This window comes from Pseudomonadales bacterium (genome assembly GCA_024234215.1).
Lineage (GTDB): Bacteria > Pseudomonadota > Gammaproteobacteria > Pseudomonadales > UBA5862 > JACKOQ01.
This window is the reverse complement of record JACKOQ010000001.1, coordinates 113,536-168,101: the sequence shown is the minus strand read 5'-3', so window position 1 is coordinate 168,101 and position 54,566 is coordinate 113,536. Positions and strand designations below refer to the sequence as shown.

62 protein-coding genes and 1 tRNA gene (2 of these 63 only partly in view) are annotated in these 54,566 nt (G+C 65.2%); 33 read left to right on the top strand and 30 right to left on the bottom strand.

Annotation, left to right across the window (positions count from 1 at the left end):
* From radA to H7A13_00800, 12 genes are all read right to left on the bottom strand, one after another.
* On the bottom strand, positions 1-1,094 hold the 5' portion of the coding sequence (gene radA / locus H7A13_00855) for a DNA repair protein RadA (protein ID MCP5331901.1). The gene continues 256 nt to the left of window position 1, outside the view; the window shows 1,094 of its 1,350 coding nt (coding positions 1-1,094); its start codon is at positions 1,092-1,094; its stop codon lies off the left edge, out of view.
* Positions 1,095-1,106: 12 nt separating this feature from the next.
* Complete coding sequence (gene alr / locus H7A13_00850; GenBank protein MCP5331900.1) at positions 1,107-2,186, bottom strand: alanine racemase; 1,080 nt, start codon at positions 2,184-2,186, stop codon at positions 1,107-1,109.
* A gap of 5 nt (positions 2,187-2,191) precedes the next feature.
* Positions 2,192-3,568, bottom strand: coding sequence for a replicative DNA helicase (gene dnaB / locus H7A13_00845; protein ID MCP5331899.1), 1,377 nt, complete (start codon positions 3,566-3,568; stop codon positions 2,192-2,194).
* A gap of 93 nt (positions 3,569-3,661) precedes the next feature.
* Positions 3,662-4,108 (bottom strand): 50S ribosomal protein L9, encoded by a 447-nt coding sequence (rplI, locus tag H7A13_00840; protein ID MCP5331898.1) that lies wholly within the window; start codon positions 4,106-4,108, stop codon positions 3,662-3,664.
* Between the two features lie 65 nt (positions 4,109-4,173).
* Positions 4,174-5,025 (bottom strand): hypothetical protein, encoded by an 852-nt coding sequence (locus H7A13_00835; protein MCP5331897.1) that lies wholly within the window; start codon positions 5,023-5,025, stop codon positions 4,174-4,176.
* A 16-nt stretch (positions 5,026-5,041) separates the two neighbouring features.
* Entirely contained in the window at positions 5,042-5,269 is a 228-nt protein-coding gene (locus H7A13_00830) for a 30S ribosomal protein S18 (GenBank protein MCP5331896.1), read from the bottom strand.
* A gap of 65 nt (positions 5,270-5,334) precedes the next feature.
* Entirely contained in the window at positions 5,335-5,748 is a 414-nt protein-coding gene (gene rpsF, locus H7A13_00825; protein MCP5331895.1) for a 30S ribosomal protein S6, read from the bottom strand.
* Between the two features lie 158 nt (positions 5,749-5,906).
* On the bottom strand, positions 5,907-6,776 hold the full coding sequence (locus tag H7A13_00820) for a cation transporter (protein ID MCP5331894.1): 870 nt from the start codon (positions 6,774-6,776) through the stop codon (positions 5,907-5,909).
* A gap of 12 nt (positions 6,777-6,788) precedes the next feature.
* Positions 6,789-7,763, bottom strand: a complete 975-nt coding sequence (gene corA / locus H7A13_00815; protein ID MCP5331893.1) for a magnesium/cobalt transporter CorA — start codon at positions 7,761-7,763, stop codon at positions 6,789-6,791.
* Positions 7,760-9,088, bottom strand: coding sequence for a tRNA 5-hydroxyuridine modification protein YegQ (locus tag H7A13_00810; protein ID MCP5331892.1), 1,329 nt, complete (start codon positions 9,086-9,088; stop codon positions 7,760-7,762). Before H7A13_00810 ends, corA begins: the two co-directional genes overlap by 4 nt.
* A gap of 70 nt (positions 9,089-9,158) precedes the next feature.
* Positions 9,159-10,178, bottom strand: a complete 1,020-nt coding sequence (locus tag H7A13_00805) for a glycerophosphodiester phosphodiesterase (protein MCP5331891.1) — start codon at positions 10,176-10,178, stop codon at positions 9,159-9,161.
* Positions 10,179-10,285: 107 nt separating this feature from the next.
* Positions 10,286-10,609 carry a hypothetical protein gene (locus tag H7A13_00800; protein ID MCP5331890.1) on the bottom strand — a complete coding sequence of 108 codons (324 nt, stop codon included), beginning with the start codon at positions 10,607-10,609 and terminating at the stop codon, positions 10,286-10,288.
* Between H7A13_00800 and H7A13_00795 the strand changes: the two genes are divergently transcribed.
* From H7A13_00795 to H7A13_00780, 4 genes are all read left to right on the top strand, one after another.
* Positions 10,595-10,668: transfer RNA gene (locus H7A13_00795), tRNA-Gly, on the top strand. The genes H7A13_00800 and H7A13_00795 overlap by 15 nt on opposite strands.
* Positions 10,669-10,724: 56 nt before the next feature.
* Positions 10,725-11,624 (top strand): SIS domain-containing protein, encoded by a 900-nt coding sequence (locus H7A13_00790; protein ID MCP5331889.1) that lies wholly within the window; start codon positions 10,725-10,727, stop codon positions 11,622-11,624.
* Entirely contained in the window at positions 11,621-12,463 is an 843-nt protein-coding gene (gene nfo / locus H7A13_00785) for a deoxyribonuclease IV (GenBank protein MCP5331888.1), read from the top strand. Before H7A13_00790 ends, nfo begins: the two co-directional genes overlap by 4 nt.
* 15 nt (positions 12,464-12,478) lie before the next feature.
* Entirely contained in the window at positions 12,479-13,099 is a 621-nt protein-coding gene (locus H7A13_00780) for a 2OG-Fe(II) oxygenase (GenBank protein ID MCP5331887.1), read from the top strand.
* 20 nt (positions 13,100-13,119) lie between these two features.
* Here the strand turns inward: H7A13_00780 and thyA are convergent, their stop codons facing one another.
* From thyA to H7A13_00765, 3 genes are read right to left on the bottom strand one after another with little or no spacing between them, the layout of a single operon-like run.
* On the bottom strand, positions 13,120-13,914 hold the full coding sequence (gene thyA, locus H7A13_00775) for a thymidylate synthase (GenBank protein ID MCP5331886.1): 795 nt from the start codon (positions 13,912-13,914) through the stop codon (positions 13,120-13,122).
* A 10-nt stretch (positions 13,915-13,924) separates the two neighbouring features.
* On the bottom strand, positions 13,925-14,731 hold the full coding sequence (locus H7A13_00770; protein MCP5331885.1) for a prolipoprotein diacylglyceryl transferase: 807 nt from the start codon (positions 14,729-14,731) through the stop codon (positions 13,925-13,927).
* 17 nt (positions 14,732-14,748) lie between these two features.
* The gene (locus H7A13_00765) at positions 14,749-15,537 is read right to left on the bottom strand and encodes a sulfite exporter TauE/SafE family protein (protein ID MCP5331884.1); all 789 of its coding nucleotides are present in this window, start codon (positions 15,535-15,537) and stop codon (positions 14,749-14,751) included.
* Positions 15,538-15,653: 116 nt separating this feature from the next.
* On the opposite strand from H7A13_00765, the gene H7A13_00760 reads away from it, so the two are divergent.
* From H7A13_00760 to H7A13_00705, 12 genes are all read left to right on the top strand, one after another.
* Positions 15,654-16,403: an NRDE family protein gene (locus H7A13_00760; GenBank protein MCP5331883.1), complete on the top strand. Its 750-nt coding sequence runs from the start codon at positions 15,654-15,656 to the stop codon at positions 16,401-16,403.
* 312 nt (positions 16,404-16,715) lie between these two features.
* On the top strand, positions 16,716-17,300 hold the full coding sequence (locus H7A13_00755; GenBank protein MCP5331882.1) for a PPC domain-containing protein: 585 nt from the start codon (positions 16,716-16,718) through the stop codon (positions 17,298-17,300).
* Between the two features lie 162 nt (positions 17,301-17,462).
* Positions 17,463-19,349 (top strand): ATP-binding cassette domain-containing protein, encoded by a 1,887-nt coding sequence (locus H7A13_00750; protein MCP5331881.1) that lies wholly within the window; start codon positions 17,463-17,465, stop codon positions 19,347-19,349.
* A gap of 96 nt (positions 19,350-19,445) precedes the next feature.
* The gene (locus tag H7A13_00745) at positions 19,446-19,853 is read left to right on the top strand and encodes an OB-fold domain-containing protein (protein MCP5331880.1); all 408 of its coding nucleotides are present in this window, start codon (positions 19,446-19,448) and stop codon (positions 19,851-19,853) included.
* Between the two features lie 10 nt (positions 19,854-19,863).
* Positions 19,864-21,021 carry a thiolase family protein gene (locus H7A13_00740; GenBank protein ID MCP5331879.1) on the top strand — a complete coding sequence of 386 codons (1,158 nt, stop codon included), beginning with the start codon at positions 19,864-19,866 and terminating at the stop codon, positions 21,019-21,021.
* 145 nt (positions 21,022-21,166) lie between these two features.
* Positions 21,167-22,339 (top strand): acyl-CoA dehydrogenase family protein, encoded by a 1,173-nt coding sequence (locus H7A13_00735; GenBank protein ID MCP5331878.1) that lies wholly within the window; start codon positions 21,167-21,169, stop codon positions 22,337-22,339.
* 12 nt (positions 22,340-22,351) lie between these two features.
* On the top strand, positions 22,352-23,482 hold the full coding sequence (locus H7A13_00730) for an acyl-CoA dehydrogenase family protein (GenBank protein ID MCP5331877.1): 1,131 nt from the start codon (positions 22,352-22,354) through the stop codon (positions 23,480-23,482).
* 111 nt (positions 23,483-23,593) lie between these two features.
* Positions 23,594-24,514, top strand: a complete 921-nt coding sequence (gene xerD / locus H7A13_00725) for a site-specific tyrosine recombinase XerD (protein MCP5331876.1) — start codon at positions 23,594-23,596, stop codon at positions 24,512-24,514.
* Between the two features lie 104 nt (positions 24,515-24,618).
* Positions 24,619-27,378, top strand: coding sequence for an insulinase family protein (locus tag H7A13_00720; GenBank protein MCP5331875.1), 2,760 nt, complete (start codon positions 24,619-24,621; stop codon positions 27,376-27,378).
* Positions 27,375-27,875, top strand: coding sequence for a Slp family lipoprotein (locus tag H7A13_00715; protein ID MCP5331874.1), 501 nt, complete (start codon positions 27,375-27,377; stop codon positions 27,873-27,875). Before H7A13_00720 ends, H7A13_00715 begins: the two co-directional genes overlap by 4 nt.
* Before the next feature lie 36 nt (positions 27,876-27,911).
* Positions 27,912-29,021 carry a glycosyltransferase gene (locus H7A13_00710; GenBank protein MCP5331873.1) on the top strand — a complete coding sequence of 370 codons (1,110 nt, stop codon included), beginning with the start codon at positions 27,912-27,914 and terminating at the stop codon, positions 29,019-29,021.
* Positions 29,018-29,932, top strand: coding sequence for a glycosyltransferase family 2 protein (locus H7A13_00705; protein ID MCP5331872.1), 915 nt, complete (start codon positions 29,018-29,020; stop codon positions 29,930-29,932). The genes H7A13_00710 and H7A13_00705 overlap by 4 nt, the downstream gene beginning before the upstream one ends.
* Here the strand turns inward: H7A13_00705 and H7A13_00700 are convergent.
* Positions 29,908-31,038, bottom strand: a complete 1,131-nt coding sequence (locus H7A13_00700) for a glycosyltransferase (GenBank protein MCP5331871.1) — start codon at positions 31,036-31,038, stop codon at positions 29,908-29,910. The two genes, H7A13_00705 and H7A13_00700, sit on opposite strands and share 25 nt — an antisense overlap.
* Entirely contained in the window at positions 31,031-31,693 is a 663-nt protein-coding gene (locus tag H7A13_00695) for a YihA family ribosome biogenesis GTP-binding protein (GenBank protein ID MCP5331870.1), read from the bottom strand. The genes H7A13_00700 and H7A13_00695 overlap by 8 nt, the downstream gene beginning before the upstream one ends.
* A 163-nt stretch (positions 31,694-31,856) precedes the next feature.
* Between H7A13_00695 and H7A13_00690 the strand changes: the two genes are divergently transcribed.
* From H7A13_00690 to H7A13_00675, 4 genes are all read left to right on the top strand, one after another.
* A complete protein-coding gene (locus H7A13_00690) occupies positions 31,857-32,462 on the top strand; it encodes a cytochrome c4 (GenBank protein MCP5331869.1) in 606 nt (201 codons plus the stop codon).
* A gap of 96 nt (positions 32,463-32,558) precedes the next feature.
* Positions 32,559-33,227 (top strand): thiol:disulfide interchange protein DsbA/DsbL, encoded by a 669-nt coding sequence (locus tag H7A13_00685; GenBank protein ID MCP5331868.1) that lies wholly within the window; start codon positions 32,559-32,561, stop codon positions 33,225-33,227.
* 13 nt (positions 33,228-33,240) lie between these two features.
* Positions 33,241-34,077, top strand: a complete 837-nt coding sequence (locus H7A13_00680) for an endonuclease/exonuclease/phosphatase family protein (protein ID MCP5331867.1) — start codon at positions 33,241-33,243, stop codon at positions 34,075-34,077.
* Positions 34,078-34,112: 35 nt separating this feature from the next.
* Positions 34,113-35,048, top strand: a complete 936-nt coding sequence (locus tag H7A13_00675; GenBank protein MCP5331866.1) for a LysR family transcriptional regulator — start codon at positions 34,113-34,115, stop codon at positions 35,046-35,048.
* Positions 35,049-35,071: 23 nt separating this feature from the next.
* On the opposite strand, the gene H7A13_00670 is transcribed toward H7A13_00675, so the two are convergent.
* On the bottom strand, positions 35,072-36,208 hold the full coding sequence (locus H7A13_00670) for a PilT/PilU family type 4a pilus ATPase (GenBank protein ID MCP5331865.1): 1,137 nt from the start codon (positions 36,206-36,208) through the stop codon (positions 35,072-35,074).
* Positions 36,209-36,262: 54 nt separating this feature from the next.
* Positions 36,263-37,297 carry a type IV pilus twitching motility protein PilT gene (locus tag H7A13_00665; GenBank protein ID MCP5331864.1) on the bottom strand — a complete coding sequence of 345 codons (1,035 nt, stop codon included), beginning with the start codon at positions 37,295-37,297 and terminating at the stop codon, positions 36,263-36,265.
* Positions 37,298-37,421: 124 nt separating this feature from the next.
* Between H7A13_00665 and H7A13_00660 the strand changes: the two genes are divergently transcribed.
* The 9 genes from H7A13_00660 (at position 37,422) to hemW (ending at position 43,991) form a co-directional block, all read left to right on the top strand.
* Positions 37,422-38,129, top strand: a complete 708-nt coding sequence (locus H7A13_00660) for a YggS family pyridoxal phosphate-dependent enzyme (protein MCP5331863.1) — start codon at positions 37,422-37,424, stop codon at positions 38,127-38,129.
* A 10-nt stretch (positions 38,130-38,139) separates the two neighbouring features.
* Positions 38,140-38,979 carry a pyrroline-5-carboxylate reductase gene (locus tag H7A13_00655; GenBank protein MCP5331862.1) on the top strand — a complete coding sequence of 280 codons (840 nt, stop codon included), beginning with the start codon at positions 38,140-38,142 and terminating at the stop codon, positions 38,977-38,979.
* A 41-nt stretch (positions 38,980-39,020) separates the two neighbouring features.
* Positions 39,021-39,611, top strand: a complete 591-nt coding sequence (locus tag H7A13_00650; protein MCP5331861.1) for a YggT family protein — start codon at positions 39,021-39,023, stop codon at positions 39,609-39,611.
* The gene (locus H7A13_00645) at positions 39,608-39,901 is read left to right on the top strand and encodes a DUF167 domain-containing protein (protein MCP5331860.1); all 294 of its coding nucleotides are present in this window, start codon (positions 39,608-39,610) and stop codon (positions 39,899-39,901) included. The genes H7A13_00650 and H7A13_00645 overlap by 4 nt, the downstream gene beginning before the upstream one ends.
* A gap of 93 nt (positions 39,902-39,994) precedes the next feature.
* A complete protein-coding gene (locus H7A13_00640; protein ID MCP5331859.1) occupies positions 39,995-41,155 on the top strand; it encodes a homoserine O-acetyltransferase in 1,161 nt (386 codons plus the stop codon).
* Entirely contained in the window at positions 41,152-41,742 is a 591-nt protein-coding gene (gene metW / locus H7A13_00635) for a methionine biosynthesis protein MetW (GenBank protein MCP5331858.1), read from the top strand. Before H7A13_00640 ends, metW begins: the two co-directional genes overlap by 4 nt.
* 10 nt (positions 41,743-41,752) lie before the next feature.
* Entirely contained in the window at positions 41,753-42,193 is a 441-nt protein-coding gene (locus tag H7A13_00630; GenBank protein MCP5331857.1) for a DUF4426 domain-containing protein, read from the top strand.
* A 23-nt stretch (positions 42,194-42,216) separates the two neighbouring features.
* On the top strand, positions 42,217-42,828 hold the full coding sequence (gene rdgB / locus H7A13_00625) for an RdgB/HAM1 family non-canonical purine NTP pyrophosphatase (GenBank protein ID MCP5331856.1): 612 nt from the start codon (positions 42,217-42,219) through the stop codon (positions 42,826-42,828).
* Positions 42,825-43,991: a radical SAM family heme chaperone HemW gene (gene hemW / locus H7A13_00620; GenBank protein ID MCP5331855.1), complete on the top strand. Its 1,167-nt coding sequence runs from the start codon at positions 42,825-42,827 to the stop codon at positions 43,989-43,991. The genes rdgB and hemW overlap by 4 nt, the downstream gene beginning before the upstream one ends.
* Before the next feature lie 19 nt (positions 43,992-44,010).
* On the opposite strand, the gene trmB is transcribed toward hemW, so the two are convergent.
* The 8 genes from trmB to ftsY all read right to left on the bottom strand — a co-directional run bounded on the left by trmB (position 44,011) and on the right by ftsY (position 49,991).
* Positions 44,011-44,724 (bottom strand): tRNA (guanosine(46)-N7)-methyltransferase TrmB, encoded by a 714-nt coding sequence (trmB, locus tag H7A13_00615; protein ID MCP5331854.1) that lies wholly within the window; start codon positions 44,722-44,724, stop codon positions 44,011-44,013.
* Positions 44,725-44,744: 20 nt separating this feature from the next.
* Entirely contained in the window at positions 44,745-45,551 is an 807-nt protein-coding gene (locus H7A13_00610) for a thiazole synthase (protein ID MCP5331853.1), read from the bottom strand.
* Between the two features lie 19 nt (positions 45,552-45,570).
* A complete protein-coding gene (gene thiS, locus H7A13_00605; GenBank protein ID MCP5331852.1) occupies positions 45,571-45,771 on the bottom strand; it encodes a sulfur carrier protein ThiS in 201 nt (66 codons plus the stop codon).
* 11 nt (positions 45,772-45,782) lie between these two features.
* Positions 45,783-46,169 (bottom strand): DUF423 domain-containing protein, encoded by a 387-nt coding sequence (locus tag H7A13_00600; protein MCP5331851.1) that lies wholly within the window; start codon positions 46,167-46,169, stop codon positions 45,783-45,785.
* A gap of 69 nt (positions 46,170-46,238) precedes the next feature.
* Positions 46,239-47,087 (bottom strand): RNA polymerase sigma factor RpoH, encoded by an 849-nt coding sequence (gene rpoH / locus H7A13_00595; protein ID MCP5331850.1) that lies wholly within the window; start codon positions 47,085-47,087, stop codon positions 46,239-46,241.
* Between the two features lie 79 nt (positions 47,088-47,166).
* Positions 47,167-48,138, bottom strand: a complete 972-nt coding sequence (locus H7A13_00590; protein MCP5331849.1) for a cell division protein — start codon at positions 48,136-48,138, stop codon at positions 47,167-47,169.
* An 8-nt stretch (positions 48,139-48,146) separates the two neighbouring features.
* A complete protein-coding gene (gene ftsE / locus H7A13_00585) occupies positions 48,147-48,833 on the bottom strand; it encodes a cell division ATP-binding protein FtsE (GenBank protein MCP5331848.1) in 687 nt (228 codons plus the stop codon).
* A gap of 3 nt (positions 48,834-48,836) precedes the next feature.
* Entirely contained in the window at positions 48,837-49,991 is a 1,155-nt protein-coding gene (ftsY, locus tag H7A13_00580) for a signal recognition particle-docking protein FtsY (protein MCP5331847.1), read from the bottom strand.
* A gap of 154 nt (positions 49,992-50,145) precedes the next feature.
* Between ftsY and rsmD the strand changes: the two genes are divergently transcribed.
* The 3 genes from rsmD to H7A13_00565 all read left to right on the top strand — a co-directional run bounded on the left by rsmD (position 50,146) and on the right by H7A13_00565 (position 51,568).
* Positions 50,146-50,742, top strand: a complete 597-nt coding sequence (gene rsmD / locus H7A13_00575; protein MCP5331846.1) for a 16S rRNA (guanine(966)-N(2))-methyltransferase RsmD — start codon at positions 50,146-50,148, stop codon at positions 50,740-50,742.
* A 63-nt stretch (positions 50,743-50,805) separates the two neighbouring features.
* A complete protein-coding gene (gene coaD / locus H7A13_00570; GenBank protein MCP5331845.1) occupies positions 50,806-51,291 on the top strand; it encodes a pantetheine-phosphate adenylyltransferase in 486 nt (161 codons plus the stop codon).
* Positions 51,292-51,310: 19 nt separating this feature from the next.
* Positions 51,311-51,568: a YfhL family 4Fe-4S dicluster ferredoxin gene (locus tag H7A13_00565; protein ID MCP5331844.1), complete on the top strand. Its 258-nt coding sequence runs from the start codon at positions 51,311-51,313 to the stop codon at positions 51,566-51,568.
* 9 nt (positions 51,569-51,577) lie between these two features.
* Here the strand turns inward: H7A13_00565 and H7A13_00560 are convergent, their stop codons facing one another.
* The 3 genes from H7A13_00560 to mutM form a co-directional block, all read right to left on the bottom strand.
* Entirely contained in the window at positions 51,578-51,928 is a 351-nt protein-coding gene (locus H7A13_00560; GenBank protein ID MCP5331843.1) for a hypothetical protein, read from the bottom strand.
* A 75-nt stretch (positions 51,929-52,003) separates the two neighbouring features.
* Entirely contained in the window at positions 52,004-53,098 is a 1,095-nt protein-coding gene (locus H7A13_00555) for an acyltransferase (protein ID MCP5331842.1), read from the bottom strand.
* Positions 53,095-53,913, bottom strand: a complete 819-nt coding sequence (mutM, locus tag H7A13_00550) for a bifunctional DNA-formamidopyrimidine glycosylase/DNA-(apurinic or apyrimidinic site) lyase (protein MCP5331841.1) — start codon at positions 53,911-53,913, stop codon at positions 53,095-53,097. The genes H7A13_00555 and mutM overlap by 4 nt, the downstream gene beginning before the upstream one ends.
* A 93-nt stretch (positions 53,914-54,006) precedes the next feature.
* Here mutM and H7A13_00545 point away from each other — a divergent pair, with 93 nt between their 5' ends.
* A protein-coding gene (locus H7A13_00545; GenBank protein ID MCP5331840.1) for a hydantoinase/oxoprolinase family protein crosses the window boundary here: on the top strand, positions 54,007-54,566 show its beginning. Its footprint extends 1,411 nt past the window's final position; the window shows 560 of its 1,971 coding nt (coding positions 1-560); the start codon lies at positions 54,007-54,009; its stop codon lies beyond the right edge, outside the window.

The following is a 54,566-nucleotide window of genomic DNA, read 5'->3' as shown; positions in this document are numbered from 1 at the left end:
GCGCTGGTCTCATCGACCTTGACACCACCGACGACATTGACGAAGACATCCTGATCACCGAGGAACAGCCCGCCATGGCGGTGCAGAATCGCCAGCAGCAGCGCCAGACGGTTCAGGTCGGTGCCGACCGCCAGTCGGCGCGGCTGGCCATGGTGGTTCTGGTCGACCAGTGCCTGCAATTCGACCAGCAAGGGCCGGGTGCCCTCCCACAGGGCGGTCACCAGGGTGCCGGCAGCCGGTTCGCGGCGGCCGGAGAGAAAGATCGCGGAGGGGTTCTTCACCTCGCGCAGTCCATGCTCGACCATCGCGAAGACGCCCAGCTCGTTGACGGCACCAAAGCGGTTCTTCTGTCCGCGCAGAATGCGAAAACGGCTGTCGCTCGAACCTTCGAGCATCAGCGAGCAGTCGATCATGTGCTCCAGCACCTTGGGCCCGGCCAGGTGGCCCTCCTTGGTAACATGGCCCACCAGCAGCAGGATGGTGTCACTCTCCTTGGCGAAGCGGGTCAGCCGCGCAGCGCTCTCGCGCACCTGCCCGACGCTGCCCGGCGCCGACTGCAACTCGGCCAGCTGCATCACCTGGATGGAGTCGATCACCAGCACCCGCGGCCGGTGACGCAGGCAGCAGTCGATCACCGCCTCGACCCGGGTCTCGGCCAGCAGCTTGAGCTGATCGCCGGCCACGCCGAGCCGCTGCGCCCGCATCGCCACCTGCTGCAGCGACTCCTCGCCGGTGACATAGAGCACTGGGTGCTGCCGTGCCAGATTGCCCAACGCCTGCAGCACCAGCGTGCTCTTTCCGGCGCCGGGATGGCCACCCAGCACGATGGCCGAACCGGGCACCAGACCGCCACCCAGCACCCGGTCGAGTTCGCCGATGCCGGTGCCGATCCGCACCGCTTCGCTCACACTGATCTGATCCAGCGTCACCAGTTCGGCCGTGCCGCCGGCGGCGCCGGCATAGCCACCGGTCAGACGGCTCTGCGCCACTTCACTGATGCGGTTCCAGCTGCGGCAGCCATCGCACTGCCCCTGCCACTTGCTGTACTCGGCGCCGCAGTCGGCGCAAAAGAATCTGTGGGTCGGTTTGGCCATGCTCCCTCCCTCTCACCGGTAGCGGTAAGGCACCCTGCCGGTGACATTGCAGAGCAGTTGATAGGCGATGGTGCCGGCGGCGGCGGCCACCTCATCCACCGGCAATCCTTCGCCCCAGAGAATCACCTCGTCACCAATCGCCGCGGCGGGCAGATCGGTCAGATCGACCGTGACCATGTCCATCGACACCCGACCCACCAGCGGCACGCGCTGGCCACGGATCAGCAGCGGGGTGCCCTGGCTGGCATGGCGCGGATAGCCATCGCCGTAACCGGCGGCGACGACACCGATCCGGCTCGGACGCCGGGTGACGAACCGACCGCCATAGCCCACCGGCTCACCGACGGCCAGCTCGCGCAGGGCGATCAGCCGGCTGCGGAACGTCATCGCCGGGCGCAGACCCAGCGCCAGCGCCGATCGGTCGGCACAGGGCGATGCCCCATAGAGCATCAGGCCGGGCCGCAGAAAGTGGTCGGCCATCGGCAGGGCGGCATCGCCGAGAATCGAGGCCGAGGCGCGCACACTGCACCGCCCCGGCAACCCGGCAATCGCCCGGGCAAAGCAGGCCAGTTGGCGGGCATTGGCGGGATGTTCCGGCTCATCGGCACAGGCAAGGTGGCTCATCCAGACCAGCTCCCGCAGGCCGGCAAGGCGCCGCAGCCGCGGCTGGATCCCGGCCACCTGCCCGGGGGCGAAGCCGAGCCGATGCATGCCGCTGTCGATCTTGATCCACAGCCGCAGCGGCTGCCGGGGTGGCATCGCCTCCAGCAGTTCGAGCTGCCAGTGAGAGTGGATGACCAGTTCAAAACCCTGCTGCTCGGCCAGATCCAGCTCGCTGGCGTCAAAGCAGCCCTCCATCAGCAGGATCGGCTGTGAAAGACCGGCCTGCCGCAGCAGCATGGCCTCGTCGATCGCCGCCACCCCCAGCAGATCGGCCTGCGCCAGCGCCTGCGCGGTCGGCACCAGCCCATGTCCATAGCCATTGGCCTTGACCACCGCCACCAGTTCATGGCGGGGATGGCGCTGGCGGATCCACTGCAGGTTGTGGCGCAGGGCGGCAAGGTCGATGTCGGCGCGGATCGGGCGTGCCATGCCGGTCAGGACCTGTAGGCGCTCTCTTCATAGCTGGCGGGCGCCAGATCGTCGAACCGGGTGTAGCGCCCCATGAAGGCCAGATGGACGGTGCCGATCGGGCCGTTACGCTGCTTGGCGATGATGATCTCGGCCCGTCCCTTGTCCTTGGAATCCTCGTGATAGACCTCATCACGGTAGATGAACAGGATCAGATCGGCATCCTGCTCGATGGCGCCGGATTCACGCAGGTCGGACATGATCGGCCGCTTGTTGGTGCGCTGCTCCAGGCTGCGGTTGAGCTGCGAAAGCGCGATGACCGGGCAGTTCATCTCCTTGGCCAGCGCCTTCAGCGAGCGGGAGATTTCGGAGATTTCGTTGACCCGGTTCTCGACCTGCCCACCCAGCCGCATCAATTGCAGGTAGTCGATCACGATCAGCCCGACCGGGCCATGCTCGCGCACCACGCGGCGGGTACGGGCCCGCACCTCGGCCGGCGACAGCGCCGGGCTGTCGTCGATGAAGAGCGGCTTGTCTTTCAGCAGGCTGATCGCCGAGGTAAGGCGCGGCCAGTCTTCGTCGTCGAGCCGGCCGTTGCGCACCCGGGTCTGGTCGATGCGCCCGAGCGACGAGAGCATGCGCATCATCAGCGATTCGCCCGGCATCTCCATGCTGAAGATCAGCACCGGCTGCTCGCGGGTGATCACCGCCGCCTCGGCCATGTTCATCGCAAACGAGGTCTTGCCCATCGATGGCCGGCCCGCCACCACCACCAGGTCGGCCGGTTGCAGCCCCGAAGTCATCTCGTCGAGGTCGTGAAAACCGGTGCTCTGGCCGGTGATCGGCGACTTGGCGTTGTAAAGCTCGTCGATGCGCTCCAGTGCGCGCGACAGCAGCGCATTGACGCCGGTGGGCCCGGCACCGCTGCTGCGCGAATCGGCAATCTGGAACACCTTGCTCTCGGCTTCATCGATCAGCTCGGCGCTGCTGCGCCCAGCCGGATCAAAGCTGCTGGCGGCGATCTCGCCGGCCACCGCGATCAGCCGTCGTCGGGTGGCGCGCTCATGCACGATGGTGGCATAGGCCAAGATGTTCGAGGCGGTCGGGGTGTTGCGGGCCAGCTCGACCAGATAGGGCAGGCCGCCGACTTCAGTGAGACGACCCTGACGATCGAGGGTCTCGGAGAGGGTGACGACATCGATCGGCTGGTCGCTGTCGATCAGCCGCTGCATCACCTCGAAGATGGTGCGGTGATCGCGGAGGTAAAAATCCTCGGCGCTCAACAGCTCGGCGACCTGCTCCCAGGCCGTGCTGTCGAGCATCATGCCCCCCAGCACCGACTGCTCGGCCTCGACCGAGTGGGGCGGGAGCTTCAGCGCCGCGGTTTCGAAATCTGCCGACATCGTCTCAACCTGCAATGAATCCCGCACCATCGCCGCGAGACTGAGCCCGCACTGCTTCCGCGGCACACACCCGAATGTGTGCCGCGGACCGGGTCAGGCGCGAACCACCATCAGCTTGATTTCGGCCACCACTTCATTGTGCAGCTGAAGCACGACCTGATGCTCGCCCAGCTCGCGAATGGTGCCATTCGGCAGACGCACTTCACTCTTCTCGGCCGGGTGACCCGCCGCCGTGATCGCCTCGGCAATGTCACGGGTGCCGATCGAGCCGAACAGCTTGCCTTCGTCGCCGGCGTTGACCGCCAGGGTGACCACCAGGTCCGCCAGCGCGGCGGCCCGTGCCTCGGCCGCCGCCTGCCGTGCCTGGGCTGCGCGCTCAAGCTCGGCCCGCTGCGCTTCGAGCTGGGCAATGTTCTTGGCGGTGGCCGGAGCCGCCTTGCCGAACGGAATCAGAAAGTTGCGTGCATAACCGGACTTGACCGCCACCCGGTCACCCAAGTTGCCCAGGTTGCCCACTCTCTCAAGCAGAATCACTTCCATCGTATTCACCTCACTACAGGAGATTGATCAGGGTCTGTCGCACCGCGGATGGCTCGAAAAGCCTTTCAGGTCGCGGCGGCACGCCCACGAAAATCGAACCAGACGTCCAAAAAAGCCGCCAACACCAACAGCGGCGCCATATAGGGCAGAGCCACGACCAGCGTCAGATAAAAGACGATCAGCCACCCCTTGCCCAGATTCCGTGCCGCCACCAGGCCATGAACCAGCCCGACAGCCGCCAGCATGAAGGGCACTGCCAGCAGCGGCAGCCAGAGGGCGGCCGGCGGCCACAGCGCCGTTCCCGCCAGCATGGTCAACGGCAGCAGCAGCGCCAACGGCCGTGCGACCTTGAAACCATGAAACTCCTGGCGAAAGCCGCCGGGATGGTACAGCACACTCTGCCAATGCCGCGCCAACATCAGACAGAGCAGCGCAAACAGCAGATCGGAGGCAGCCAGCATCGCCACCACGACGCGGTTGAGCCAGCCCGTCACCTGCGGCTCCACGCCCGCCCACTGCTCACCAAGCTGACTCTGCATCATCTGGCTGGTCATCTGCACCAACTGTTCGATGCCGGCCAGCGGCCAGAGATTCAGCGCCAGCATCACCAGCGTGGCCAGCGCGATGCCGGCCATCCAGACCGGCTGCCAGGAGACCCGCGCCCGCAGCAGCAGCGCCTGCACCACCACCATCACCATCACGATGAAGGCGGTCGGGTCGCCCAGCCACCACCAGAGCCCGGCCACCAACAGCGGCCAGGGCAGCACCGTGACCCCTTCGCTCCAGCCACGGCGCAGGAACAGCAGCCCGACGATGGCGGCTCCCAGCAGGAACAGCATCGGCAGGGCCGTGGCCACCACAGCGACCAGGGCCGCCTGTTGACGCCCCCGCATCGCGAATTCGGCAAGCGCCTTCATGACTGGCGCGTGCCACTCACTCGCGGTTGTCGGTATAAGGGATCAGCGCCAGAAAGCGGGCCCGCTTGATGGCGGTGGAGAGCTGGCGCTGATACTTGGCCTTGGTGCCAGTGATCCGGCTCGGGATGATCTTGCCGGTTTCAGAGACATACGCCAGCAGGGTGTCGATGTCCTTGTAGTCGATCTCCTTCACCCCTTCGGCGGAGAAGCGACAGAATTTTCTGCGACGAAAATAGCGGGTCATGGTCTATTCCTCAACAATGGCTACAGAAGGCCCCGCAGGGCATCACCAGCAGAGACGGCTCGCCTCTACTCCTCTTCGTCATTCGCACGACCGCGCTCTTCGCGGCTGGCCTGGCGCGCTTCGGCTTCGGCCTCGCGCTCGCGGCGCTCGCGGTTCTCCTTTTCGCCGCGCATCATCGGCGACTCTTCGGTGACGGCCTCGTCACGCTGGATCACCAGGTTGCGCAGCACCGCATCGTTGTAGCGGAAGTTGGTGGTGAGCTCCTCGAGTGTCGGCTGTCCCACTTCGATGTTCATCAGAACATAGTGGGCCTTGTGGATCTTGTTGATCGGATAGGCCAGTTGACGGCGACCCCAATCCTCGAGCCGGTGGATGGCACCACCGCCCTCTTCGATGGCGCGCTTGTAGCGCTCGATCATCGCGGGCACCTGCTCGCTCTGATCGGGATGAACCAAAAAGACAATCTCGTAGTGACGCATTTCTGCTCCTTATGGGTTGAACAGCCTGCCACGCACCGGATGATGCAGCAGTCAGGCAAGGAGCGGCGGGGCCGCGGTTGGAAAAAGGCGGCTATTCTATGAAAACGGCTGACCAATTGAAAGGACGAATTGGACCGTGTTCGATGCACCGGCCGATCTCAGTCGATCCGATCGTCCAAGACGGCCGGCTCGACATGGGTGGAGAGGGTGATGCCCAGCTCGCTGAACACATGCTGCTCCACCTGGTCGGCCAGGTCGTGCGCCTCGGCGACCGTCATCGATCCCGGCAGAAACAGGTCGACCTGGGCAAAACGCAGATGGCCGGCGGCACGGGTGCGCAGGTTGCCGAATCTGACGCCCTGTGCCGCATAGCCGAGCAGAATCTGCTCGATCCGTGCCTGCATCGGCGGTGGCAGGGCATGGTCCATCAATCCATCGAGGGCACCACGCATCAGTTTGCTGCCTTCGCGCAGGATGTTGATCGCCACGGCAATCGCCACCAGCGGATCGAGCCACCAGGCCTCGGTCAGCCCGGCCAGCCCCACGCCGGCGATGACACCGAAGGTGGTCCAGACGTCGGTCATCAGATGGCGTGCATCGGCATCGAGCGCCGGAGAGTGGTGGCTGCGCGAAGCCTGCGACAGCAGTCGCGACACCGCGAAGTTGATCGCGGTCGCCAGCAGTGACAGCAGGGTGCCCCAGTCGAGATTGCTCAGCGGCTGCGGATGCAGAAAACGGTTCAGTGCCGACCAGATGATCAGCGCCGCCGCGATACAGATCAGCAACCCCTCGAAGGCGACCGAGAAGTATTCGGTCTTGCTGTGGCCATAGTGGTGGTTGTCGTCGGCCGGTTGCCGGGCCACCACCACCATCGCCAGCGCGAAGAGCGCACCGGCCAGGTTGACGAAGGACTCCAGCCCATCGGAGAGGTAGCCGATCGAGTCGGTCAGCTGCCAGGCCCCCAGCTTGATCAGCAGGGTGGCGATGGCCGCGGCGATGGAGAGCCAGAGGTAGCGCGTGACCGGCATGGCCACATCCTCCTATTTGAGCCAGCCCTTGCGCTGGAAGTACCAGAATGGCAGCACGACCGAGATGCCCATCAACAACAGCGAGAAGGGGTAGCCCAGCGACCACTTCAGCTCGGGCATCAGCTCGAAGTTCATGCCATAGATGCTGGCGATCAGCGTCGGTGGCAGCAGGCAGACCGAGGCGACCGAGAAGATCTTCACCACCTTGTTCTGGTTGATGTTGATGAAGCCGATGGTGGCATCCATCAAAAAGGTCAGCTTGTCGAACAGAAAGCCGGTGTGGCCTTCGATCGAGTCCATGTCGCGCAGAATCTGGCGTGCCTCATTGTGCTGCTCGCTCGACAACAGCGACCGGTGGCGCATCAGAAAGGAGATGGCGCGCCGGGTGTCCATCAAGTTGCGGCGGATGTGGCCGTTGAGGTTCTCCTCCTTGGCAATGCTGGAGAGCACGGTGGCGGCGGTCTCGTCGTCGATCTGATGCCCCAGCACCTGCTCGCTCAGGCCGTCGAGCCGCTCATAGATGCCCTCGAGCACGTCGGCGGAGTACTCCACATCGGCCGCATAGAGTTCGAGCAGCACATCCTGCAAGTCCTCGACATAGCCGGGTTGGCTGCGGGCGCGCATCCGCACCAGCCGGAACTGCGGCAGATCCTCGGGATGGACGCTGAACAGCATCGAGTTCTTGAGCACGAAGGCGACGCGGATGCTCTGGCTGCCGTCGTCATCCTCGTGAAAGAAGTCGGAGCGGATGTGCAGCTCGTCACCGTTGTCGGTCTTCTCTTCGAAGAAGCGGGCCCGCGCCTCGATGTCGCCGATCTCATGGGCCTCGGGCAGGTCGATGCCATAGAGGGTCGATGCCCAGTCGCGCTCCTGGTCGGAAGCGTCGACGAAGTCGATCCAGACCGGCTGGCAGTGGCGCAGCTCATCGATCGACTCGACCTGCACCTGACGCAGGCGACCACGCTCCAGCTCGAAGGCGTTGATCATGCAACCAGATTCCGGATCAGCAGCGCATACTCGCCCGCATCGCACTGGGGCGGGCGGGGAATCTTCACCCGATGCCCGGAGCCGGGTGCGATGAGGGCGGCCTTGCCATCGCGCCCTTCCAGATGGTCGAGCTGAAACCGGTGGTTGCCCTGCGGCGTCATCAGCTCCAGCGCATCGCCGACGGCAAACTGGTTCTTCACCTCGATGGTGAGCCAATTGTCATTTGAATCAACCACTTCACCGACGAACTGCTGGCGATCACTGCGCGACTGTCCCTGCTCGTAGTTCTGGTACACCCCCGGTGGATGGCGGCGATAGAAGCCCTCGGTGTAGCCACGGTTGGCCAACCCTTCGAGCACATCCATCAGATTCAGGTCAAACGGCCGGCCGGCCGCCGCATCGTCGATGGCGCGGCGGTAGACCTGGGTGGTGCGGGCGGCATAGAAGTGGCTCTTGGTGCGCCCCTCGATCTTCAGCGAACGGATGCCGATGCGGCCGAGCCGCTCGACATGCTGCACGGCCCGCAGGTCGCGTGAGTTGAGAATGTAGGTGCCGTGCTCATCCTCGAAGATCGGCATCACCTCGTCAGGGCGGCTGCGCTCACGCAGCAGGAACAGCCCATCCTCCTCGTCGGCAGGTGGCGGGGGCTCGACCTTCGCTGGCGGGGTGCAGGTCGACACCACTTCGCCAGTGCTGCTCTGCTGGGCCGGCAGCAGGTCATACTCCCAGCGACAGGCGTTGGTGCAGGCGCCCTGATTGGGGTCGCGGTGGTTCATGTAGCCCGAGAGCAGACAGCGACCCGAATAGGCGATGCAGAGCGCGCCATGGACGAAGACCTCGAGCTCCATCTGTGGCGAGGCGAGCTGGATCTCCTCGATCTCCTCCAGCGACAGCTCGCGCGACAGAATGATGCGGCTCACCCCCTGCCGGCGCCAGAACTCGACCGCGGCGTGGTTGACCACATTCGACTGCACCGACAGATGCACCGGCATATCGGGCCAGCGGTCGCGCACCAGCATGATCAGGCCCGGATCGGACATGATCAGCGCATCCGGCCCGGCCTCGATCACGGGCACCATGTCATCGATGAAGCGCCGGACCTTGGCATTGTGCGGCGCGATGTTGCAGGCCACGTAAAAAGTCCGCCCCTGCTGGTGGGCCTCATCGATGCCGGTGGCCAGCGACTCCAGCGTGAAGTCGTTGTTGCGCACCCTGAGGCTGTAGCGCGGCTGGCCGGCATAGACCGCATCGGCACCATAGGCAAAGGCGTAGCGCATGCTGCGGTAGGTGCCGGCAGGCGCCAACAGTTCGGGGGTGATCTGCATGGTGTTGTTCGCACTTGGGCTGCGGTTTGAGCGGGGCGCAATGGTATCACGGCACTCCACCGCGTTGATCTCATTCGATCAGATCGATTGCCCGACGCCCGAGATCGGGTTGGTCGCAGAAGAAACCATCGATACCCAATGCCAGAAACAGGCGCAACTCCGCCACCAAATCGCCCAGCCCCTCAGTGGAACTGCCCCGCAGTGCCGGCGGCAGAAAGTGGTTCTCGGCACGAAAGGTGTAGGGATGCACCAGCAGACCGGCCGCATGGGCCTCGTCGATGAAGCCGCTGGCTCGGGCCGGGTCGAGCCGACCCTCGGCATCGGCCGCCAGAATGAAATGGCTCTTCTGCGGACCGACGCCATCGGCATAACCGGCAATGGCGGTCAGTCCGGCCGCCGTGGCCATCTGCTCGTAGTCGAGCGTGCCGCCGGCAGTCACCACATCGAAGGGCTGACCGCTCTCCGCCAGCAACTGCACCAGTTTCAGATCGGTCATGCCGCGCAACTGCCGCAGGTTGCCAACCTCGAACGATTGAATGAACACCGGATCGGCCGCGCTGCGGTAGCCAGCACCATGCAGCGCGGCCACCAGGGGCGCCTCCATCGACAACCCCAGTGCCGCAAAGTGGCTGGGATGCTTGGTTTCCGGATAGAGCCCGATCGGACGGCCACTGGCCTGGGAGAGCCCCTTGGCCAGCGCGATCACCTCAGCGAAGGTGGGAATGTCGAACATCCGATCGAAACGGCGGTTGGCCGGACGCAGCTGCGGGATCCGCTCGACCGCGCGCAATGTCTTCAGTTCGGCGAGGGTGAAATCCTCGCTGAACCAGCCACTCACCAGCTGGCCATCAACCCGGCGCTGACAATGCCGGTCGGCAAACTCGGGATGGTCGGCGACATCGGTGGTGAGATCGAGCTGATTGTCGTGACGCGCCAGCAGCACCCCGTCACGGCTCATCACCAGATCGGGTTCGAGAAAATCGGCCCCTTGCAAGGCCGCCAGCGCATAGGCGGCAAGGGTGTGTTCAGGCAGATAGCCGCTGGCGCCGCGGTGGGCGATCAGGATGGGCTGATTGGTTCGCATGGGCATCCCCGATTCGAGAGAATGCCATGGTAAAAGTCGGTGGCCATCGCGCAAAGCGCCCGGCACGATTGTACGTGCCGGTCAGCACCCGCCGCGCATGACCACTCGATGCGTCAAAGCTGTTGCAGCAAATTGACAGCAAACAGCGCCCCGACAAACAGCAGATAGCTGGCCAGCAATCCAAGGCGCATCCGCATCGGCCGCGGCAGTGGCGGAACGACACTCTGGCACTGCTGCGTGCCCTGCTGCGAGCAAAGTGATCGAATCATGATGAACGCTCCCATGTGTTCAGTGAAAACATAGACAGAATAGGCGCCGCTGTGTTCACTGTCAACATTTTTCTTTGCGGGCGCGACCCTCCGCAGCAGCACCCGGCCAACACCTTGCGTGGCGCCCGGGACAACAGTATCGTTCCGGCTGCCGCGGGTGTGGTTCAATGGCAGAACGGCGGCTTCCCAAGCCTCAAGCGTGGGTTCGATTCCCATCACCCGCTCCAGCTCCCGACCCGCACCGTGACTGTGCTTCGTGCTCAGGACCGGCCTTGCCTTCAGGATGTTTCGCGTGCAGTTGCACAACCTGATCCTGTCGATTCAGCAGATCAAGACCCAGCTGCGCAAGTCGGAGCGCAAGGTGGCCGAGGCAGTGCTGGCACGACCGGCGGAGATCATCCACATGCGCATCGTCGATCTGGCGCAGGAGGCGCAGGTCAGTGAACCGACCGTGGTGCGCTTCTGCCGCTCGATCAAATGCAACGGCTTTCAGGATTTCAAGCTCAGACTGGCGCAGCAACTGGCGACCGAAGCCAGCTATGACCATGCACCGGTCCGGCCGGAAGACTCGATCATCCAGCTCAGAACGAAGGTGTTCGACACCACCATCGGCTCATTGCTGGCGATTCGCGACCGCCTCGACCCCACGGCGCTGGAGCGGGCCATCGCGCTGCTGCAGCAGGCACGGCGGGTGGAGTTCTACGGCTTCGGCGCCTCGGCGGCGGTGGCAACCGATGCGCAGGACAAATTCTTTCGGCTGAAGATGATGAGTGCCGCCCACTGCGACCCGCACATCCAGTGCATGTCGGCGCAGTCGCTGGAACCCCGGGATGTGGTGGTGGCGATCTCGCAGACCGGACGCACCCAGGCGCTGCTGCACTCGGTGATGCTGGCCCGGCAGGCCGGCGCGTCGGTGATCGCGCTGGCACCGGCCGACTCACCCTTGGCGGCGCTGAGCCAGGTGCCGATTCACCTCAATGTCAACGAACAGAATGAGCTCCACACCCCGCTGACTTCGCGGATCGTCCATCTGGCGGTGATCGATGTGCTGGTGATGGGGGTGGCCCGCCAGCGTGGCGAGGGGCTGTTGCGTCACCTCGCCCAGTTGCAGCAGAGTCTGGAGCAGTTGCGGGTGCCACCGCATGGCCAGCAAGGCAAACCGCTCCTGGAGTCCGACGAATGAAGTACATTGGCGCCCATGTCAGCGCCGCCGGCGGCGTGGAGCAGGCGCCGCTGCGTGCGCAGCAAATCGGCGCCAACGCCTTCGCCCTCTTCACCAAGAACCAGCGGCAGTGGCAGGCCAAGCCGCTGACCGAGGCCGAGATCAGTGCGTTTCGCAGCGGCTGCGAGCGTGGCGGCATCGCACCTGCGCAGATCCTGCCGCACGACAGCTATCTGATCAATCTGGGTCATCCCGACCCGGCGGCGCTCGACAAGTCGCGCGCCGCCTTCATCGACGAGATGCAGCGCTGCCGGCAGCTCGGCCTGACGCTGCTCAATTTCCATCCCGGCAGCCACCTCAACCAGATCAGCGAGGCCGACTGCATCGCCCGCATTGCCGAGTCGATCAATCTGGCGCTGACGGCCGTGCCCGGCGTCACCGCAGTGATCGAAAACACCGCCGGGCAGGGCAGCAACCTCGGTTTTCGCTTCGAGCAGCTCGCGGCGATGATCGAGCAGGTCGACGAGCGAGGCCGGGTCGGCGTCTGCTTCGACACCTGCCATGCACTGGCGGCCGGCTACGACCTGCGGACAGCGCAAGGGTGCCAAGAGACCTTCGCCGAATTCGACCGCACGGTCGGTTTTCGCTTTCTGCGCGCCATGCACCTGAATGGCTCGAAGAAGGGTCTCGGCAGTCGGGTCGACCGCCATGCCTCGCTCGACGAAGGCGAACTGGGAATGGCGGTGTTCCACTTCATCATGGCCGATCCGCGCTTCGACGACATTCCGCTGATTCTGGAAACCCCCAACGACGCGCGCTGGGCCGAGGAGATCGCCCTGCTGCGCAGCCTGGCCGGCTGAACCGGCAGCAAGCGCGTGGCCAACTTCGATGCAATCGGCAATGCCTTGGCCGATGTCGGTTATGCGGTGTTGCCCGATTTCATTTCCGAGCCCCTACAGACCGCCCTGCGACAGGAGCTGCTGAGGCGGATGGCGGCGGGTGAGCTGAAGGCCGCCGGCATCGGCCGTGGTGCCGACCATCGGCTGCTGCGCGAAGTGCGCGGCGATCAGATCCGCTGGCTCGATGGCAGCACGCCGGCCCAGGCCCGCTGGCTGCGGCGGATGCGGGCAGTGCAACGACAGCTCAACCGGCGGCTCTATCTGGGTCTGCGGGAGCATGAGAGTCAGTTCGCCCACTTCGCGCCCGGCACCTTCTACCGTCGCCACCTCGACAGCTTTGCCGGCCGCGAGAGTCGGGTGGTCTCCACGGTGCTCTATCTGAACCGCGACTGGCAGCCCGATGATGGCGGCGACCTGGTGCTGTTCGATCCGGCAACCGGCGCAGCGCTGCGCCATGTGCAGCCGCTGGCCGGGACGCTGGTGATCTTCATGAGTGCGCTGATTCCTCACGAGGTGGAGGCCAGTCGGCGCGCCCGCCTGAGCATCGCCGGCTGGTTCCGGCGTGATGCGGTCGATGACCTGCCCGCCCCACCCTGAACCGGGACCGCCGTTGCGCGCTACACCGCCACCTCGGCGCGGATCGGCGGATGTGACTGATAGTCGACAATGGCGATGTCGTCGTAGCAGTAGTCGAACAGGCTGGCCGGCCGGCGCTTCAGCAGCAGCCGCGGCAGCGGATAGGGCTCGCGGCACAGCTGCTCGCGCGCCTGATCGAGGTGGTTCAGGTAGAGGTGGACGTCACCGCCGGTCCAGATGAACTCCCCGGGCAGCAGGTCGCACTGCGCCGCCACCAGCTGCGTCAGCAATGCATAGCTGGCGATGTTGAACGGCACCCCCAGAAAGGTGTCGCAACTGCGCTGATAGAGCTGACAGGAGAGCCGCCCGTCGGCGACATGGAACTGGAACAGCAGGTGGCAGGGCGGCAGCGCCATCTGCGGCAGTTCGGCGACATTCCAGGCACTGACCACCATCCGCCGCGAGTCGGGGTTCTGCTTCAGCGTCTGCAACACCTGACTCAACTGATCGATGCGCTCACCATTCGCAGCGGGCCAGGCGCGCCACTGCCGGCCGTAGACCGGACCGAGGTCGCCCTGCGCGTCGGCCCACTCATCCCAGATCGAGATACCATGCGCCTTCAGGTAGGCGATGTTGGTGTCGCCGCGCAGAAACCAGAGCAGTTCGTGGATGATCGAGCGCAGATGCAGCCGCTTGGTGGTCAGCAACGGAAAGCCCTGGGCCAGGTCGAAGCGGAGCTGGCGGCCGAACACCGACAAGGTTCCGGTGCCGGTGCGGTCCTCCTTGCACACGCCGTGGTCGAGAATGTCCCGCAACAGTTCCAGATATTGACGCATGGCCGTCGACTCAGTGCGGTGAAGGGGAGGGTGTCGCCGGCAGGCGATAGGCCATCCACAGCAACAGCATGCCGGCGATGACCATCGGCAGACAGAGCATCTGGCCGCGCGTCAGCCAGCCGAACAGATCGAAACCGATCTGGACATCCGGCTCACGCACGAACTCGATCATGAAGCGCTGCAGGCCATATCCCACCAGGAACAGTCCCGACACCGCCCCGCGCGGCCGTTTTCCGGACGAAAACCACCAGAGCAGCGCGAACAGCAGCAGACCCTCGCTGAGTGCCTGATAGAGCTGTGACGGATGACGCGGCAACTGGGTCGGGTCGCGCGGAAACAGCATCGCCCACGGCAGATCGGTGGCCCGCCCCCACAGTTCGCCGCCGATGAAGTTGCCGATGCGGCCGGCGCCGAGCCCTGGCGGCACCAGTGGCGCAATGAAATCGGTGGTGGTCAGAAAATGGTGGTTCAGCCTGCGGGCGAACAGCCAGATGGCCAGCAGCACCCCCAGCAGGCCGCCATGGAACGACATGCCACCCTGCCAGACCGCGAACATCGACAGCGGATCGGCCAGCGTGGCCGGCAGGTTGTAAAACAGCACATAGCCGATTCGGCCGCCCAGAATCACCCCCAGCGCCGCATAGAAGATCAGGTCACTCACCTGTTCGGCCTGCAGCGGCGCGCCGCCGCGCTGGATGCGCCGCTTGGCCAGCAGCCAGGCGGCCGTGAAGCCGAGCAGGTACATCAGTCCATACCAGTGCACCTTGAGGGGCCCCAGCGCGATGGCAACCGGGTCGATCTGTGGATAGGCGATCATGCTGCGTCCTGTTCTGCTCAGATACCGAGAATGAATTGCAGCCCGATCAGCGCCAGCATGACGCCAAACGCCTGCTTGAGGCGCTCCGGCGACAGCCGATGGGCCAGCCGGGCACCCCAGCGGGCGGCCAGCGTGCTGGTCAGGGCGATGCCGGCGAACGCCGGCCAGTAGACGAAGCCGCTGCTGTAGGCGGGCAGGTCGGCATGGTGCCAGCCCTGCCAGATGTTGGTCAGGGCGCCGAACAGCGCGATCGGCAAGCCGCAGGCGGCCGAGGTGGCCACCGCCTCCTGCATCCGCACATTGTTCCAGGTCAGAAAGGGCACCGTCAGTGAACCGCCGCCAATGCCGAACAGCGCCGAGCAGTAGCCGATGATGCCGCCAGTCCCGGCCACCAGCGGTGCCGCGGGCAGTTGTCGATGCGGTCGCGGTTGCAGCTTCAGCAACATCTGCGCGGCCACCGCCAGCGCGAACAGACCGATCAGCCGTTGCAATGTGGCGCCGGAGAGCTGACCCGCGGTGATGACGCCGAAAAAGACGCCCAGCACCAGTCCCGGCGCCAGTTGCGCGAAGAGCGGCCAGCGCACCGCCCCATGCTGATGGTGGCTGCGGACCGAGCTGATCGAGGTGACAGTGATGATCGACAGCGAGGTGCCGACCGCCAGATGGGTCAGCAGCGTGGCCGGCACCCCCTGCGCCTTGAAGATGTAGGCCAGCGTCGGCACGATGATCAGACCGCCGCCAACGCCGAACAGTCCGGCCAGCAGGCCCGCCAGAATGCCGGCAGCGAGGTAACTCAGCAGCGTGATCATGCAGCGACCTTTGATGTGGGTCGGCATTATGGCCGACCCGACTGCTTTGATAAACTCGGACAGCCGTTGGCCCACGCGCCATCAACCGGAAGCAGTGACTGGAGCGACCTGCGATGTGCCTGATTCTGCTCGCCCACCGTTACAGCGATGAATTCCCGCTGGTGGTGGCGGCCAACCGCGACGAGTTCTACGCACGCCCGACCGCTGGCGCCCGGTTCTGGGACGACACCCCCACCCTGCTGGCTGGACGCGACCTGCGCGAAGGCGGCACCTGGCTCGGCATCACCTGTTCTGGCCGCTTCGCGGCAGTGACCAACTACCGCGGCAGCGAGCGTCGCTCCCGCTCCAGAGGGCAGCTGACCCGTGACTTTCTGACCAGTTCGATCGACCCGCTGGCCTACCTGGCGCAGATCCACCGCGACCGCGAACTCTACGCCGGCTTCAACCTGCTGCTGGGCGATGGCCGCGGACTCTACTACTACTCCAACCGCGAAGGCGAGATACGCCCGCTGCAACCGGGGCTCTACGGGCTGGCCAACCACCTGCTCGACACCCCGTGGGAGAAGGTCGAACTCGGCAAGGCCGCGCTGGCCGGACGGATCGCCGCCGGCTCCCGACCGGGCGACCTGCTGGAGATGCTGCAACAGCGGCCATCCCTGCCAGTCACTGCACCGCCACTGACCCCCGAGCAGCTGAATGCCCACCGCTTCATCGTCAGCGACAGCTACGGCACCTGCTCCAGCACCGTGCTCACCTGCTCCGAAGCGGGCCAGATTCGCTGGCTGGAGCAGCGCTTCAAGGCCGGCGGCATCCCCGATGAGCGCCACCTCTACCAGTTTCGGCTGAGGCGGCCGGGCCGATGACAATGTTCAGCTGATCCGTTTTGCAACAGGCATCTCTGCCACTTCACTGTTGCATCCAGTCCCGTGATGCAGGCGGATCGGAACAACCTGGAGAATGCGAAGCACCGACCGAAAAGTGTCAGCTTTTTTTACACTATTCAAATCTGACACTGAAACGCTTGCTCCACTTATGAATCAGCCAGATGATTTATAATAAATTTTTAATGTTGGCTCAGGCTTTGCTGTAAACTGAAAACCGGCGGCATTGCCTAATCGTCGGCCACAGCCGACCGGCGTGATTCGGAACAGGACAACCTCTACAGGAAATGAAAAATGAAGCTACGTAATGCACTGCTGGCATCGGCCGCGACTCTGCTCGGCACCATGTCGATCGGCGCCCAGGCCGCCAGCGAAAACCTGCTTGTCGACAACAGCACCTATCAAACCGCACAGGATGTCGGCGCCGTGAGTTCAGCGGCTGCCGTCAACGTGTTCGGTGTGCGTGGCACCGTCTCGATCTTTGGCGTTGCCATCAACGATGACGACAATGCCGATTTCTACCAGTTCTCGGTCGGCGCGAACCAGATGGTCACCCTCACGGTGCAGACCCCCGAAGGTTCACTGGAGAACAACGATCCGGTCGTTGGCCTGTTCGACGCCAATGGCATGCAACTGGCCAATGACGATGACGGTGGCGCGGGCTATGACAGCCTGTTGACCTACACCCTCACCACCGCCGGCACCTACTATGCCGCAGTGTCCGGCTATGCCGACTTCGACTTCATTGGCGGCGGCAGCACCAACTTCATCTATGATCTCAAGATCGAGGCTGCACCCGCCCCGGTACCGGTGCCGGCCGCTGCCTGGCTGTTCGGTTCGGCGCTGCTGGGCCTGGCAGCCAGCCGCCGCAAGTCATAAGAGTGCGTCAGGCGGCCATGTAGCCGCTGCCAAAGCACGATTGCGACAGCGAGGAGCCCCGCCATCACTGGCGGGGCTCCTTTTTGCACTTCCAGAAATGGGTTCGACCGCAACGCACCCATTGCCGACACCCGCTTCACCCATCCCGCATCGCCTCATCTCATGCTGACCCTCGAGCAGATCTCCCTCCATCGCGGCGGCCGGCCGGTATTGACCGACTGCTCGCTGCGGATCAACAGCGGTGACCGCATCGGTCTGGTGGGAGCCAACGGTGCCGGCAAGAGCAGCCTGATGCAGCTGATTCTGGGTCAGCTTGCACCCGACGGTGGCCAGATTGCGTTGCAGAGCGGTGTGCGGCTGGCCCACCTCGAACAGGAGCACGCGGCCGAGCAGCGCTGCGCGCTGGAGGTGGTGATCGATGGCGATTCGCAGATCGGCCGCCTGCGACAGGCGCTGGCCGCCGCCGAGCAGACGGGCGACCACGAGGCACTGGCCACGCTGCATCAGCAGTTCGCCGAGGTCGATGGCTACCGGGCCGAGAGCCGCGCCGGCGAGATTCTGCATGGGCTGGGCGTCACCCCGGCCCAGCAGCGGCAGTCGGTGCGCGCGCTCTCCGGCGGCTTGCGGGTGCGGGTGCAGTTGGCGCGGGCGCTGATGACCCCTTCGGATCTGCTGCTGCTCGATGAACCGACCAACCACCTCGATCTCGATGCGATTCTCTGGCTCGAAAGCTGGCTGGCGCGCTATCCCGGCAGCCTGCTGGTGATCTCCCACGACCGCGACTTCTTCGACCATGTGGTCAACCAGATTCTGCACCTCGACAGCGGCGTGCTGACCCGTTACGCCGGCCACTACAGCGACTTCGAGCGCAGCCGTGCCGAGGCGCGGCGACAGCAGGCCAGCGCCTACCAGCGCCAGCAGCAGCAACTTCAGCAGACCCAGCGCTTCATCGACCGCTTCAAGGCCAAGGCCAGCAAGGCCAAGCAGGCGCAGAGCCGGATGAAGGCGCTGGAGAAGCTCGAACGGATCGTCGCGCTGCGCGAGGAGAGCACGCTGCGCTTCAGCCTGCCCAGTGCCGAGCGCATCTCCAATCCGCTGCTGGTGCTCGATCGGATCAGCGTCGCCCGCGGTGAACGGACCCTCATCGAGCACTTTTCGGCCACGCTGCTGCCCGACACCCGCGTCGCCCTGCTCGGTCGCAATGGCGCCGGCAAGTCGACACTGCTGGCCGCCATCGCCGGCCTGCTGCCGCTGGCAGGTGGCACGCGGCTGGGCGGAGAGCATCTGAAGATCGGCTACTTCGCCCAGCATCAGCTCGAAGCGCTCGACCTGACCGCTTCACCCCTGCTGCATCTGAAGCGGCTCGATCCCCGCGCCAGTGAGCAGTCACTGCGCGGCTTTCTGGGCGGTTTCGGCTTCAGTGCCGAACGCGCGCTGACTGCGGTCGAAGCCTTCTCCGGTGGTGAGAAGAGCCGGCTGGCACTGGCGCTGATCGCCTGGCAACGGCCCAACCTGCTGCTGCTCGACGAGCCGACCAACCACCTCGACCTCGACATGCGTCAGGCGCTGGTGGAGGCGCTGCTGGCCTTCGAGGGCGCCGTGCTGCTGATCTCCCACGACCGCCATCTGCTCGAGAGCTGTGCCGCCGAATTCTGGTTGATCGAAGCGGGACGGGCGACCCTTTTCGAGGGTGATCTCGACGACTATGCCCGCCACCTTGCCAGTTCACGCAGCGGCGATGGCAGCGCGCCAGCGGCCGATGGCGCCTCCAGACGGGCCTCGCGGCAGAACGGGGCCGCCCTGCGCCAGCAGCAGGCGCCGCTGCGACAGCAGGTGAAGAAAATCGAAGCCGAAATCGATCGCCTCGGTCGACAACTGGCCCAGATCGAGCAGCAACTCGCCGAGCCCGAGCTCTACGGTGGCGAACATGTCGCCAGACTCCGGCAACTGTCGCAGCAGCAGCAGCATCTGCGCAGCGCGCTGACCGAGCAGGAAGAGCAGTGGATGGCAGCGAGCATGCAACTGGAAACACTCGCCGCCGACCCTTGAGCAGCACAACGGCCAAGGTGGTTTCGCCCGACTGCCGCACTGGCTAGAATAGCTGCGCCCCGATTCAGCAATCCAACAATAAGATGAGGATGGCCCATGACCCAAAAGCCAATAGAGGAAGGCTACTTCGTTATCAAAGAGGGGGGCAGGCCAGTGCTGCTCGGCTCCTTCAGTCCCTCGACCGGTAACACCTACTACCCCCAGCGCAAGCTCTGCCCGGTCACCTCCGAGCCGGTGCAGAAGGTCGAACTGCCGACCGAAGGCGAGCTCTACTCCTGGACCTACGTGCGCATGAAGATGATCGGTTCGACCCAGTCCTCCGACGGCGGCGGCCATGGCGTCGGCCAGATCGACCTGCCGTGTGGCACCCGCATCCAGTCGATCATTCGCGGCGAGATGGGTGACTGGAAGATCGGCATGAAGATGCGGCTGGCCCTGCTGCCGGTCAAGCGCGATGGCGACGTGGAGCTCTGCTCCTACTGTTTCGAACCGGTTCAGGCATAGGAGAGCCCCCATGAGCAGAGAAGTCTATGTGATCGGCGTCGGCATGCACCCCTTCATGCGCGATGCGCCACCTTTGCGCGAGATGTACTTCACCGCCGCCAGCGCGGCACTCCAGGATGCCGGCATCCGCTTCCAGGAGGTGGGTTACCTCTACAACGGCTACATCAACGGCCGGATGCAGGGCATCGGCTTCGCCAAGGATCTCGGCCTGACCAACGTGCCGGTGGTCCATGTCGAGAATGCCTCGGCGACCGGCTCCTGTGCGATGCGCGAGGCGGTCAATGCCGTCAAGGGCGGCCACTGCGAGGTCGCCATGGCGGTCGGCTTCGACGACATGATGAAGTTCAGCCGGGCACGGGCACTGAGCGAGATGGCCGAAGGTCCGAAGATCGATTCGACCATCCTGCCGGCGGCTTTCTTCGCCATGTGGGCAGTGCGGCGGATGCACGAGCATGGCACCACCCTCGAGACCTTCGCCAAGATTGCGGCCAAGAACTGGAACCATGCCCGCTTCAACCCGATGGCGCAGCGGCAGTCGAAGGAGCTGGTGACACCGGAAGAGATTCTGGCCGCACCCGAAGTCTCCTATCCCCACACCACCAAGATGGCCTGTGCGGCCGGCGGTGGCGCGGCAGCGGCCATCGTCGCCACCAAGGAGGTGGCGATGCGGGTGGCACGCGGCCGGCCGATGGTGAAGGTGGTCGGTTCGCAGATGAAGTCCGAACACTACACGCCGGGCCACGTCTTTCTGGGGGCGGTGATCGGCCCCGAGGATCTGACCCGGGTCACCACCCAGGCGCTCTACGAAGAGAGTGGCCTTGGGCCGAAGGATGTCGATCTGGTCCATGTGCATGACGCCTTCCCGATCGAAGAGCTGATGTACTACGAACTGATGGGCTTTGCCGAGCCCGGCGAAGGCGACCACCTGGTGGCCCGGGGCGACACCTCGATCGGTGGCAAGATTCCCTTCTCCACCGATGGCGGACTCACCGCGCGCGGCCACCCCGGCGGCCCGACCGGACTGGCCCAGATCTGGGACGGCGTGCAGCAGTTGCGCGGCGAATCGGGTCCGCGGCAGGTGGCCGGCGCGCGCAACGCCATGATCCACATGATGGGGGCAGGCTCTATCTGCGTGATGCACATGTTGCAGCGCGATGGCGATGCCTGAGCCGACGTGAAGCGGTCATCGGCCGATGACCGCCTTTTTTCAGGCAAGATCGAGCGGGGAGCATGGGCTCCCCGTTCCGTTCATGTGATAATCGGCACCCGTCACAGGCGGCTCTAGCCTGGACGGAACACAACAGAGGTCAACCATGAATATCGATTTTTCAGCCGAAGAGCTGGCATTCAGAGCCGAGGTCAAGGCCTGGTTCGAGGCCAACCTGCCCAAGGAGTTGAAAGCAAAGGAAGAAGCCGGCGAATCGCTCACCAAGGAAGAGCTGATCAGCTGGGGACGCAAACTGAACGAGAAGGGCTGGGCGGCACCCTCCTGGCCCAAGGAGCATGGCGGCACCGGCTGGAATGCCACCCAGAAGCACATTTTCGAAGAGGTCCGTGCCGAAGTCGGCGCACCACAGGTGTTCTCGATGGGCATCACCATGCTGGGACCGGTGCTGATGGGCTATGGCAACGATGCACAGCGCAAGCAGTTCCTGCCGCGCATTCTCAACTTCGATGACTGGTGGTGCCAAGGCTACTCCGAACCGGGCGCTGGCTCCGACCTGGCGGCTCTCAAGACCGCCGCCGTGCTCGAAGGTGACCACTACGTGGTCAACGGCTCCAAGATCTGGACCACCTACGCCCACCGCGCCGACTGGATGTTCTGCCTGGTGCGCACCAACGCAACCGGCAAGAAGCAGCAGGGCATCAGCTTTCTGCTGATCGACATGAACACCCCGGGCATTCAGGTCAGGCCGATCATCTCGATCGATGGCGAACACCACCTCAACCAGGTCTTCCTCGACAACGTGCGGGTGCCGAAACAGAACCTGGTCGGCGAGGAGAACCAGGGCTGGACCGTGGCCAAGTACCTGCTCACCCACGAGCGCACCAGCATCGCCGGCGTCGGCGCCGCCAAGGCATCGCTCGGCAAGCTGAAGAAGCTGGCCCGCGCCACCGAGGCCAACGGCAAGTCGATGATCGAAGACCCGCAATTCAGCCTGAAGCTGGCACAGGCCGAGCTCAACGTCATGGCACTGGAGTACACCAACTTCCGCGCACTGGCCGCGCTCGCCTCCGGTCAGGTGCCGGGCGCCGAATCCTCGCTGCTGAAGATCAAGGGCAGTCAGGCGCAGCAGATGCTGCAGGAGCTCAAGGTCGAGATGTCGGGCTATTACGCCTACCCATGGCAGACCGAGCAGGCGGTCGGACCGGTGCCGTTCAAACAATCTCTCGCCAACTACAACTTCGGCCGCGCCAGCACCATCTATGGCGGCAGCACCGAAGTGCAGTATGGCGTCATGGCAAAAGCGATTCTTGGGCTCTGACAGGGGGCAATGATGGATTTTTCATTCAGCGAAGAACAACAACTGATCAAGGAATCGGTTGAGAAGTTTATCGAAAAGGACTACTCGTTCGAGGCACGCAACAAGCTGCTGAAGACGCCCGAGCGCTTCAGCCGCGCGCTGTGGAAGCAGTATGCCGAGCTGGGCTGGCTTGGCATCGCACTGCCCGAAGAGTTCGGTGGCTACGGCGGCAGTGCCATCGAGACCATGCTGGTGATGGAGGCCTTCGGCAGCGCGATGGTGCTCGAACCCTACCTCTCCACGGTGGTGATGGGCGCCAATGCGGTGCTGTTCGGCGGCAGCGATGCACAGAAAAAAACCCTGCTGCCCAAGGTGGCCAGCGGCGAACTGATGCTGTCGGTGGCCTATGCCGAGCCGACCTCCCGCTATGAGCTGGCGGACGTGCAGACCAAGGCCACCGCCACCGCTGGCGGCTACAGCCTGAGCGGCGAGAAGATCGTCGTGCTCAATGGCGGCACGGCCGACAAGCTGATCGTCTCGGCCCGCACCAGTGGCGCGCGGCTCGATCAGAACGGCATCTCGCTGTTCCTGGTCGATCGCAATGCGGCGGGTGTCGAGCTGAGCGTCTACGACACCGCCGATGGCTCGCAGGCCGCCAATGTGCGCCTCAATGGCGCCACCGGCGAACTGCTGGGCGGCGAAGGTCAGGGCCATGCACTGCTCGACCAGGTGATCGACACCGCCACCGCGGCGCTCTGCGCCCAGGCGCTGGGTGCGATGAACTCCGCCTTCAGAAGAACCCTCGACTACACCAAGACCCGTGAACAGTTCGGCGTGCCGATCGCCAGCTTCCAGGTGCTGCAACACCGCCTGGTCGACATGTTCATGTCGAGCGAGGCGAGCCGTTCGATGGTCTACATGGTCAGCATGGAGGTGATGAAGTCCGACGCCACCGCACGGCGCAAGGCGGTCTCGGCCGCCAAGGCCTATGTCGGCCAGCATGCCCGCGCCGTGGCGCAGGATGCAGTGCAGATCCATGGCGGGGTCGGCATGACCGAAGAGCTCGACGTCGGCCACTACTTCCGTTGCCTCACGCTCTTCTGCAGCAGCTTCGGCAGCACCGACCACCACCTGCAGCGGTATGCCCGGCTCTCGCAACAGTAGCGCCGCATCCGTCGGGTGAGCCCGAACAGCCATGCTCTGGCCAGTGCCGGAGCATGGCTTTTTATTTGGAGGCAACCCGACGACAACACCTCTTCATGAGCAAAGCGCCCGATGAACAGCACTGCTGCCGCTGATTCACCGGTCAGCACGGCCGATCTGGCGCTGATCGAGCGCTTTCTCGACGCCCTCTGGCTGGAGCGTGGTTCGGCCGAACCGACCCTGGCGGCCTACCGCAGCGATCTCACGGCACTGGCAACCTGGCTGACCCAGCAGCAGGGCCGGCTGCTCGACCTCGACCGCGCCCAACTGCTCGACTACCTCGGAGAGCGGCTGGCACAGGGCTACAGCAGCCGCTCCACCCAGCGCTTTCTGGCGGCACTGCGCAACTTCACCCGCTATCTTCTGCGCGAAGGGCTGATTTCAACCGACCCGGCACTCGACATTGCCAACCCCAGACTGGGCCGCCCGCTGCCGGTCAGCCTGACCGAAGCCGAGGTCGAGCAACTGCTGGCCGCGCCGGACGTCGAGCAACCGCTGGGACTGCGTGACCGGACCATGCTCGAACTGCTCTATGCAACGGGTCTGCGGGTCTCCGAACTGGTGGGATTGCGCCATGATCAGCTCGACTGCCAGCGGGGCTGCGTGCGCATCACCGGCAAGGGCGGCAAGGAGCGGCTGATTCCGGTCGGAGAAGAGGCGCTGGCCTGGATCGAACGCTACCGCGCGACCACTGCGCCCTCACGCCAGGATGGCCGGGCTCCGCTGTTCCCGGGTCGCGACGGCGAGGCGCTCACCCGCCAGGCCTTCTGGTATCGCATCAAGCAGCATGCCCGACAATGCGGCATCGACCGCCCCCTGTCACCGCACAGCTTGCGCCACGCCTTTGCCACCCATCTGCTCAACCATGGTGCCGATCTGCGGGTGGTGCAGATGCTGCTGGGGCACAGCGACCTGTCGACCACACAGATCTACACCCATGTGGCGCGACAGCGGCTGCGCGAGCTGCACCAGAAGCACCATCCGCGCGGCTGATTCGGCCCAGAAATGCAGCAAAGTTGTGCCCCAAGCCTTACTCCGGCACGCAAGGCGCAGTACCATGGCGGGCGTTTCGGACCCTCTTCAACCCATCGACCACCATGATGACCCTGCGCATGCGCTTCTCCCTGCTGCCTTCCCTGTTCATGCTGTTCCATCTGCTGGCCTGCGGCGTCACGGTGCAGGCCGAACCGCTCAAAATGAACCTGAGCCATCAGAAATTCATCCTCGACAACGGACTGACGGTGATCGTGCATGAGGACCGCAAGGCGCCGATCGTGGCGGTCAACCTCTGGTATCACGTCGGCTCCAAGGATGAAAAGCCGGGCAAGACCGGCTTCGCCCATCTGTTCGAACACCTGATGTTCAACGGCAGCGAACACCATGACGATGAGTACTTCAAACCCTTCGAGCGGGTCGGCGCCACCGAGATGAATGGCACCACCAACAACGACCGCACCAACTATTTCCAGAACGTGCCCACCTCCGCGCTCGACCTGGCGCTGTGGATGGAGTCGGACCGCATGGGCCATCTGCTGGGCGCCATCACCCAGGCCAAGCTCGATGAGCAGCGCGGCGTGGTGCAGAACGAGAAGCGCCAGGGCGAAAACCAGCCCTATGGCCGGGTGTTCGAGGCGATCACCAAGGCCTGCTATCCGGCCGGCCATCCCTATTCGTGGGAGGTGATCGGTTCGATGACCGATCTCAACGCCGCCACCCTCGATGATGTGCACCAGTGGTTCAAGGATTACTACGGCCCCTCCAACGCGGTGCTGGTGCTGGCCGGCGACATCGATCTCGAGACCGCCAAACAGAAGGTCCAGCACTACTTTGGCGACATCGCACCCGGCCAGCCGATCACCCGCCCCAAGGCCTGGACCGCCCAGCGCACTGGCCATCAGCGCGAGGTGATGCAGGATCGGGTGCCGCAGCCACGGCTCCATCAGGTCTGGAATGTGCCCGAACTGCGTGATCAGAATGCCCCGCTGTTCGACCTGCTGGGTCAACTGCTGGCCGGTGGCAAGAACTCCCGGCTCTATCAGCGGCTGGTCTACCGCGACCAGATCGCGACCGAGGTGAGCGCCGCCTACTGGGGCCGTGAACTCTCCGGGCTCTTCGTCATCACCGCCGATGTCAAGAAAGGCCACACCCTCGCCGAGGTCGAAAAAGCCATCGACCAGGAGCTGACCACGCTGCTGACCCAGGGTCCGGGCCAGAGCGAGCTCGAGCGGGTCAGGGCGGCCTACACCGCACAGTTCGTGCGCGAGGCCGAACGGGTTGGCGGCACTGGCGGCAAGTCGGACCTGCTGGCCAGTGGCGAAGTCTTTTTCGACAACCCGACCGCCATGGTCGACATCTGGCTGAAGCAGATCAACGCCGCCACCCCGATCGCCCTGCGCGATCTGAGCAGGAAATGGCTGAGCGATGGCCGCTACACCCTGGAGGTCGAGCCCTTCCCGACCCTCGAAGCGGCCAAGGAGGGGGCCGACCGCAGCCAACTGCCGGCTGTCGATGAACCCCCGCAGCTCAAGATTCCGGAGTTGGAACGGGCCACGCTGAAAAATGGCCTCAAGGTGGTGCTGGCCCAACGCCACGAAGTGCCGCTGGTGCAACTGACGCTGCAATTCGACGCCGGCCACTCGACCGACCAAGGTGGCAAGCCCGGCACCCAGAGCTTTGCGATGGAGATGCTGACCGAAGGCTCCAGCCAGTACGACGCACTGGCGCTGGCCGACCGGCTGGAGCGGCTGGGCGCCACCCTCACCACCAGCTCGACCATCGACACCTCCAGCCTGCACCTCTCGACGCTGAAGAGCAACCTCACCTCATCGCTCGGACTCTTTGCCGACGTGCTGCTCAACCCCGCCTTCAAAAGCAGCGAAATCGAGCGCAAGCGTGCCCTGTGGCTGGCCCGGATCGAACAGGAGGAGGCCAGCCCGGTCTCGCTGGCGATGCGGCTGATGCCGCCGCTGCTCTACGGCGAGGGACACCCCTATGCGCTCCCCTTCACCGGCAGCGGCACCGTGGCCGGCGTCTCGTCGCTGAAGCGCGATGACCTGGTCAACTTCCACCGCACCTGGTTTCAGCCCGGTCGTGCCACCCTGATCGTGGTCGGCGACACCACGCTGAAAGAGCTGGTGCCACTCCTCGAACAGCAACTGGGCCAGTGGCGCGACCGTGGCGCAAAACAGCCCGTCCGCACCATTCCCACCGTACAGTCGCCGACGCAGACCCGGGTCTATCTGATCGACAAGCCCGGTTCGATCCAGTCGACCATCTTCGCCGGTGACCTGCTCACCCCCGGTGGCGGTGACGATGAGATCGCCGTCGACCTGATGAACCAGATTCTGGGCGGCACCTTCACCTCGCGGCTCAACATGAATCTGCGCGAAGACAAGCACTGGTCCTATGGTGCTCGCAGCCTGGTCGTCGATGCCAGCGGCCAGCGCCCGTTTCTCGCCTACAGCTCGGTGCAGACCGATCAGACCGCTCCGGCCATGGCCGAGATCCTGAACGAGGTCCGGGTGCTGACCGGACAGAACCCGCCCAATGGCGCCGAGATCAACAAGGTCAAGCGGTTCGAGACGCTGAAATTGCCCGGAAAGTATGAAACCGGCGCGGCCCTGGGTGGCGCCATCGCCGATCTGGTGCGGTTCAAGCGGGCCGAGAGTTACATCACCGACTACCCTGGGCGGGTCAGCGACACCTCGGTCGAGGCGATCGTCACCGCCGCCAGACAGCTGCATCCCGACCAGCTCACCTGGGTGGTGGTGGGCGATCGGGCCAGGATCGAAAAGGCGATCCGCGAGCTCAAGATCGGCGAGATCGAGCTGCTCTCGACCGACGGTTCAGCGCAGTGAAATGGCCGCGCGCGGCGGTGATCGCGGCACTGCTGCTGGCCGGTTGTGCCTCGACCCCGCCACAGATCGCCAACCCGCCGGCGCAACCGCTGTCGGTGAGTGAAGCCACCGGGCATCTGGCCGAGCACCTGCATCAACCGGTGCGCTGGGGCGGCATCATTCTGTCGGTCACCCCGCAACCCGAAGAGATCTGGATCGAGATCGAGGCGCGACCCCTGGGCCACTGGGGCCATCCGAACGAAGATGCCGCTTCGCTGGGCCGTTTCTATGCCCGACTGCCAGCCACCCGCATGGATTCCGATCTGCGCAGCGGGCGGCTCATCACGCTCTATGGCGTGCTGAGCGATGAGGCGACCCAGCAGCTGGGCAACCGCCGTATCCTGCTGCCGGTGATGACCGCTGAGCAGTTCAGCACCTGGGAGCGCCGCGCCGAACAGCCACCGGCCTTCCCGCGTTCTCCCTATGGTTGGCCCTACCCGCCTTACTACTTTCCCTGAACCGCGCTTTCTCTCCAAAGCCCACCGCCAGCACCGATGAGCACAGCCGCACCCATCGCCTTCTTCTTCTCCACCTCCGGACACAGCGGTGTCGACCGCTGCGTGCGCAATCTGCTGCCGGCGATCACCGGGCGCGGCCATCAGATCGATCTGCTGCATGTGCGCGGGCATGGACCGAGCATCGAGAACCTGCCGGCCGGCGTGCGGGTGGTCGATCTGGGCACCCGCCACACCTACTCGGCGCTGCCGGCCGTGGTCCGTTATCTGCGCCAGAACCGCCCGGTGGCGATGCTGAGCGACAAGGACCGGGTCAACCGCACCGCACTGCTGGCGCGCTGGCTGGCCGGCGTGCCCACCCGGCTGGTACTGCGCTCCGGCACCACCATCTCGATCGACCTGGCCCACCGCGGTGCCTTCGAACGCTGGCTGCAGCGCAACTCGATGGGCAAGCTCTACCGCTTTGCCGATCAGGTGATCGTGCCGGCCCAGGATGTCGCCGATGACCTGAGCCGCTACACCGGCCTGGCCCGCGAGCACATCCAGGTGGTGCCAAGCCCGGTGGTGCCGGCATCCTGTTTCGAACGCAATGCATCACGCCCCGATCACCCCTGGCTGCAACCGGGCGAACCACCGGTGGTTCTCGGTGTCGGCGAGCTGTGCATGCGCAAGGATTTCGCCATGCTGCTGCGCGCCTTCGCCCAGGTGCGGGCGCAGCGCGACTGCCGCCTGCTGATTCTCGGCAAGGGCCGCCAGCATGACCAACTGCTGGCGCTGGCTGCCTCACTGGGGGTGGCGCAGGATGTCTGCCTGGCCGGCTTCCAGCCCAACCCTTACGACTACATGCAACACGCCGCGCTGCTGGCCTTCAGCTCCCGCTGGGAAGGGCTCGGCTTTGTACTGATCGAAGCCTTGGCGCTGGGCACACCGGTGGTCTCGACCGACTGCCCGAGTGGCCCGCGCGAGATTCTGCACGACGGGCGGTACGGCCCGCTGGTGCCGGTGGGCGATGACCAGGCCATGGCGCGCGCCATCCTCGACACGCTGGAGCAGCCGCTGCCGCCCGCCACCTTGCAACAGGCGGCACGCCGTTATGAGATCGAGGCCGCCACCGACGCCTATCTGACCGCGCTGGGCCTGCCACCATGAACGACAGGGCGGCTCGCCGCCTCGCCGACCGGGTCACCGCAATCGTCGTCACCTACAACAGCGCTGCCGTGCTCAGCGCCGCGCTCGATTCGATTGCCGAACTCGACCACTGTCTGGTCGTCGACAATGCCAGCCATGATCAGAGCTGCACGCTGGTCGAGAGCGGCCATCCGCGGGTCAGGCTACTGAAAAACCCGCGCAATCTGGGGTTTGGCGTGGCCAACAACCGTGCCGCCGCACTGGCCGACACCGAATTCCTGCTGCTGCTGAACCCCGATGCACGGCTGCTGCCTGGCGCACTGGCTGCGCTGGTCGATGCAGCCGACCGCTATCCCGACGCCGCCATTCTGGCACCTCGGCTGGTCGATGAAACCGGTCAGCCGCGCGCCATCCTGCGCCACCCCTTCTTCAGGCGCCACAAGATCAAGGGCCGGTTCGACCAATCCTGGATTGCCGGCGATCTGTGCGCCGAGATGCTCTCCGGCGCGGTGATGCTGATCCGGCGCGCGTGGTTCGCCGGCGAACCGCTGTTCGACCCGGCACTGTTCCTCTATTACGAAGATGACGACCTCTGTCTGCGCGCCCGCGCCCGGCAGGGTGCGCTGGTCATCGTCGCCGGCGCGCTGGCCTACCATGCAGAGGACTGCTCATCGCTCCCTTGCGCACGGTTGAGTGCGCTGAAGCAGCGTGAAACCATCGCTTCACAACTCCACCTGATCCGCAAATACCGGGGTGGTTCGGCAAGCCTCGCTCAGGCAGCGCTGCTGCTGCTGCGCAACCTGCTCAACATCCCGTTCTATCTGCTGACCGGCAAGGCACGACGGGCCCGGCGCAGCCTGCACAAGGTGGCCGGAACGCTGCTCTTCATGCAGCGCTGGGCCAGCGGTTACCCTTCGAGCAGCCGCAGATAGCGCGCCACACAGGCCTCGACCGAATAGGATTGCGCGGCCTCGCGCAACAGCCCGGCCGCAGTGGGCTGATCGAGCATCCGCGCCATGGCACGGCTGAGCGCGACAGCATCACCCACCGGCACCAGCGGGCCATAGGCTCCATCGTGCAGAATCTCGCGTGGACCGCCCGGGCAGTCGGTCGAGACCACCGGCGTGCCCACCGCCATCGCTTCGACCAGCACGTTGCCGAACCCCTCCCACAGTGACGAGAGCACAAAGAGCCGGGCCCTGGCCATCCAGGCATAGGGGTTGGCGACAAAACCGGGCAGGCTGACCGCGCCATCGAGCCCCAATTGCGCCACCAGCTGCTCCAGCATCGGTCGTTGTGCCCCTTCGCCCAGAATCAGCAGCCGCGCATCGTGGCTGCGCCGCAGCAGGCCGAATGCCCGCAGCAGGGTGGAGAAGTCCTTTTCGTGACTCAGCCGTCCCGCAGCGATGATCACCGGCACTGCACCGGGACAAAAGAACGGATGCTCGACCGGTTCGGCCGCGAGCGGGTGGAGCTGCGGCGTCACCACCGGATTGCCGATCACCGTGATCCGTTCGACCGGCAGTCCGCTCAGACGGGCAATGTCGCGGGCCACCCAGTTCGATGTAGCGATGATGCCGTCGGCCTGCCGATAGAGCCGACCGCGCCGCCACGCTTTCCACCGGCGGCGCAGCGGATGAAAGCCGCGCTCCTCGATCTGCCGCGAAATGGCCGTTCCGGCTCCGAAGAAGCAGCGGCTCTCCACACCGGCACGGCGCCGTGCCCGCAGAATGAAGCGGTCGTCACTTGGCTTGCCGGTGATGACCGCACGCGGCCGGTTCTGTCGCAGATAGCGGGCCAGCGCGGCGATCACCGTCCGCTTCGATCCCTTGCCGAGGCCGATCACCCGCACGCCCGCCGCCAGCGGCTGCATGAAAGGGCCGGTGGCATCGCTCACCAGTAGATCGACCGCGATGCCACGGTCGGCGAATCCTTGCGCCAGATTGGCCATGTTGCGTTCGACACCGCCATCGCGGTTCTGGTAGATGAAGAGGCAGAGCGGGCGCTGTACACCGGCTTCGGCGGACAGTTCAGCCATGCGGTCCGCTTTCTTCGCCATCCGACGGCGGGCCATCGAGCGCCAGCCACCCCTTGAGCAGCGCGATCAGCTCGGCCATGCCCTCACGGCTCAGGGTCGAGAAGCACTGGACATTGACCTGTTCGGAGATATTGACCTCGGCCAGGCTCTTCAGCACCTTCAGCCGGCTCTGCTGCGCCTGGTTGCGGCTCAGCTTGTCAGCCTTGGTGAGCAGGATGCAGACCGGCAGCACGCGCGCCTGCGCCCACTCCAGCATCATCCAGTCGAAGGGACGCAGCGGATGGCGGATGTCCATCACCAGCACCAGCCCCACCAGTGACAGCCGCTCGCGCAGGTAGTGGTCGAGGTGACGCTTCCAGTGGGCCTGGATCTCTTTCGAGGTCTGGGCATAGCCATAACCGGGCAGATCGACCAGACGAGCCGACTCGTTGAGCGCGAAGAAGTTGAGCAGCTGGGTGCGGCCTGGCGTCTTGCTGGTGCGGGCCAGGCGGGCCGATTCGGTCAGGGTGTTGATGGCGCTCGATTTGCCGGCATTGGAGCGGCCACAAAAGGCGACCTCACGACCGCCGTCGGCGGGACAGTCGTTCAGCAGCAGTGCGCTCTTCATGAAAACGGCACGGCGAAAGGGGTTGACGGCAGGCGGAGGTTGAGTCATTCACCGACAAAATGCAGAGGATGCGTTGCCGGGCATGGCAAGCAATGGCCCCTAGTATATAATGGCCGCGATTTTTTTGGCCTGATTTGATCGTGCCTGTCACGCCGCATGGGCACACGGTCAAAACCAGCTTTCCGAGAGCCTCTACGCGTTGGATTCAAACATGCAAAGACTATTCTTGACCGCAGTGCTGACCATCGGTCTGATCGGCAGCGTACAGGCAGCGGGCGATGCGACCGCAGGCCAGGCCAAGGCAGCCGCCTGCGCAGCCTGTCATGGTGCCGATGGCAACAGTGCGGCACCCAACTTTCCCAAACTGGCCGGTCAGGGCGAGCGCTATCTGCTCAAGCAGATGCATGAGATCAAATCCGGTGCCCGCGCCGCGCCGTTGATGGCCGGACAGCTGGACAACCTGAGCGAACAGGAGATGGCCGACATCGCCGCCTACTTCGCCGCACAAAAGGGCACGGTCGGCGCTGCCAAGGCCGATCTGGTCAAACAGGGTGAAGAGCTCTACCGCGCCGGCAGCAAGCGCAAGAATGCGGCGGCCTGCAGTGCCTGCCACTCTCCGACCGGACAGGGCAATGATCTGGCCGGCTTCCCCAGCCTCTCCGGTCAGCATGCCCAATACACCGCCGCGCAGTTGCAGGCATTCCGCAATGGCACCCGCAGCAACGATGCCGAGCGCATCATGCGCGACAATGCTGAACTTCTGAGCGACGCCGAGATCGAAGCGGTGGCAAGCTATATTTCAGGTTTGCACCCTTAATCATTCCGCCATCGACAGCGGGTACAAAAAGGGTGTCTGACACCCTTTTTGTTTTTGGGCCACCCAAGATTCCCTGACCAGACAAGGAGAACCCTCATGAACACCGTGATCCGTCATCACTGGCGCTGGATCCTGTCAGCACTGCTGCTGGGCCTGCTGCCGCTGCAACTGCGGGCGGAGTCGGGTTACCAGGAGGGAGTGCACTACCAGAAGCTGGAAAGCGCGGTCATCACCCGTGATCCGGGCAAGATCGAGGTGATCGAAGTGTTCTGGTACGGCTGCCCGCACTGCTACAAACTGGAGCCGACCCTGCAGCACTGGTCTGCCAACCTCTCGCGCGATGTCGATTTCTGGCGCTCACCCGCGATGTGGAATGGACGCATGGAGCTGCATGCCCAGGCCTTCTACACCGCCGAGGCGCTCAACCTGCTCGAAAAACTGCACAAACCGCTGTTCGATGCGCTCAATCCCCAGGGTCAGCAGCTTGCCAGCAAGGAGGAGATCCGCACCCTCTTCACCCGCCAGGGGGTCAAGGCCGAGGAGTTCGACCAGGTGTTCGACTCCTTTGGCGTGCAGAGCAAGGTCAAGCAGGCCAATAGCCGCTTTCGTGCTTTGCGTCTGACCGGTGTGCCCGCCTTCATCGTCAATGGCAAATACCGGGTGACCGGTGAAAAGCTCAAGAGCGAGGATGAGATGCTGAAGGTGGTCGATTATCTGATCGGGCAAGAGCGCAAGGCGCGCGCCGCGCCGGCCGCTGTCCGCTGACGTGATCGCAGGAATGCACGAACACCAAGCGCATCCGCCCTCCCCGCAGGCTGCCGAAGCCCTCCCAACCGCCGGCCAGAAGCTGCGGTTGCTGACCTACAACATGCAGGTGGGCATCGCCACCCACCGCTACCGCCACTACATCACCCGCGGCTGGCAGCATCTGCTGCCGCACGGGCTGCGCGAACGCAATCTGGAGCGGATTGCCGAACTGATTCAGACCTTCGACATCGTCGCACTGCAAGAGGCCGACGGCGGCAGCCTGCGCAGCGGCTTCGTCAACCAGGTCGAATATCTGGCCCACCGCGCCCGATTCCCCTACTGGTACCAGCAGCGCAACCGCAACCTCGGTCGGCTCGGCCAGCATGGCAATGGCCTGCTGACCCGCTTTCCACCCGAGATTCTCGAAGACCACAAACTGCCCGGCGCCCTGCCCGGCCGCGGCGCGATCGTGGCACGCTTCGCCGGACCGGTCGAACCGCTGCTGGTGGTGGGGGTGCATCTGTCGCTCGGCGCCCGTTCCCAGCAGCTCCAGCTCTCCTATCTGCTCGAGTTGATGTCCAATTACCGCCATGTGATCGTCATGGGTGACATGAACAGCGAAACCGAACGCCTGCTGCTCGAATCGCCGTTGCAGCATGGCAATTTTCATCGGCCCGCAGCGGAGCTCGCCACCTATCCGAGCTGGCGGCCGGAGCGGGCCATCGATCACATTCTGATCAGCCGCAGCATCACCATCGACCGCACCGAGGTGCTGGACTTTCCGTTCTCCGACCATCTTCCGGTGGCGGTCGAGCTGACGCTGCCGAGCGCAGTCCGGCTGCCGGTCACGGCCACCGGGCTGCATTGAAATGGACCGCGGCATCAGACCGACAGGATGCAGGAATGACGCTGAATGAGCTGCGCTATCTGGTCGCGCTGGCCCGCGAGCGCCACTTCGGCCGCGCCGCCGACACCTGCTTCGTCACTCAGCCCACGCTCAGCGTCGCAATCAAGAAGATCGAGGGTGAACTCGGCATCACGCTGTTCGAGCGCAACGCCAGTCAGGTAACGCTGACCGAGGCGGGCATCCCGATCGTGACCCAGGCGCAACGGGTGCTTGATGAACTGGCCCTGCTGCGTTCACTGGCACAGGAAATGCGCAATCCGCTGGAGCTGCCGGTCAGGATCGGCGCCATCCACACCATCGGGCCCTACCTCTTTCCTGCACTGATTCCGCGGCTGCGTGAGCAGGCGCCGAAGCTGCCGCTGCAGATCACCGAAGGCACCACCGATGTGCTGCTCTCCCAGCTGCGTCTGGGCGAGCTCGATCTGCTGGTGCTGGCACTGCCCTTTGCCCAGAGTGGGCTGACCGTGCGTCCACTCTATGATGAGCCACTGCTGCTGGCGCTGCCGCATGATCACCCCTGGAACCAGCGCGACACCATCGACATCGATGCACTGGGCCATGAGCGGATGCTGCTGCTGGGTGAAGGCCACTGTCTGCGCCGTCAGGTGCTGGAGCTCTGCCCCAACTGCCTGCTGCGCAGCGAGGAGCGTCGTGCCCAGCCCACACTGATCGGCAACTCCCTTGAAACGCTCTGCTACATGGTGGCGGCCGGCAACGGTGTCACCGTGCTGCCCGCCACTGCGGTGCACCGCATCGCCGGTGAGGAGCGCGGTCTGATGACAGTGCGTCCCTTCACCGCACCGGCGCCACAGCGGCGGGTGGTGCTGGCATGGCGCAACAGCTTCAGCCGGAACGCACTGACCGACCTGGTGGCCGAGGCGATCCAGCAGGTGAGCGCGCCGCTCGGCGCCCGGATCACCGCAGACGGCTGATCAGCCCGCTCTTCGCGCGCCCTTCAGCGCCGCGGCGGCTCATAGTCATCGGCCAGCGTCAGGTTGGCCGCACTCTTGCCGATCTCCTGGCTGACGCCCGACTTGCCCAGCTTGATCATCAGCCGCAGGTCGTTGGGCGAATCGGCATGGGCAATGGCATTTTCAAAGGTGATGATGCCACTGCTGAACAGGTCATAGAGCGCCTGATCGAAGGTCTGCATGCCCAGTTCACGGGAGCGGGTCATCAGGGGCTTGATGTTGTGCACCTCACCCTTGCGGATCAGGTCGGAAACCAGCGGCGTGTTGAGCATCACCTCGATGGCCGCGCGGCGGCCGTTGCCATCGGCAGTCGGGATCAACTGCTGCGCCACGATCGCCTTCAGGTTGAGCGACAGGTCCATCCAGATCTGGTTGTGCCGGTCGGCCGGAAAGAAGTGGATGATCCGCTCCAGCGCCTGGTTGGCGTTGTTGGCGTGCAGCGTACAGAGGCAGAGGTGGCCGGTTTCGGCAAAGGCGATGGCGTGGCCCATCACCTCGCGGCTGCGCACCTCGCCGATCATGATCACATCGGGTGCCTGCCGCAGCGTGTTCTTCAGCGCCACCTCGAAGGAGTCGGTGTCGATGCCGACCTCGCGCTGGGTGACGATGCAGTTGCGGTGCTGGTGCAGGAATTCGATCGGATCCTCGATCGAGATGATGTGGCCATGGCTGTTCTGGTTGCGATAGCCGATCATCGAGGCCAGCGAGGTCGACTTGCCAGTGCCGGTGGCGCCGACGAAGACCACCAGCCCCCGCTTGGTCATCGACAGATCCTTCAGGATATCGGGCAATCCCAGTTCACCGATTTCGGGAATCCGGGTCTCGATGCGCCGCAGCACCATGCCGGCCAGGTTGCGCTGATGGAAGGCGCTGACCCGAAACCGGGCCAGACCCCGGGCCGAGATGGCAAAGTTGCACTCATGGTTGCGGATGAAGTCGAGCCGCTGCTGGTCGTTCATCACGCCAAACACCAGCTCGCGGCTCTGCTCCGGTCCCAGCGGCGTGCGGCCGATCGGCACCACCCGGCCATTCACCTTCATGCTGGGCGGAATGCCGGCGGTGATGAAGAGGTCGGATGCGCCCTGCTCCACCATCATCCGCAAGAAATCCTCGAAATTGATCGACATGGCTTTGTTCTCACCTCAATGCTGTGCTGTCCGCACGGGTTCGGCGGGTCAGAAGGCGTCAGGCTGCTTCGCCTTCTCACGGGCCGCCTGCCGGGTGATCAACCCCTTCTGCAGCAGGTTGCGCAGCGACTGATCCATCGTCTGCATGCCCATGCCGCCACCGGTCTGGATCGCCGAGTACATCTGCGCAATCTTGTCCTCACGGATCAGGTTGCGGATCGCTGGCGTCGCGAGCATGATCTCGTGCGCCGCGACCCGGCCACCGCCGACCCGCTTCAGCAGGGTCTGCGAGATCACCGCCTGCAACGATTCCGAAAGCATGGAACGGACCATCGCCTTCTCTTCACCCGGAAAGACGTCGACGATCCGGTCGATGGTCTTGGCCGCCGAGTTGGTGTGCAGCGTGCCGAAGACCACATGGCCGGTCTCGGCCGCCGTCAGCGCCAGCCGGATGGTCTCCAGGTCGCGCAACTCTCCCACCAGGATGACGTCGGGGTCTTCACGCAGCGCCGAGCGCAGCGCCTCGCTGAAGCCGAGCGTGTCGCGGTGCACCTCGCGCTGGTTGACCAGACACTTCTTGCTCTCGTGGACGAATTCGATCGGATCCTCGATGGTGAGGATGTGTGAATAGCGGTTCTCGTTGATGTAGTCGACCATCGCCGCCAGCGTGGTGCTCTTGCCGGAGCCGGTCGGGCCGGTGACCAGAATCAGGCCGCGCTCCACCATCGAGACCTCGCGAAACACCTGGCCGTGGCCCAGCTCCTCCATCGTCAGCACCTTGGAGGGAATGGTCCGGAACACCGCGCCGGCACCGCGGTTCTGGTTGAAGGCGTTGACCCGGAACCGCGCCAGTCCCGGCACCTCGAACGAGAAGTCGGTTTCGAGAAACTCCTCGAAGTCGCGCCGCTGCTTGTCGTTCATGATCTCGTAGATCAGCTCGTGCACCTCCTTGTGCTCCAGCGGCGGCAGGTTGATGCGACGCACATCGCCATCGACCCGGATGATCGGTGGCAGGCCCGCCGACAGGTGCAGATCCGACGCCTTCTGCTTGACGCAGAAGGCCAGCATTTCGGTGATGTCCATGGCCATTGGCTGCGTTGCTCCTCATCAGAACCGAAGATGATGCCGGACAATTCCGGGCGAAATTACAGCAGGGGCCAAAGCAGTTACAATTGGACACAAACACTGGCTCTGGCCTGCCCATTCGATGATAAGCATAGCGGAAAACCTGGCGGCGCTGACGCGGCGAATCCATGATGCCGAACAGCATCACGGACGCAGGCCCGGCAGTGTGACGCTGTTGGCAGTCAGCAAGGGACAACCGGCCGCGCAGATTCGCGCCGCCCATCAGGCCGGCGTGCGCCATGTCGGCGAGAGCTACCTGCAAGAGGCGCTGCCCAAGCAGGCCGAACTGGCTGACCTCGACCTTTGCTGGCATTTCATCGGCTCGCTGCAGGCCAACAAGAGCCGCGCGGTGGCCAGCCACTTCGACTGGCTGCACAGCCTTGATCGGCTGCAGCTGGCGCAACGGCTCGATGCCCAGCGACCCGCCGAACTGCCTCCGCTCAACGTGCTGATTCAGGTCGGCTTCGAACAGCGGACCGGGCGGGCCGGCGTCGCGCCCGACGATCTGCCGCGGCTGGCCGGGCAGATCGCCCAACTGCCGAGGTTGCGGCTGCGCGGGCTGATGACGCTGCCGCTGCCGCAACAGGCGTGCTCGCCCCACCCGTTCGTGCGGCTGGCTGACCTGCTCGATCGGCTCAATGGCGCCGGCCATCGGCTCGACACACTGTCGATGGGCATGAGCGACGATTTCGAGGCGGCCATCGCAGCCGGCGCGACCTTGATCCGCATCGGCAGCGCGCTCTTTGGCCAACGACCCACCCCATTCACTGCACAGACCCAGTACGGATAACAGATCGCCCATGCACCCTGCCACCGCCCGCCTCGCCTTCATCGGCGCCGGCAACATGTCCTCCAGCCTGATCGGCGGATTGCTGGAACAGGGCTACCCCGCCAGCCAGATCATCGCGACCGACCCCAGTCCGCAACAGCTCGACGCCGTGGCCAACCGCTTCGGCATCGAGGTGAGCGCCGACAATGTCGCGGCGGTGGCGACGGCCGAGGTGGTGCTGCTGGCGGTGAAGCCGCAGGTGCTCAAGGCGGTCGCGCTGGAGCTGGCCCCGGCGCTCGGCCACCGGCCGCTGCTGCTGTCGATCGCCGCCGGCATCGGCCTGGAGAGCCTGGCCAGCTGGCTCGGCCCGCAGCTGCCGCTGGTGCGCTGCATGCCCAACACGCCAGCGCTGGTACGAAGCGGCGCGGCGGCACTGTGCGGCAACCGCCAGGTGAGCGCGGCACAGCGCGAGCTCAGCCTCGGCCTGCTCGAAGCGGTGGGCACGGCGCTCTGGCTGGAGGATGAGTCCCTGCTCGATGCCGTGACGGCGATTTCGGGCAGCGGTCCGGCCTACTTCTTTCTGCTGATCGAGGCGCTGCAGATGGCAGCGGTCGAGCTGGGTCTGCCGGCCGAGACCGCCCGCCAACTGACGTTGCAGACGGCCCTCGGTGCCGCGCGGATGGCGCTGGCCGAGCCGATCTCGGCAGCCGAGCTGCGCCGGCGGGTCACCTCGCCGGGCGGCACCACCGAACGGGCGATCCAGGTGTTCGAGGCTGGCGGCTTCACCGCGCTGGTGCGGCAGGCGGCGCTGGCTGCCGCGCAACGTTCGGCCGAACTGGCCACCGAGCTGGGCGAACCGGCAACCCGCTGAATCACCCCGGCCGCCCGTCGCACAAATTTCAGGAGTCCAGAATGGGTCAACTCTCTCACGCCGGCATCTATCTGGTGCAAACCCTGGTCAGCCTCTACCTGCTGGCCGTGCTGCTGCGCTTCTTTCTGCAACTGGTGCGGGCCGATTTCTACAATCCGGTGTCGCAGTTCGTGGTCAAGGTCACCGACCCGCTGCTGCGGCCACTGCGGCGGCTCATCCCCGGCTTCGGTGGTGTCGATCTGGCGGCGCTGGTGCTGGCGCTGCTGGTGCAGGGCGTGGCCATCGCGCTGATCCTGAGTCTGGCCGGTGCGCCGCTGCCGAACCCGCTGCTGATCCTGCTCTGGTCGCTGGTCGGTCTGGTCGGGCTCACGATCAAGATCTTCTTCGTTGCGCTGCTGCTGACCATCATCCTCAGCTGGGTGGCACCGATGTCGCACCACCCGCTGGCCGACCTGCTGCTGCAGCTGACCGAACCGGTGATGGCGCCGGTGCGTCGCATCATCCCGCCGATCGGCGGCCTCGACCTGTCGCCGATCTTCGTCTTCATCGGCATCAATCTGCTCGAGATGCTGGTGGTCGACTCACTGGTCACCCTGCTGGCGATGCCGCGCGGGCTGGTGCTCGGTCTGTGAGTGCGCACTATCGCTGGGAAGGCGATCGTCTGCTGCTTTCGGTGCGGCTCACCCCGCGTGCCGGCCATTCGCGGATCATCGGACCGGTCGAGGGCGCGCTCAGGGTCGGCATCGCCGCGGCGCCGGTCGATGGCGCCGCCAACGCCGAACTGCTGCGGCTGCTGGCCAGCTGCTTCGCCGTGCCGAAGTCGCGGGTGGCGCTGCTGCGCGGCGACCGCTCGCGCAGCAAGCAACTGGCCATCGAGCGGCCCCAACAACTGCCGGCCGAAGCCGAAATCAAGGTTCAGTAGCATGTTTTGCCAGCACTTTTCAGGCACGGCGCCGCATTGCCGATGGCCGGGCCAGACCCTAGACTGCGCGCTTTGCGCTGCGCGGTAGTCTCCATGCCGGACTCCATCCCTCCCGACTCGGTCGGCATCGTCACCCCTCAACGGCAGCGGTTCGATCTGCCGCTGCCGCTCGATTGTGGCCGCAGCCTGCCGGGCTTCGAGCTGGTCTACGAAACCTACGGCACCCTCAATGCCCAGCGCGACAATGCCGTGCTGATCTGCCATGCCCTGAGCGGTAACCACCATGCAGCCGGCTACCACGGCATGGAGGAACGTAAACCTGGCTGGTGGGATGTCTGCATCGGCCCCGGCAAGCCAATCGACACCAACCGCTTCTTCGTGCTGGCGCTGAACAACCTCGGTGGGTGCGATGGCAGCACCGGGCCCAGCAGCCTCAATCCCGCCACCGGTCGCAGCTATGGACCCGATTTTCCGATGGTGACCACCGCCGACTGGGTGCGCAGCCAGGCCTGCCTGGCCGACCACCTCGGTATCGATCGCTTCGCGGCGGTGGTGGGCGGCAGTCTGGGTGGAATGCAGGCGTTGCAGTGGTCGGTCGATCTGCCGCAGCGGCTGCGCCACGCGGTGGTGATCGCGGCCGCCCCCAAACTGACGGCGCAGAACATCGCCTTCAACGAGGTGGCGCGCCAGGCGATCATGAAGGATCCCGACTTCCATGGCGGCCGCTATCTGGAACATGGCACCTACCCGAAGCAGGGGCTGCGGCTGGCGCGGATGGTCGGCCACATCACCTATCTCTCCGACGATGCGATGGGACAGAAATTCGGCCGCGAGCTGCACAGCGACACGCTGCGCTATGACTTCGGCACCCAGTTCCAGATCGAGAGCTACCTGAACTACCAAGGCGAGATCTTCTCCGAGCGGTTCGATGCCAACACCTACCTGCACATGACCCGCGCGCTCGACTACTTCGATCTGGCCAAGGCGCATGGCGATGACCTGGTGGCGGCCTTCCGCCAGGCACGGTGCAGCTTTCTGGTGGTGTCGTTCACCACCGACTGGCGCTTCTCGTCGGCCCGCTCGCGGGAGCTCGTCACTGCACTGGTGGAGGCCGAGCGCAACGTCAGCTACGCCGACATCGAGGCGGCGCAGGGGCACGATGCCTTTCTGCTGCCGATTCCGCGCTACATGGAGCTGCTGCGCGCCTACTTCGACCGCATTGCCGACGAATCCTGGCCGGTGGCGGCGGCATGAGGCCCGATCTTGGCATCATCATGGAGTGGATCGCCGCCGGCTCACGGGTGCTCGACCTCGGCTGCGGCGATGGCACCCTGCTGGCCGAGCTGACCCGGCAAAAGGGGGTGCATGGCTGGGGCATCGAGAACAATCCGCACGACATCAGCCACTGCATCGCCCAAGGGGTCAATGTCATCGAGCATGACCTCGACCAAGGTCTGGCCGAATTCCGCACCCAACGCTTCGACACCGTGGTGATGTCGCTGGCGCTGCAGGCGGTCCGCTTTCCCGATCTGATCCTCGACGAGATGTTGCAGATCGGCCGTGAATGCATCGTCACCTTTCCCAATTTCGGCCACTGGAGCTGCCGCCACGACATCGGGCTGCGCGGGCGGATGCCACGCTCCGATTTTCTGCCCCACGAGTGGTACAACACCCCCAACATCCACTTCTGCACCATCGCCGACTTCGAGGCGCTGTGCCGCAAGAAGAACTTCCAGATCCTCAATCAGCGGGTGGTCGATCGCCACTACCGCAGCAATCCGCTGATGCGACGCTGGCCCAACCTGCTGGCCGAAATCGCCATCTACCGTCTGACCCGCTGAGAGCTCGACCATGCACCACCGGATTCTGCTTCTGCTGTCATTGATGCTGCTCGGTGTCCAGCTGGCCCAGGCCGAGCAGATGGTCCGGTTCGATGGCTACGAGCTGCACTACAACGTCAGCCCCAGCCGGCTGTTGACCACACCGACCGCTGCCCGGCTCGGCATCGTGCAGGCCCCCAACCGGGCGCTTGTCAATGTCACCGTGCTGAAGCTTCAGGCCGACGGTCGCAGCCAGCCGGTGACCAGTCAGGTGCAGGGCCAGGCGCGCAACCTGATGGGGCAGAGCGTGCCGCTGCAATTCAGAACGGTCATCGAAAGTGATCAGCCCTCCGCGATCGCCGAGCTGCGGTTCGATGATGAAGAGCTGTTCCATTTCGAACTCGAGGTGACCCCGGCCGGCAGTGACCGTGGCTATCCGCTGCGCTTCGACCAGCAGCTCTTCATCGAATGATCAACGAGGACTCGGGCCAGCGCATGGATCATTCAGCCACTTTTCGGCAACGGATGGTGCTGGCCAGCAACAATGCCGGCAAGCTGCGCGAATTTGCCGATCTCTTCGCCGGTCTGCGGATCGAGCTGCTGCCACAGTCGGCCTTCGCGGTCGCCGAGGTCGAGGAGAGCGGGCTCACCTTCGTCGAAAATGCCCTGCTGAAGGCGCGCGCTGCCTCTGTCGCCAGCGGCCTGCCGGCGGTGGCCGACGACTCCGGCCTGGCGGTCGACGCGCTCGGTGGCGCCCCTGGACTCTACTCGGCACGCTATGCCGGGGCCGGCGCCGGCGATGCAGCCAACAATGCCAGGCTGCTCGCTGCGCTGGCCGGGGTGCCCGAGGCGCAACGGACCGCCCGCTACCACTGCCTGCTGGTGCTGTTGCGCCATGCCGAGGATCCCGCACCCCTGATCAGCCACGGCATCTGGGAGGGGCGCATCCTGACTGCAGCGCGCGGTGCCGGCGGCTTCGGCTACGACCCGCTGTTCTGGGTCGAATCGGAGCAGGCGAGCGCCGCCGAGCTCGCCCCGGCGCGCAAGAACCAGTTGAGCCACCGCGGTCAGGCGCTGCGCCATCTGCTGCGCCAGTTGCAGCCATGAAGCGGGAGACCGCGCCGCGCCGCTTCGGCCGCCTGCCGCCGCTCGGGCTCTATGTACACATCCCCTGGTGTGTCCGCAAGTGTCCCTACTGCGACTTCAACTCCCATGCCGCCGACGGCAGCCTGCCCGAAGCGGACTATGTCGAGGCGCTGCTCGATGACCTGCTGCAGGATCTGCCGCTGGCGCAGGATCGCCCGCTGCAGAGCCTCTTCATCGGTGGCGGCACTCCGAGCCTGTTCAGCGCCGACGCCATCGCCCGGCTGCTGGAGGGGATCGGCGCGCTGCTGCCCTTCACCCGCGACATCGAGATCACGCTCGAGGCCAACCCCGGCGCGGCCGACCAGGCGCGGTTCCGCGGCTACCGGGCCGCCGGGGTCAATCGGCTGTCGCTCGGCATCCAGAGCTTCGACGACGCCAGACTGCGCGCCCTGGGCCGCATCCACGATGCCGAGGCGGCCGACCGGGCGATCGAGGCGGCCCGCGCGGCCGGCTTCGACAACTTCAACCTCGATCTGATGTTCGGATTGCCACAACAGTCGATCGAAGCCGCGCTGGCCGACCTGCACCGCGCCATCGACCATCGCCCGACTCACCTCAGCTGGTATCAGTTGACGATCGAGCCCAACACCGCCTTCCACAAGCGGCCGCCGCCACTGCCGGATGATGAACTGCTCTGGCCGATGCAGCAGCAGGGCCAGCGGCTGCTCGCCACCGCCGGTTTCGAGCAGTACGAAATCTCGGCCTACTGCCAGCCGCAGCGCCACTCGAAACACAACCTCAACTACTGGAAGTTCGGCGACTACCTCGGCATTGGCGCCGGCGCCCACGGCAAGATCACCCTCGGCAGCGCGCAGCAGGTGATCCGCACCCGGAAGAGCCGCCAGCCGCGCCACTACCTCGACCACCAGAAGAGCTACCTGGCCGGCAAACGGGTGCTGAACGAGGCCGATCTGCCGCTTGAGTTCCTGATGAACGGGCTGCGGCTCAACAGTGGCGTCAGCAGTCAGAGCTTCGTGCAGCGCACCGGGTTGCCGCTCAGCAGCATCGACGACGCGCTGCTGCAGGCCCGGGAGAAGGGATTGCTTGAAGAGGAGAGCACGCGCCTCAACGCCACCCTGCGTGGCCGGCAGTACCTCAACTCGCTGCTGGAGCTGTTTCTGTAGGCTGTCCGGCTCTCGGAGATCAGCCGTCGCGGTCGCTGCGTTCGAACAGCAGATCCCACACGCCGTGGCCCAGCCGCTCGCCGCGCCGCTCGAACTTGGTGACCGGCCGCCACGGCGGACGGGGCACGAAGCCGCCATCGGCAGCGAGATTGCGCCAGCCGGACGCCTGCTCGAGGCTGAGCAGCATCGCCTCGGCGTAGGGTTGCCAGTCGGTGGCGATGTGCAGTTGGCCTTGCGGTCGCACCACGCGATGCAGCAGATCGAGCAGCGCTGCCTGCACCAGCCGCCGCTTGTGGTGGCGCTTCTTCGGCCAAGGATCGGGAAAGTAGATCTGCACCCGTGTCAGGCTGCCCTCGGGCATGACGCCGGCATGCAGCATCGCCATCACATCGCCGCGCAGCAGCCTGAGGTTGCCGAGCCGCTCCTGCTCGATGCGCTGCAGCAGGTTGCCGATGCCGGGCGGATGCACCTCGACACCGACAAAATCACATTCCGGGGCGTTCTGCGCCATCGTCACCAGCGACTCGCCCATGCCGAAGCCGATTTCGAGCACCACCGGCGCGGTGCGGCCGAAGCAGGTCGTCCAGTCGAGCGGCTGGTCAGGCTGCCAGTCGATGCCGTAATGCGCCCAGAGCTGCTCCAGCGCCCGCTGCTGCGCCGGGCTCAGCCGGCCGCCACGGATGACGAAGCTGCGGATTGCGCGAAGATCGCGGTCACTGGCCGGAACCGACATCGAATCCACGGTGCGAGCCGTCAGAAAAAGCGGCCATCGAGCGGCGAAGAGGCACTGGCATAACGGCGGCGCGGCATGCGGCCGGCCAGATAGGCCTCGCGGCCCGCCTCCACGGCCTTCTTCATTGCCGCCGCCATCCAGACCGGCTGCGTCGCCTCGGCGATCGCGGTGTTCATCAGCACGCCGTCACAGCCCAGCTCCATCGCAATGGCCGCATCCGAGGCAGTGCCGACACCGGCATCGACCAGAATCGGTACGGTTGCGTTCTCGACGATGGTGCGGATGTTGTAGGGGTTGCGGATGCCAAGGCCCGAGCCGATCGGCGCGCCGAGCGGCATCACCGCGATGCAGCCGAGCTGTTCGAGCCGCTGGGCGATCAGCGGATCGTCATTGGTGTAGACCATCACCGCAAAGCCCTCCTTGACCAGCGCCTCGGCGGCAATCAGGGTCTCGGTCACATTGGGGTAGAGCGTCTTCTCGTCACCCAGCACCTCCAGCTTGACCAGCGCCGCCCCGTCGAGCAGCTCCCGCGCCAACTGGCAGGTGCGCACCGCATCGCGGGCACTGTAGCAACCGGCGGTGTTGGGCAGCAGGGTGTAGCGCGTGGGTGGCAGGATGTCGAGCAGGCTGGGCGCATCGGCCTGCTGCCCGATGTTGACGCGGCGCACGGCGAAGGTGACGATCTGGGCACCACTGGCCTCGACCGCCCGCCGGGTCTCATCGAAATCGCGGTACTTGCCGGTGCCGACCAGCAGACGGGAGTGGTAACTGACGCCACCGATCAGCAGTGGATCCTGTTGCGGTTGAATTGGCTGGGTGCTGTCCATCCGATACCTTCACCTCTGTTCAGCCGCCACCAATGGCGGTCACGACCTCGATCTGGTCTCCGGCCTGCACTGTCTGCTGGGCATGGAGCGTGCGCGGCACTATTGTACCGTTCAGTTCCACCGCGATGCGCCGCTGCTGCAACGCCAGCCGCTCGATCAGCCCGGCAATGGTCAGGCCGGCCGGCACCTGCTGCGGCACGCCATTGAGCTGGATGGTCAGTTCAGCACTGCTCACCGCAAGCCTCGCCAGAGCAGATGGGCCAGCAGCAGCCAACCGGCAATGAATGCGACGCCGCCCAGCGGCGTGATGAAACCGAGCTGGCGCACGCCGGTCAGGGCCAGCAGGTAGAGGCTGCCGCTGAAGGCCAGCAGACCGAACAGAAACAGCCAGCCAACCCGATGCAGTCCGGCCACCTCCGGCAGCAGCCGCATGGCCAGACCGACGGCGATCAGCGCGAGCGCATGGTAGAAGTGGTACTGGACGGCGGTGGCCCAGGTGTCGAGCTGGGCCGCCGCGAGCCGTGCCTTCAGCGCATGGGCGCCGAAGGCCCCCGTCATCACCGCCAGTGCGCCGCTCACGGCCCCGGCCACCAGCCAGCCTCTCGCCGTCATCGCCATGCTCCGCTTGCGTTCAACGCAACAGGCCGCTGAATGCGGCCTGTTGGCATCGGCTGGCAGCATGCATGCTCAGGCGTCGATGGCACTGCGCAGCCGCTTCATCGCATTCTGTTCGAGCTGGCGGATGCGCTCGGCCGAGACGCCATGGATGGCCGCCAGATCGTGCAGGGTCGCCTTAGACTCATTCAGCCAGCGCCGTTCGAGAATGTCGCGGCTGCGCGGATCGAGCGCTTCGAGCGCCATCAGCAACTGCTCGCCCTGGTGGCTGCCATGGTCGAGCTGCTCGAGGATCAGTGCCGGGTCGGCGCTGCTGTCCTCGAGGTACTCGGCCGGCGCCGGCGGGCTGGAGTCGTCGTCATCCTGTGCATCGAACGAGGTGTCGTGGGCCGCCAGCCGCCCCTCCATCTGCCGCACCGTTTTCGGGTCGACATTGAGCTCGCGGGCGATGCTGCTCACCTCGTCGTTGCTGAGCCAGTCGAGCCGCTTCTTGGCGCCGCGCAGGTTGAAGAAGAGCTTGCGCTGCGCCTTGGTGGTGGCGATCTTGGCGATGCGCCAGTTGCGCAGGATGAACTCGTGGATCTCGGCCTTGATCCAGTGCACGGCGAACGAGACCAGCCGCACCCCCATGTTCGGGTCGAACCGCTTGACCGCCTTCATCAGGCCGATGTTGCCCTCCTGGATCAGGTCGGCCTGCGGCAGCCCATAGCCGGCATAACCGCGGGCGACATGGGCGACGAAGCGCAGGTGCGACAGCACCAGTTGCCGGGCGGCGTCGAGGTCACCCTCTTCGCTGTACTGGCGGGCGAGGCGCTGTTCATCTTCCTGCGACAGCATCGGAATGCGCTGCACCGCCTGAAGGTAGGCGTTGAGGTTGCCAACCGGCGCCAGCACGTTCATGGGCAGAATGTCGGTACTCATGATCACCTCTTGCAGATCGGCTGAGAATTCTAGCACTTGGCCGATTGGAGTGCTAAAACCGGTCGAAGTTCCAAGTGATTCAATCAGGCTCGATCGAGCGCAGTTGCCGCTCGGCCGCGATCCAGGCGCCCGCCACACCGAGCAGCGCACTGCCCAGCAGCAGGATCGTCGTGCCATGCATCCCCAAGCCCACCGGCGTGAAGCTGCTCTGATAGAGGGCGGCCAGCTCCTGCACCGGCGCGCGCAGCCAGAGCAGCAGCGCCCCGGTCAGCAGCAATGCCGCCATGCCGCCGCCCAGACCATACCAGAGGCCGGTGTAGAGAAACGGCCGGCGGATGAAGGCCGCGGTGCCACCGACCAGTTTGATCACCTCGATCTCGCGCCGGCGGTTGGTGATGGTCAGCCGCAAGGTGGTGGCGACGATCAGCAACACCGCCACCGCCAGCAGCAGCGTCAAGGCCAGCACCGCCCGCTGTCCCAGCTCGATCAGCGCCAGCAGCCGCGCCAGCCACTCGGTGTCGACCTGCGCCTGCTCGACCTCCGGCAGCGTGGCCAACCGCCGGGCCAGTGCCCGCAGCGGCTCGATCCCACCGCTGTCGGCCCGCGGCGTGATCAACAGCAGCGGCGGCAGCGGGTTGCTGCCGAGCGCGTCGATCACATCATCCAGTTTCGAGCGCTGCCGGAACTCCAGCAGCGCCGCCTCGCGGCCGATCACCTTGACCGCGGCGATCTCGGCATCGCGACCCAGCCGCTCACCGAGCAGGCGGGCCATCTCGTCACTCTGCTCGATCTTGAGGTAGAGGGTGATGCGGCGGCTGCCTTCACTCCAGCCCTCGCTCACCTGCTTGAGGTTGTCGAGCAGAAGATAGAGGCCGCTCGGCAGCGCCAGCGCGATGCCGACCATGCTCCAGATCATCAGCGTCGCCATCGGTTCGGCCAGCAACCGCCTGAGGCTGTCCCGGCAGTGGCTGCGGTGCTGCAGCACGTAACCGCGCAGGCGGTCACGCCAGCCGGGCGGCTGGCGGCGGGCGGAGTTCTGGCCTCTCGCCATCTTGGCACTCATGGCGGGGCAGCGTCGCCGTCGTCGAACGGGTCGTTGATCAACCGGCCTTCGTGAAGTTCGAAGACCGGTTTGTCCATCGCATCGATCAGCGCGGTGTCGTGGCTGGCGATCAGCACCGTGACCCCCGCCTGGCTGAAGGCGGAGAAGAGCGCCATGATCTCGGCGGAGAGGTCGGGATCGAGGTTGCCGGTCGGCTCATCGGCCAGCAGCAGCGGCGGCCTGCTGACCACCGCGCGGGCAATGCCGGCACGCTGCTGCTCGCCACCGGAGAGCTGGATCGGGTTCATCCGCTCCTTGTCGAGCAACCCCACCTTGTCGAGGGCGGCCCGCACCCGGCGGCCGATCTCGTGCCGCGAAGCGCCGGCAATCACCAACGGCAGCGCGACATTGTCGAACAGCGTGCGATCGAACAGCAGCCGGTGGTTCTGGAACACCACGCCGATGTTGCGGCGATAGAAAGGAATGCTGCGCTGTGGCAGACGGTCGAGATCGATGCCGCCCACCAGCACCCGCCCCTGGGAGGGCCGCTCCATGCGCATGATCAGCTTCAGCAGCGTGCTCTTGCCGGCACCGGAGTGGCCGGTCAGAAAGGCCAGCGACCGTTTCGGCAGATGAAAGGAGAGGTCGCGCAGCGCCTCGTGGCCACCTTCATAGCGTTTGCTGACCTGCTCGAACCGCAGCATCGATCAGGCCGGATCGCGCTCGAACAGTGCGCGGATGAACTCATCGGCATCGAACGGACGCAGGTCGTCGATCGCCTCGCCGACGCCGATGAAGCGAATCGGCAGACCGAGCTGCTGGGCAATGGCGAAGATGACGCCGCCCTTGGCAGTGCCATCGAGCTTGGTCAGCGCGATGCCGCTGACATCGACCGCATCGCGAAACTGCTGCGCCTGGTTGAGGGCATTCTGGCCGGTGCTGGCATCCAGCACCAGCAGCACCTCGTGGGGCGCCTCGGGGTCGATCTTCTTCAGCACCCGCACCACCTTCTTCAGCTCTTCCAGCAGATGCGCCTTGTTGTGCAGCCGGCCGGCGGTGTCGGCGATCAGCAGATCGATGCCGCGCGCCTTGGCGGCCGACAGCGCATCGAACAGCACGGAGGCGCTGTCGGCACCGCTCTGCTGGGCGACCACCGGCACCTGGTTGCGCTCGCCCCACACCTTGAGCTGCTCCACCGCCGCCGCACGAAAGGTGTCACCGGCGGCCAGCATCACCTTCTTGCCCTGCTGGCCATATCGTTTCGCCAGCTTGCCGATGGTGGTGGTCTTGCCAACGCCATTGACGCCGATCACCAGCAGCACGTAGGGGCGCTTGCTGTCGTCGATCTGAAGCGGCAGGCTGACCGGCCGCAGGATCTCGCTCAGCGCGGCACGCAGCGCCGCATGGAGGGCATCGGCATCGGCCAGCTGCTTGCGCGCCACCCGGTCGCTCAGTTGATCGATGATCTGCCGGGTCGCCGCCATGCCGACATCGGCCAGCAGCAACTGCTCTTCCAGCGCCTCCAGCAGCTCGGCATCGATCTGCTTGCGGCCGAGTATCAGATTGCTCAGTCCCTCGGCCAGCGAGACACGGGTGCGGGTCAGACCACTGCGGATGCGGCTGAACAGCCCCGGCTTGCTGGCACTCGGCTCGGTCTCGGCGGGCGCGGCCACCGTGGGAGCAGCCTGCGCCTGCTGCGGTTCAGTATCGGCAGTCGGCGCTGGTTCGTGCAGGAGTGCATCGATGGGTGACGGCGACGATTCAGGCGCTTCAGCGTCATGCTCCGCGGAAGGCGACGCCGTGCCCGATCCCGCCGCCTCGGGCGTCTGGGGGGTGTTGTTGCGCTTGAGGAACTTGAACATGACGCCGATCGCTGGAGTGGAAACGGGCGCGCTGGCGGTGACTCGCGCGGGTTGGGTATCCTAGCACCCCTTGCCCCGTTCGGGGTATGCAGAGCGCAGAGGTCTGTTCGATGTTGCCAGCCCCTTTCGACGGCCTCCCGCCGGCCTCCTCGCGGTGGTGAATCCAGCGCACACGGCCCCCGGACGCATCCGCATCATTGCCGGCCGCTGGCGGGGACGACGCCTCCCGGTGATCGCCAGCGAGATGCTGCGCCCCACCCCCGATCGGGTGCGCGAGACCCTGTTCAACTGGATTGGGCCCGCCGTGCGCGGCACACGCTGCCTCGATCTGTTCGCCGGCACCGGCATCCTCGGGCTCGAAGCGCTGTCACGCGGCGCCGCGCAGGTGGTCTGGATCGAGGCGGATATTCGGCTGGTCAGGGCGCTGCGGCAGATCCAGGCCACGCTGCAAGCCGGCGGCGAGGTGGTCTGTGGTGATGTGACCGACTGGCTGACCGGCTTCGACCCAGCGCGCTCTGCACCCTTCGACCTGGTCTTTCTCGATCCGCCCTTCAGACGCGGTCTGCTCGAACAGGTGGTGCAGCAACTGGAGCAGCGCGCTCTGCTGAGCCCACAGGCACTGATCTACCTGGAGCACGAGCGGGAGCATCAGCCTGCACTGCCGCCGAACTGGCTGCCGCTGCGCGCCACCCACGCCGGTCAGGTGACGGCGCAACTGCTACGGCGGCAGCCGGTGGCGCAGTCCGATTGAGCGGCCGCGAACCGCCGTAGTAACATCGCCGCTCCATCTGGCAGTGCAGCGAAGAGAATAACCATGAAAACCGCCATCTATCCCGGCACCTTCAACCCTCTGACCAACGGCCATGTCGACATTCTGGAGCGGGCCGCCCGGCTGTTCGACCGGGTGCTGCTCGGCATTGCGCCCAGTGCCGGCAAGCAGCCGCTGTTCACGCTGCAGGAGCGGATCGACCTCGCTCGCCTCTGCGTCGCCCATCTGCCCAATGTCGAAGTGCTGGCCATCGAGGGGCTGCTGATCAACTTCAGCCGCCAGCACGATGCCATCGCCATCGTGCGCGGGATTCGCGCCGTCTCCGACTACGAATATGAGCTGCAACTGACCAACATGAACCGGGCGATGGCGCCGCAGATCGAGACCATCTTTCTGACCCCGGCCGACAACCTGTCGTTCATCTCATCGACCCTGGTGCGCGAGATCGCCAGCTTTCATGGCGATGTCAGCAAGTTTGTCCGGCCGGAGGTCGCCACGGCATTGCAGGCCAAGTTTCCGCCACCGAAATAGCAACGCACCGGCAGCCGGCATGGCCTTGATGATCACCAGCGCCTGCATCAACTGCGATGTCTGCGAACCCGAGTGCCCCAACGGGGCCATCCATGCCGGCGAGCTGGTCTATGAGATCGACCCGGCGCTCTGCACCGAGTGCGTTGGCCATTTCGATCGGCCGCAGTGCATCGAGATCTGCCCGGTCGACTGCATCCTCACCGACCCGGAGTGCATCGAATCGCCGCAGGCGCTGCAACGGAAGTTCCAGCAACTGCACCCCTCCACCGAGCCCTGAGGCGCTGGACTACTGCGTCGGTCCGTCGCCGACGGCTGGTGCAGGCTTGCGGGAGGCGGCGGTGCAGCCCAGGCAGCGGACAAAGGCGTTCCTGGCCGGACCGGCCACCAACTGATCGGCCGCCTCGTCGACATTGCCGCCCAGCGCCGAAAAGGGCAGGCTGACGATGAACAGCCCAGTGCCCACCACCGTCATGCCGATCAGCAGCGGCCGTGCCACCAGCAGATCGGCCGCCATCGCGCCGGCACCCGGCCGGTTGCCGTCATCGCTGCTGCCGGCCCACAGCGGCTGGGTGCCGAGCAGCAGGCTCAGCGTCAGAATCCCGGTCTGGCAGAGAGACCGCCGGTTGCGCAGGTTCATCTGAACTCTCCATGCAGGTTGAAGCCAAGAACATTCGATAAGCCTGGTCCATGGTAGCGCAATGGCGCACCGATGCTACTCGGCCGGCGCAGCACCGAGCCAGGCCCGGGTGCGCTGCACGTAGCGCTCCTTCAGCGTCAGCACGCGCTTCTCCAGCAGATGCCAGGAGAGCGCGCTGAGCAGCAGAACCACCGGCACCGCAATCAGCACCATCTCCAGCACCGAGACGTCAGATATCAATGCGACCACCGCTTGCTGCACCGGGAAGGCATAAATATAGAAGCCGTAGGAGTAATCACCCACCCGGTTGTAGCCACGGACCAGACCCGAAGGCACATAGGCCAGATAGAGCAGCAGGTAGGCGATCGAGCCATGGTAGAGCACAAAAAAGAGGTGGCGGTGCTCGACCGACAGCAACAACAGCAGAAGCAGTGGCCAGAACAGCGCGCCGTGCAAACGGATGCGCGCCCGCAGCACATAAAAGGTCGCACCACTGAAGAACATGAAGATGAATCTGGCAAGCTGGTGGAGCCGCGGAGATTGATCGATCAAGGCACACTCCTCGGCCAGCAGATAGCCCGCCGCGAGCAGCGCATAGACGATGACCGCCCGCTGCAATGCCCTGATGCGATCGCTCCGCCAGCGCAACAGCAGCCAGGTGACGGCCAGAATGGCGTACATCCGCACTTCGTAAGGCATGGTCCAGAGTGACCCATTGACGGCATTCGGCAGCGGATTGGTTGTGAACACACCGGGCAGCGTAGAGGCCGTGTGGATGAAGACCGTGGCCGCTTTGGCCAGCCGCACATAGATCGAGCTCTGCGCAAAGTAGTCCGACGGCGGCAAGGTGGTGAAGAGCGGCCCCAGCACGAACGCCATCATCAGCAGCATCAGCCAGTAAGCCGGATAGATCCGCAGAAAGCGGGCCCAGACAAAGTCGACGCCGTTTTGCCGCTTCAGCAGACTGGCAGTGACCAGAAACCCGCTGGCGACGAAGAAGAGATCAACCGCCAGATCGCCCAGTGTCACCATGCCGATCAGCCTTTTGACCGGGTCTTCGCCCGAGCCGGTCAGCGCAAAGCTGTGGCTCACGAGCACCGAGCAAGCCGCCACCATGCGAATGAGATTGAAGTTGTTGTCGCGGCTCTGGCTGCGGTCGGAGAGCTTCACTGCTGGCACTCCTGGCAAAAAAAGGTGGAGCGCTGGTTGAGCCGTATCGAGGCCACCTGGCCCCCGCAGCGCGGGCAGGGCTGCCCGGTGCGTCCGTAGACATCGAGCGCGAAGCCGAAATAGCCGGCCTGGCCATCGCTGTTCAGAAAGTCGCGCAGCGTGGTGCCGCCCTGGGTGATCGCCTGCTCCAGCAGCCGCCTGATCTGCCCGACCAGCCGCTCGCAGTCGGCATGGGAGAGGGTGCCGGCCGGTCGTCGCGGATCGATGCCGGCTCGATGGAGCGCCTCGTTGGCGTAGATGTTGCCGATGCCGACCACCACTTCGCTCTGCATCAGCAGGCTCTTGATCGCCACCGTGCGGCCACGTGCGCTCCGATGGAGGTGGCCGCCGTCGAACGCCTCGCCGAGCGGCTCCGGCCCCAGTCGGCTCAGCAGTGGATGGGTCAGCGGATCGCCCTCGAGCCACAGGCAGCAGCCAAAACGGCGCGGATCACGGTAGCGCAGCAGCGCGCCGCCTTCGAGCAGCAGGTCATAGTGGTCATGTGCCGTCGGCGCGACGGCGGGCGGTTCGAGCAGCATGAAGCGGCCGGACATGCCCAGATGGAGCAGCAGGTGTCCGCCATCGAGTTGCAGCAGCAGATACTTGGCGCGCCGCTGCAATGAGCCGATGCGCCGGTCGCGGAGGCGTTCGGGCAGCTCATCCGGAATCGGCCAGCGCAGCCGGCCATTGCGCAGCACCATGTCGTGGATGCGGCGGCCAATCAGATGGGGGGCAAGGCCACGCAAGGTGGTTTCGACTTCGGGCAGTTCCGGCATGCAAAAACGGCTGGGTAAAATGGCGGTGAGTGAGCGGCCGTCACCTTAGCAGCCAGCGATCGACAAGGGGAGAGTCCAGACACGATGCGCGACATGATGGTCCTGGGAATCGACACCGGCGGCACCTTCACCGACTTCGTGCTGTTCGATGGCGAACGGTTGCATATCCACAAGGTGCTCTCCACGCCAGAGGCCCCCGACGAAGCCATCGCCACCGGCATGGCCGAACTGGGGCTGGAAGCGCCACTGCGCCAGGGCAAGCTGCTGCTGGTCCATGGCTCCACGGTTGCGACCAACGCCGCACTGGAGGGCAAGGGGGTGCCGACGCTGTTCGTCACCAACCGTGGTTTTCGCGACCTGCTGACCATCGGCCGCCAGATCCGGCGCGAGCTCTACGAACTGATGCCGGCGCCGCTGCCGCCACCAGTGCCCGCCGAGCTCTGCTTCGAGGTCGACACCCGGCGCGACCACCTTGGCCGGCTGATCACGCCGCTGACCGACGCCGATCTGACCCGGCTGCGCCACGCCATCGCCACGCTGGCGCCCCAGGCGGTGGCGATCTGCCTGCTCTACAGCTTCATGGATGAGAGCGAGGAGCAGGCGCTGGCCGGCGCGCTGCCGCCGGGACTGTTCGTCTCCTGTTCGTCGCAGGT

Excerpts from the sequence above, each read along its gene's own strand:
- H7A13_00560 (MCP5331843.1), bottom strand. The coding sequence starts at position 51,928 with ATGAACCTGCGCAACCGGCGGTCTCTCTGCCAGACCGGGATTCTGACG.
- rdgB (MCP5331856.1), top strand. The coding sequence starts at position 42,217 with ATGGATCATTCAGCCACTTTTCGGCAACGGATGGTGCTGGCCAGCAAC.
- H7A13_00675 (MCP5331866.1), top strand. The coding sequence starts at position 34,113 with ATGACGCTGAATGAGCTGCGCTATCTGGTCGCGCTGGCCCGCGAGCGC.
- ftsY (MCP5331847.1), bottom strand. The coding sequence starts at position 49,991 with ATGTTCAAGTTCCTCAAGCGCAACAACACCCCCCAGACGCCCGAGGCG.
- H7A13_00695 (MCP5331870.1), bottom strand. The coding sequence starts at position 31,693 with ATGACTCAACCTCCGCCTGCCGTCAACCCCTTTCGCCGTGCCGTTTTC.
- thyA (MCP5331886.1), bottom strand. The coding sequence starts at position 13,914 with ATGCGTCAATATCTGGAACTGTTGCGGGACATTCTCGACCACGGCGTG.
- alr (MCP5331900.1), bottom strand. The coding sequence starts at position 2,186 with ATGGCACGCCCGATCCGCGCCGACATCGACCTTGCCGCCCTGCGCCAC.
- H7A13_00810 (MCP5331892.1), bottom strand. The coding sequence starts at position 9,088 with ATGCAGATCACCCCCGAACTGTTGGCGCCTGCCGGCACCTACCGCAGC.
- rpoH (MCP5331850.1), bottom strand. The coding sequence starts at position 47,087 with ATGAGTACCGACATTCTGCCCATGAACGTGCTGGCGCCGGTTGGCAAC.
- metW (MCP5331858.1), top strand. The coding sequence starts at position 41,152 with ATGAGGCCCGATCTTGGCATCATCATGGAGTGGATCGCCGCCGGCTCA.
- H7A13_00660 (MCP5331863.1), top strand. The coding sequence starts at position 37,422 with ATGATAAGCATAGCGGAAAACCTGGCGGCGCTGACGCGGCGAATCCAT.
- H7A13_00745 (MCP5331880.1), top strand. The coding sequence starts at position 19,446 with ATGACCCAAAAGCCAATAGAGGAAGGCTACTTCGTTATCAAAGAGGGG.
- H7A13_00735 (MCP5331878.1), top strand. The coding sequence starts at position 21,167 with ATGAATATCGATTTTTCAGCCGAAGAGCTGGCATTCAGAGCCGAGGTC.
- H7A13_00690 (MCP5331869.1), top strand. The coding sequence starts at position 31,857 with ATGCAAAGACTATTCTTGACCGCAGTGCTGACCATCGGTCTGATCGGC.
- H7A13_00790 (MCP5331889.1), top strand. The coding sequence starts at position 10,725 with ATGTTTCGCGTGCAGTTGCACAACCTGATCCTGTCGATTCAGCAGATC.
- H7A13_00640 (MCP5331859.1), top strand. The coding sequence starts at position 39,995 with ATGCCGGACTCCATCCCTCCCGACTCGGTCGGCATCGTCACCCCTCAA.
- H7A13_00650 (MCP5331861.1), top strand. The coding sequence starts at position 39,021 with ATGGGTCAACTCTCTCACGCCGGCATCTATCTGGTGCAAACCCTGGTC.
- trmB (MCP5331854.1), bottom strand. The coding sequence starts at position 44,724 with ATGTCGGTTCCGGCCAGTGACCGCGATCTTCGCGCAATCCGCAGCTTC.
- H7A13_00755 (MCP5331882.1), top strand. The coding sequence starts at position 16,716 with ATGAAGCTACGTAATGCACTGCTGGCATCGGCCGCGACTCTGCTCGGC.
- H7A13_00730 (MCP5331877.1), top strand. The coding sequence starts at position 22,352 with ATGGATTTTTCATTCAGCGAAGAACAACAACTGATCAAGGAATCGGTT.
- nfo (MCP5331888.1), top strand. The coding sequence starts at position 11,621 with ATGAAGTACATTGGCGCCCATGTCAGCGCCGCCGGCGGCGTGGAGCAG.
- H7A13_00760 (MCP5331883.1), top strand. The coding sequence starts at position 15,654 with ATGTGCCTGATTCTGCTCGCCCACCGTTACAGCGATGAATTCCCGCTG.
- H7A13_00590 (MCP5331849.1), bottom strand. The coding sequence starts at position 48,138 with ATGGCGAGAGGCCAGAACTCCGCCCGCCGCCAGCCGCCCGGCTGGCGT.
- H7A13_00710 (MCP5331873.1), top strand. The coding sequence starts at position 27,912 with ATGAGCACAGCCGCACCCATCGCCTTCTTCTTCTCCACCTCCGGACAC.
- H7A13_00820 (MCP5331894.1), bottom strand. The coding sequence starts at position 6,776 with ATGCCGGTCACGCGCTACCTCTGGCTCTCCATCGCCGCGGCCATCGCC.
- rpsF (MCP5331895.1), bottom strand. The coding sequence starts at position 5,748 with ATGCGTCACTACGAGATTGTCTTTTTGGTTCATCCCGATCAGAGCGAG.
- H7A13_00705 (MCP5331872.1), top strand. The coding sequence starts at position 29,018 with ATGAACGACAGGGCGGCTCGCCGCCTCGCCGACCGGGTCACCGCAATC.
- H7A13_00830 (MCP5331896.1), bottom strand. The coding sequence starts at position 5,269 with ATGACCCGCTATTTTCGTCGCAGAAAATTCTGTCGCTTCTCCGCCGAA.
- H7A13_00685 (MCP5331868.1), top strand. The coding sequence starts at position 32,559 with ATGAACACCGTGATCCGTCATCACTGGCGCTGGATCCTGTCAGCACTG.
- H7A13_00630 (MCP5331857.1), top strand. The coding sequence starts at position 41,753 with ATGCACCACCGGATTCTGCTTCTGCTGTCATTGATGCTGCTCGGTGTC.
- H7A13_00600 (MCP5331851.1), bottom strand. The coding sequence starts at position 46,169 with ATGGCGATGACGGCGAGAGGCTGGCTGGTGGCCGGGGCCGTGAGCGGC.
- dnaB (MCP5331899.1), bottom strand. The coding sequence starts at position 3,568 with ATGTCGGCAGATTTCGAAACCGCGGCGCTGAAGCTCCCGCCCCACTCG.
- rplI (MCP5331898.1), bottom strand. The coding sequence starts at position 4,108 with ATGGAAGTGATTCTGCTTGAGAGAGTGGGCAACCTGGGCAACTTGGGT.
- H7A13_00665 (MCP5331864.1), bottom strand. The coding sequence starts at position 37,297 with ATGGACATCACCGAAATGCTGGCCTTCTGCGTCAAGCAGAAGGCGTCG.
- xerD (MCP5331876.1), top strand. The coding sequence starts at position 23,594 with ATGAACAGCACTGCTGCCGCTGATTCACCGGTCAGCACGGCCGATCTG.
- H7A13_00700 (MCP5331871.1), bottom strand. The coding sequence starts at position 31,038 with ATGGCTGAACTGTCCGCCGAAGCCGGTGTACAGCGCCCGCTCTGCCTC.
- H7A13_00655 (MCP5331862.1), top strand. The coding sequence starts at position 38,140 with ATGCACCCTGCCACCGCCCGCCTCGCCTTCATCGGCGCCGGCAACATG.
- H7A13_00610 (MCP5331853.1), bottom strand. The coding sequence starts at position 45,551 with ATGGACAGCACCCAGCCAATTCAACCGCAACAGGATCCACTGCTGATC.
- H7A13_00805 (MCP5331891.1), bottom strand. The coding sequence starts at position 10,178 with ATGCCCATGCGAACCAATCAGCCCATCCTGATCGCCCACCGCGGCGCC.
- H7A13_00565 (MCP5331844.1), top strand. The coding sequence starts at position 51,311 with ATGGCCTTGATGATCACCAGCGCCTGCATCAACTGCGATGTCTGCGAA.
- corA (MCP5331893.1), bottom strand. The coding sequence starts at position 7,763 with ATGATCAACGCCTTCGAGCTGGAGCGTGGTCGCCTGCGTCAGGTGCAG.
- mutM (MCP5331841.1), bottom strand. The coding sequence starts at position 53,913 with ATGCCGGAACTGCCCGAAGTCGAAACCACCTTGCGTGGCCTTGCCCCC.
- hemW (MCP5331855.1), top strand. The coding sequence starts at position 42,825 with ATGAAGCGGGAGACCGCGCCGCGCCGCTTCGGCCGCCTGCCGCCGCTC.
- H7A13_00750 (MCP5331881.1), top strand. The coding sequence starts at position 17,463 with ATGCTGACCCTCGAGCAGATCTCCCTCCATCGCGGCGGCCGGCCGGTA.
- H7A13_00835 (MCP5331897.1), bottom strand. The coding sequence starts at position 5,025 with ATGAAGGCGCTTGCCGAATTCGCGATGCGGGGGCGTCAACAGGCGGCC.
- H7A13_00680 (MCP5331867.1), top strand. The coding sequence starts at position 33,241 with ATGCACGAACACCAAGCGCATCCGCCCTCCCCGCAGGCTGCCGAAGCC.
- H7A13_00740 (MCP5331879.1), top strand. The coding sequence starts at position 19,864 with ATGAGCAGAGAAGTCTATGTGATCGGCGTCGGCATGCACCCCTTCATG.
- H7A13_00720 (MCP5331875.1), top strand. The coding sequence starts at position 24,619 with ATGATGACCCTGCGCATGCGCTTCTCCCTGCTGCCTTCCCTGTTCATG.
- ftsE (MCP5331848.1), bottom strand. The coding sequence starts at position 48,833 with ATGCTGCGGTTCGAGCAGGTCAGCAAACGCTATGAAGGTGGCCACGAG.
- coaD (MCP5331845.1), top strand. The coding sequence starts at position 50,806 with ATGAAAACCGCCATCTATCCCGGCACCTTCAACCCTCTGACCAACGGC.
- H7A13_00770 (MCP5331885.1), bottom strand. The coding sequence starts at position 14,731 with ATGATCGCCTATCCACAGATCGACCCGGTTGCCATCGCGCTGGGGCCC.